At 70.9% G+C, this 56,417-nt stretch carries 59 protein-coding genes, 1 tRNA gene and 2 pseudogenes (2 of these 62 running past the window's edge); 50 read left to right on the plus strand and 12 right to left on the minus strand.

What is annotated here, in order from left to right; genetic code table 11:
• The 21 genes from ABZ249_RS23155 to ABZ249_RS23255 form a co-directional block, all read left to right on the plus strand.
• On the plus strand, positions 1-156 hold the final stretch of the coding sequence (locus tag ABZ249_RS23155; protein WP_221319753.1) for an ATPase, T2SS/T4P/T4SS family. Its footprint begins 1,092 nt before the window's first position; only the last 156 of its 1,248 coding nucleotides appear in the window; the start codon falls outside the window, past its left edge; the stop codon is at positions 154-156.
• Entirely contained in the window at positions 153-1,022 is an 870-nt protein-coding gene (locus tag ABZ249_RS23160; protein WP_017567538.1) for a type II secretion system F family protein, read from the plus strand. Before ABZ249_RS23155 ends, ABZ249_RS23160 begins: the two co-directional genes overlap by 4 nt.
• Complete coding sequence (locus ABZ249_RS23165; protein WP_355266467.1) at positions 1,019-1,891, plus strand: type II secretion system F family protein; 873 nt, start codon at positions 1,019-1,021, stop codon at positions 1,889-1,891. Before ABZ249_RS23160 ends, ABZ249_RS23165 begins: the two co-directional genes overlap by 4 nt.
• Before the next feature lie 18 nt (positions 1,892-1,909).
• Positions 1,910-2,140, plus strand: coding sequence for a hypothetical protein (locus ABZ249_RS23170; protein WP_017567536.1), 231 nt, complete (start codon positions 1,910-1,912; stop codon positions 2,138-2,140).
• Positions 2,137-2,517, plus strand: coding sequence for a TadE/TadG family type IV pilus assembly protein (locus ABZ249_RS23175; RefSeq protein WP_017567535.1), 381 nt, complete (start codon positions 2,137-2,139; stop codon positions 2,515-2,517). The genes ABZ249_RS23170 and ABZ249_RS23175 overlap by 4 nt, the downstream gene beginning before the upstream one ends.
• On the plus strand, positions 2,514-2,930 hold the full coding sequence (locus ABZ249_RS23180; protein ID WP_017567534.1) for a TadE/TadG family type IV pilus assembly protein: 417 nt from the start codon (positions 2,514-2,516) through the stop codon (positions 2,928-2,930). Before ABZ249_RS23175 ends, ABZ249_RS23180 begins: the two co-directional genes overlap by 4 nt.
• Positions 2,927-3,346: a pilus assembly protein TadG-related protein gene (locus ABZ249_RS23185; protein ID WP_017567533.1), complete on the plus strand. Its 420-nt coding sequence runs from the start codon at positions 2,927-2,929 to the stop codon at positions 3,344-3,346. Before ABZ249_RS23180 ends, ABZ249_RS23185 begins: the two co-directional genes overlap by 4 nt.
• A 9-nt stretch (positions 3,347-3,355) precedes the next feature.
• A complete protein-coding gene (locus tag ABZ249_RS23190) occupies positions 3,356-5,830 on the plus strand; it encodes an OmpA family protein (protein ID WP_355266472.1) in 2,475 nt (824 codons plus the stop codon).
• Between the two features lie 529 nt (positions 5,831-6,359).
• Complete coding sequence (locus ABZ249_RS23195; protein WP_017567532.1) at positions 6,360-6,617, plus strand: hypothetical protein; 258 nt, start codon at positions 6,360-6,362, stop codon at positions 6,615-6,617.
• A gap of 71 nt (positions 6,618-6,688) precedes the next feature.
• Positions 6,689-7,045, plus strand: coding sequence for a hypothetical protein (locus tag ABZ249_RS23200; RefSeq protein WP_017567531.1), 357 nt, complete (start codon positions 6,689-6,691; stop codon positions 7,043-7,045).
• 52 nt (positions 7,046-7,097) lie between these two features.
• Positions 7,098-7,403 carry a hypothetical protein gene (locus ABZ249_RS23205; protein ID WP_312893938.1) on the plus strand — a complete coding sequence of 102 codons (306 nt, stop codon included), beginning with the start codon at positions 7,098-7,100 and terminating at the stop codon, positions 7,401-7,403.
• A gap of 118 nt (positions 7,404-7,521) precedes the next feature.
• Positions 7,522-8,415, plus strand: a complete 894-nt coding sequence (locus tag ABZ249_RS23210; protein ID WP_355266477.1) for an ArdC family protein — start codon at positions 7,522-7,524, stop codon at positions 8,413-8,415.
• Positions 8,416-8,475: 60 nt separating this feature from the next.
• Positions 8,476-8,775, plus strand: a complete 300-nt coding sequence (locus ABZ249_RS23215) for a hypothetical protein (RefSeq protein ID WP_017567528.1) — start codon at positions 8,476-8,478, stop codon at positions 8,773-8,775.
• A gap of 21 nt (positions 8,776-8,796) precedes the next feature.
• Positions 8,797-9,999 (plus strand): DNA polymerase III subunit beta, encoded by a 1,203-nt coding sequence (locus ABZ249_RS23220; RefSeq protein ID WP_017567527.1) that lies wholly within the window; start codon positions 8,797-8,799, stop codon positions 9,997-9,999.
• 134 nt (positions 10,000-10,133) lie between these two features.
• A complete protein-coding gene (locus tag ABZ249_RS23225) occupies positions 10,134-10,673 on the plus strand; it encodes a hypothetical protein (RefSeq protein WP_017567526.1) in 540 nt (179 codons plus the stop codon).
• A gap of 209 nt (positions 10,674-10,882) precedes the next feature.
• Entirely contained in the window at positions 10,883-11,431 is a 549-nt protein-coding gene (locus tag ABZ249_RS23230) for a hypothetical protein (RefSeq protein ID WP_017567525.1), read from the plus strand.
• Between the two features lie 127 nt (positions 11,432-11,558).
• Positions 11,559-11,756, plus strand: a complete 198-nt coding sequence (locus ABZ249_RS23235) for a hypothetical protein (RefSeq protein ID WP_017567524.1) — start codon at positions 11,559-11,561, stop codon at positions 11,754-11,756.
• Entirely contained in the window at positions 11,753-12,310 is a 558-nt protein-coding gene (locus ABZ249_RS23240) for a hypothetical protein (protein WP_017567523.1), read from the plus strand. Before ABZ249_RS23235 ends, ABZ249_RS23240 begins: the two co-directional genes overlap by 4 nt.
• A gap of 67 nt (positions 12,311-12,377) precedes the next feature.
• Positions 12,378-13,241 carry an N-6 DNA methylase gene (locus ABZ249_RS23245; protein ID WP_017567522.1) on the plus strand — a complete coding sequence of 288 codons (864 nt, stop codon included), beginning with the start codon at positions 12,378-12,380 and terminating at the stop codon, positions 13,239-13,241.
• On the plus strand, positions 13,241-13,768 hold the full coding sequence (locus ABZ249_RS23250; protein WP_017567521.1) for a hypothetical protein: 528 nt from the start codon (positions 13,241-13,243) through the stop codon (positions 13,766-13,768). The genes ABZ249_RS23245 and ABZ249_RS23250 overlap by 1 nt, the downstream gene beginning before the upstream one ends.
• Complete coding sequence (locus ABZ249_RS23255) at positions 13,765-14,316, plus strand: hypothetical protein (protein ID WP_017567520.1); 552 nt, start codon at positions 13,765-13,767, stop codon at positions 14,314-14,316. Before ABZ249_RS23250 ends, ABZ249_RS23255 begins: the two co-directional genes overlap by 4 nt.
• A gap of 311 nt (positions 14,317-14,627) precedes the next feature.
• Here ABZ249_RS23255 and ABZ249_RS23260 read toward each other — a convergent pair whose 3' ends face one another.
• The 8 genes from ABZ249_RS23260 to ABZ249_RS23295 all read right to left on the minus strand — a co-directional run bounded on the left by ABZ249_RS23260 (position 14,628) and on the right by ABZ249_RS23295 (position 24,189).
• Complete coding sequence (locus ABZ249_RS23260) at positions 14,628-15,713, minus strand: bifunctional lytic transglycosylase/C40 family peptidase (RefSeq protein WP_355266485.1); 1,086 nt, start codon at positions 15,711-15,713, stop codon at positions 14,628-14,630.
• Positions 15,706-16,590 (minus strand): replication-relaxation family protein, encoded by an 885-nt coding sequence (locus ABZ249_RS23265; protein WP_017567517.1) that lies wholly within the window; start codon positions 16,588-16,590, stop codon positions 15,706-15,708. Before ABZ249_RS23265 ends, ABZ249_RS23260 begins: the two co-directional genes overlap by 8 nt.
• Before the next feature lie 22 nt (positions 16,591-16,612).
• A complete protein-coding gene (locus ABZ249_RS23270) occupies positions 16,613-18,919 on the minus strand; it encodes a type IV secretion system DNA-binding domain-containing protein (RefSeq protein ID WP_184366656.1) in 2,307 nt (768 codons plus the stop codon).
• Positions 18,916-20,658: a DUF87 domain-containing protein gene (locus ABZ249_RS23275; protein ID WP_355266489.1), complete on the minus strand. Its 1,743-nt coding sequence runs from the start codon at positions 20,656-20,658 to the stop codon at positions 18,916-18,918. The genes ABZ249_RS23270 and ABZ249_RS23275 overlap by 4 nt, the downstream gene beginning before the upstream one ends.
• A gap of 65 nt (positions 20,659-20,723) precedes the next feature.
• On the minus strand, positions 20,724-21,653 hold the full coding sequence (locus ABZ249_RS23280) for a PrgI family protein (RefSeq protein ID WP_017567514.1): 930 nt from the start codon (positions 21,651-21,653) through the stop codon (positions 20,724-20,726).
• Entirely contained in the window at positions 21,653-23,080 is a 1,428-nt protein-coding gene (locus ABZ249_RS23285; protein ID WP_026115253.1) for a hypothetical protein, read from the minus strand. The genes ABZ249_RS23280 and ABZ249_RS23285 overlap by 1 nt, the downstream gene beginning before the upstream one ends.
• Positions 23,077-23,436, minus strand: a complete 360-nt coding sequence (locus ABZ249_RS23290; RefSeq protein WP_184366658.1) for a pilin — start codon at positions 23,434-23,436, stop codon at positions 23,077-23,079. Before ABZ249_RS23290 ends, ABZ249_RS23285 begins: the two co-directional genes overlap by 4 nt.
• A gap of 153 nt (positions 23,437-23,589) precedes the next feature.
• The gene (locus ABZ249_RS23295) at positions 23,590-24,189 is read right to left on the minus strand and encodes a hypothetical protein (RefSeq protein ID WP_355266493.1); all 600 of its coding nucleotides are present in this window, start codon (positions 24,187-24,189) and stop codon (positions 23,590-23,592) included.
• A gap of 309 nt (positions 24,190-24,498) precedes the next feature.
• Between ABZ249_RS23295 and ABZ249_RS23300 the strand changes: the two genes are divergently transcribed.
• Positions 24,499-25,380: a hypothetical protein gene (locus ABZ249_RS23300; RefSeq protein ID WP_017567511.1), complete on the plus strand. Its 882-nt coding sequence runs from the start codon at positions 24,499-24,501 to the stop codon at positions 25,378-25,380.
• Positions 25,377-25,904 (plus strand): annotated as a pseudogene (locus tag ABZ249_RS23305) (DNA cytosine methyltransferase); the annotation flags it as partial. The gene ABZ249_RS23300 and the pseudogene ABZ249_RS23305, both read left to right, overlap by 4 nt.
• A gap of 264 nt (positions 25,905-26,168) precedes the next feature.
• On the opposite strand, the gene ABZ249_RS23310 reads toward ABZ249_RS23305, so the two are convergent.
• Entirely contained in the window at positions 26,169-26,546 is a 378-nt protein-coding gene (locus tag ABZ249_RS23310) for a hypothetical protein (RefSeq protein WP_344097037.1), read from the minus strand.
• 293 nt (positions 26,547-26,839) lie between these two features.
• Here ABZ249_RS23310 and ABZ249_RS23315 point away from each other — a divergent pair.
• Positions 26,840-27,865, plus strand: a pseudogene (locus tag ABZ249_RS23315) (recombinase family protein); the annotation flags it as partial.
• 805 nt (positions 27,866-28,670) lie between these two features.
• Here ABZ249_RS23315 and ABZ249_RS23320 read toward each other — a convergent pair.
• Positions 28,671-28,742: transfer RNA gene (locus ABZ249_RS23320), tRNA-Arg, on the minus strand.
• Positions 28,743-28,860: 118 nt separating this feature from the next.
• On the opposite strand from ABZ249_RS23320, the gene ABZ249_RS23325 reads away from it, so the two are divergent.
• The 25 genes from ABZ249_RS23325 (at position 28,861) to ABZ249_RS23445 (ending at position 53,816) form a co-directional block, all read left to right on the plus strand.
• On the plus strand, positions 28,861-29,244 hold the full coding sequence (locus ABZ249_RS23325; RefSeq protein WP_220563004.1) for a response regulator: 384 nt from the start codon (positions 28,861-28,863) through the stop codon (positions 29,242-29,244).
• Complete coding sequence (locus ABZ249_RS23330; RefSeq protein WP_355266498.1) at positions 29,241-30,329, plus strand: DALR anticodon-binding domain-containing protein; 1,089 nt, start codon at positions 29,241-29,243, stop codon at positions 30,327-30,329. The genes ABZ249_RS23325 and ABZ249_RS23330 overlap by 4 nt, the downstream gene beginning before the upstream one ends.
• Positions 30,330-30,440: 111 nt before the next feature.
• Complete coding sequence (lysA, locus tag ABZ249_RS23335) at positions 30,441-31,826, plus strand: diaminopimelate decarboxylase (RefSeq protein WP_355266500.1); 1,386 nt, start codon at positions 30,441-30,443, stop codon at positions 31,824-31,826.
• A gap of 55 nt (positions 31,827-31,881) precedes the next feature.
• On the plus strand, positions 31,882-33,168 hold the full coding sequence (locus ABZ249_RS23340; RefSeq protein WP_355266503.1) for a homoserine dehydrogenase: 1,287 nt from the start codon (positions 31,882-31,884) through the stop codon (positions 33,166-33,168).
• A 234-nt stretch (positions 33,169-33,402) separates the two neighbouring features.
• Positions 33,403-34,467 carry a threonine synthase gene (thrC, locus tag ABZ249_RS23345; protein ID WP_220563000.1) on the plus strand — a complete coding sequence of 355 codons (1,065 nt, stop codon included), beginning with the start codon at positions 33,403-33,405 and terminating at the stop codon, positions 34,465-34,467.
• Positions 34,468-34,558: 91 nt separating this feature from the next.
• Positions 34,559-35,521: a homoserine kinase gene (thrB, locus tag ABZ249_RS23350; RefSeq protein WP_355266506.1), complete on the plus strand. Its 963-nt coding sequence runs from the start codon at positions 34,559-34,561 to the stop codon at positions 35,519-35,521.
• 442 nt (positions 35,522-35,963) lie between these two features.
• On the plus strand, positions 35,964-37,919 hold the full coding sequence (rho, locus tag ABZ249_RS23355; protein ID WP_355266509.1) for a transcription termination factor Rho: 1,956 nt from the start codon (positions 35,964-35,966) through the stop codon (positions 37,917-37,919).
• 348 nt (positions 37,920-38,267) lie between these two features.
• Positions 38,268-40,079 carry an L-lactate permease gene (locus ABZ249_RS23360; protein WP_355266512.1) on the plus strand — a complete coding sequence of 604 codons (1,812 nt, stop codon included), beginning with the start codon at positions 38,268-38,270 and terminating at the stop codon, positions 40,077-40,079.
• Positions 40,080-40,273: 194 nt separating this feature from the next.
• On the plus strand, positions 40,274-40,486 hold the full coding sequence (gene rpmE / locus ABZ249_RS23365) for a 50S ribosomal protein L31 (protein ID WP_355266515.1): 213 nt from the start codon (positions 40,274-40,276) through the stop codon (positions 40,484-40,486).
• A gap of 109 nt (positions 40,487-40,595) precedes the next feature.
• Positions 40,596-41,666 (plus strand): peptide chain release factor 1, encoded by a 1,071-nt coding sequence (prfA, locus tag ABZ249_RS23370; RefSeq protein WP_220565322.1) that lies wholly within the window; start codon positions 40,596-40,598, stop codon positions 41,664-41,666.
• Entirely contained in the window at positions 41,663-42,526 is an 864-nt protein-coding gene (prmC, locus tag ABZ249_RS23375; RefSeq protein ID WP_220562995.1) for a peptide chain release factor N(5)-glutamine methyltransferase, read from the plus strand. The genes prfA and prmC overlap by 4 nt, the downstream gene beginning before the upstream one ends.
• A 76-nt stretch (positions 42,527-42,602) precedes the next feature.
• Complete coding sequence (locus ABZ249_RS23380; RefSeq protein ID WP_355266519.1) at positions 42,603-43,400, plus strand: L-threonylcarbamoyladenylate synthase; 798 nt, start codon at positions 42,603-42,605, stop codon at positions 43,398-43,400.
• A gap of 40 nt (positions 43,401-43,440) precedes the next feature.
• Positions 43,441-44,592 carry an MraY family glycosyltransferase gene (locus ABZ249_RS23385; protein ID WP_355266522.1) on the plus strand — a complete coding sequence of 384 codons (1,152 nt, stop codon included), beginning with the start codon at positions 43,441-43,443 and terminating at the stop codon, positions 44,590-44,592.
• Between the two features lie 231 nt (positions 44,593-44,823).
• The gene (locus ABZ249_RS23390) at positions 44,824-45,261 is read left to right on the plus strand and encodes a hypothetical protein (RefSeq protein WP_220562992.1); all 438 of its coding nucleotides are present in this window, start codon (positions 44,824-44,826) and stop codon (positions 45,259-45,261) included.
• A gap of 63 nt (positions 45,262-45,324) precedes the next feature.
• A complete protein-coding gene (locus tag ABZ249_RS23395) occupies positions 45,325-45,540 on the plus strand; it encodes a hypothetical protein (protein WP_220562991.1) in 216 nt (71 codons plus the stop codon).
• Between the two features lie 93 nt (positions 45,541-45,633).
• A complete protein-coding gene (gene atpB, locus ABZ249_RS23400) occupies positions 45,634-46,488 on the plus strand; it encodes a F0F1 ATP synthase subunit A (protein WP_355266526.1) in 855 nt (284 codons plus the stop codon).
• A gap of 109 nt (positions 46,489-46,597) precedes the next feature.
• Positions 46,598-46,816 (plus strand): ATP synthase F0 subunit C, encoded by a 219-nt coding sequence (gene atpE / locus ABZ249_RS23405; protein ID WP_220562989.1) that lies wholly within the window; start codon positions 46,598-46,600, stop codon positions 46,814-46,816.
• A gap of 30 nt (positions 46,817-46,846) precedes the next feature.
• The gene (locus tag ABZ249_RS23410; protein ID WP_355266529.1) at positions 46,847-47,395 is read left to right on the plus strand and encodes a F0F1 ATP synthase subunit B; all 549 of its coding nucleotides are present in this window, start codon (positions 46,847-46,849) and stop codon (positions 47,393-47,395) included.
• Entirely contained in the window at positions 47,395-48,216 is an 822-nt protein-coding gene (locus ABZ249_RS23415) for a F0F1 ATP synthase subunit delta (protein ID WP_355266532.1), read from the plus strand. The genes ABZ249_RS23410 and ABZ249_RS23415 overlap by 1 nt, the downstream gene beginning before the upstream one ends.
• 65 nt (positions 48,217-48,281) lie before the next feature.
• A complete protein-coding gene (gene atpA / locus ABZ249_RS23420; protein ID WP_220562986.1) occupies positions 48,282-49,922 on the plus strand; it encodes a F0F1 ATP synthase subunit alpha in 1,641 nt (546 codons plus the stop codon).
• 3 nt (positions 49,923-49,925) lie between these two features.
• Positions 49,926-50,846: a F0F1 ATP synthase subunit gamma gene (locus ABZ249_RS23425; protein ID WP_220562985.1), complete on the plus strand. Its 921-nt coding sequence runs from the start codon at positions 49,926-49,928 to the stop codon at positions 50,844-50,846.
• 5 nt (positions 50,847-50,851) lie between these two features.
• On the plus strand, positions 50,852-52,294 hold the full coding sequence (gene atpD, locus ABZ249_RS23430; RefSeq protein WP_220562984.1) for a F0F1 ATP synthase subunit beta: 1,443 nt from the start codon (positions 50,852-50,854) through the stop codon (positions 52,292-52,294).
• Between the two features lie 76 nt (positions 52,295-52,370).
• Positions 52,371-52,760, plus strand: coding sequence for a F0F1 ATP synthase subunit epsilon (locus ABZ249_RS23435; RefSeq protein WP_220562983.1), 390 nt, complete (start codon positions 52,371-52,373; stop codon positions 52,758-52,760).
• A gap of 17 nt (positions 52,761-52,777) precedes the next feature.
• Positions 52,778-53,230 (plus strand): DUF2550 domain-containing protein, encoded by a 453-nt coding sequence (locus tag ABZ249_RS23440; RefSeq protein WP_355266538.1) that lies wholly within the window; start codon positions 52,778-52,780, stop codon positions 53,228-53,230.
• Positions 53,231-53,300: 70 nt separating this feature from the next.
• Positions 53,301-53,816, plus strand: a complete 516-nt coding sequence (locus tag ABZ249_RS23445) for a hypothetical protein (RefSeq protein ID WP_355266541.1) — start codon at positions 53,301-53,303, stop codon at positions 53,814-53,816.
• Between the two features lie 276 nt (positions 53,817-54,092).
• Here ABZ249_RS23445 and ABZ249_RS23450 read toward each other — a convergent pair whose 3' ends face one another.
• The gene (locus ABZ249_RS23450; protein WP_220562980.1) at positions 54,093-54,689 is read right to left on the minus strand and encodes a cob(I)yrinic acid a,c-diamide adenosyltransferase; all 597 of its coding nucleotides are present in this window, start codon (positions 54,687-54,689) and stop codon (positions 54,093-54,095) included.
• 63 nt (positions 54,690-54,752) lie between these two features.
• On the opposite strand from ABZ249_RS23450, the gene ABZ249_RS23455 reads away from it, so the two are divergent.
• Positions 54,753-55,391, plus strand: a complete 639-nt coding sequence (locus tag ABZ249_RS23455; RefSeq protein WP_355266544.1) for a class I SAM-dependent methyltransferase — start codon at positions 54,753-54,755, stop codon at positions 55,389-55,391.
• Positions 55,392-55,661: 270 nt separating this feature from the next.
• Here ABZ249_RS23455 and ABZ249_RS23460 read toward each other — a convergent pair whose 3' ends face one another.
• Positions 55,662-56,417, minus strand: partial view of a M28 family peptidase gene (locus ABZ249_RS23460; RefSeq protein WP_355266647.1) — the final stretch only. The gene runs 774 nt beyond the window's last position; only the last 756 of its 1,530 coding nucleotides appear in the window; its start codon lies beyond the right edge, outside the window; the stop codon is at positions 55,662-55,664.

Consider the following 56,417-nt stretch of genomic DNA (forward strand, 5'->3'; position numbering starts at 1 on the left):
GGGCGCCAGGTGGTTTCCAACGAGATCTACAGCCTCGGTGGCCGGTGCGCGCCGCCGGGTCCGACCACTGCTGCGGCTTTGCAGCAGGCGGGGTTCGATGTGGCGCGGTTGGTCGTCGCGGGTGCGGTCAACGGCTCCCGGAGGGCCGCCCGATGAACCCGCTGGTGTGGGGCGCGGTCGGCGGGCTCCTGCTGGGCGCCGGGGCCGGGCTGCTCGTGTTGGAGGCCGCCCGTCGGCTGGCCGAGCGCCCCCGGCCGGGGGAAGTGCGGGTCGTGGTGACCCGGGAACACGCGCTGCGGCTGCTCGGCGCGATGGCCGGGGGCCTGGTGGTGTGGGGAGTGACCGGGTGGCCGGTCGCCATTGTGCTGGTGGCCGCGGCCGTGTGGTGGCTGCCCGCCGCGCTGGGACCGGACCGGGCACACACCGCGCAGGTGGAGCGCATCGACGCCGTCGCCGGGTGGGTGGAGCAGATCCGGGATTTGATGGCAGGGGCGTCCGGGCTGCACCAGGCCATCATCCACACGGTGCCCACCGCCCCCGCCCCGGTACGCGCCGACGTCGCCCACCTCGCCGAACAACTCCAGAACGGGGCACCGCCGGAGGAGGCACTGCGCGAGTTCGCCCACCGGGTGGACGTACCCACTGCGGACCTGGCCGTCGCCGCATTGTCCAGTGCCGCCACCCGCCAGGCCGCCGACCTGGGACCGCTGCTGGCGAGCCTGGCCACCGCGGCCCGCGACCAGGCCGGAATGCTGGTGCGGGTGGCCGCCACCCGGGCCCGCACCCGCACCTCCGCCCGCATCATCACCGCCACCACCCTCGCCCTCGCCGCGGTGCTCCTGCTGTTGAACCGGGAGTTCTTCGCCCCCTACGACACCCCCACAGGCCAGCTCGTCCTGGCCGTGATCGGCGGGCTGTGGGCGGCGGGGCTGGTGTGGCTGGTGCGGATGTCCCGCGTGGATCTGGGGCCGCGCCTCCTGGCCCCCGACGTGGCTGCTGACGAGGAAGTGGTGACGAGATGAACCCCTTCGTGCTGGCCGGGATCGGCGGAGCCACCGTGGCCGCATCGTTGTGGTGGGTGCTCGCCCCCCGTCTGGCCCGTCCCTCCCTGGCCGAACTCCTCGCCGACCCGCCCCCCGCCCCTACTGGACTCGTGCCCGCCCCGGCGGGGATCGGTGCTCTCGGGGTCCCGGTGCTGGCCGCCCTCGGCCTGCCGGGGGCGCGCACCCGCCACCGTCTGCGGATGTGCGACCGCACCACCCCGGACTACCTCGCCCAGAAAGCCACCATGGCCATGCTGGCCCTCGCCGGGCCGGTGGTGCTGGGCCCGGTACTGGCTTTGATCGGCATCCCCCTCACCCTGCCCCTGCTGGGTTGGCTGCTGTTCGCTCTGGTGTTGTGGACGGCCCCCGACACGGAGTTGCACCGCCACGCGAGACAGCGCTCCGAGCAGATGCGCCACGCCATCACCACCGTCTGCGACCTGGTCGTCATCAGTCTGGCCGGCGGGGCCGGGGTCACCGGGGCGCTCACAGACGCCACCCACGACAGCGACTCCTGGGCCATGCGCCGTCTGCGCGCCGAACTGACCGCCGCCGCCATCCGCCACGACCCCCCGTGGACCGCCCTGGACCAGCTCGGGGACCGCTACGACGTCCCCGCCGCCGCCGAGCTGGCCGCGTCCCTGCGCCTGGCCGGGACCGACGGTGCCCGGGTCCGGACCAGCCTGTCCGCCAAAGCCGCGTCCTTGCGTACGCACCACCTGGCCGAGCTGGAAGCCGACGCCCACGCCGCCACCGAACGCATGAGCCTGCCGGTGGCGGTGCTGTTCGGCGGATTCCTGCTGCTGATCGGCTACCCGGCCGTGTCGTTGATCATGACCACCTTGTAGACCCCCACCGAGGCGCCCATGCACACCCACAAGGAACTCCTCGTCCGCCGCCGTCTCCGCCAGGCCCTGCACCGCCTCCTCACCCCCACCCACGCCGACCCGCGCGAGGACCGGGGATCGTTCCTCACCGAGTACCCGGTGGGCGTCGCCTTGGTCGTGGCGGCCCTGATCATCGTTTTGGGGATCATCGCCAACGGCCTGGAGAACACCGCCAACGCCATCGTGGCCATGCTGCCGGGGTCGCAATGAGCACCCGGACCCGGCGCGATCGTGACGACGGCTATGCCGAGGTGGCTCTGGCCACCCCGCTCATGCTTGTGCTGCTGGGGGCGGTGGTGCAGGTCGCGCTGTACGCCTACGCCTCCCACGTCGCCCAGTCCATCGCCCACCACGGGCTGGCCGCCGCCCGCGCCTGGGAAGCCACCGAGGACGATGGGCGCGCCGGTGCGGAGCAGGCCGCCGCCCAGCTCCAGGGCGACCTGCTCCAGGACCTGGACATCAGCGTGGAACGCACCGAGGCCACCGCCACCGTGCAGATCACCGCTGCTGTGCCCACGTTCCTCCCCGGCCTGGAGTGGCCGGTGGAGCACACCGTGTCCGCCCCCGTGGAACGCCCCGCGCCATGAACACCCGCACCCGTATCTCCCGGCGCGACGAGGGTTCGGCCGCGGTCGAGGTCACCCTGGCCACCCCACTTCTGGTGTTCCTGGCTCTGGCGGGGTTGGCGGCCCACCATCTCATCTCCGCCGCCATGGTCGCCGACTCGGCCGCCCACGCTGCCGCCCGCGCCGCCACCCTGGAGCGCACCGTGCCCGACGCCCAGGCGGCCGCCTCTATCGCTGCCGCCGACGTGGCCACCCAGAACACCACCACCTGTTCCACCCACGAGATGGCCGCCGACCTGCACGGCTTGGGACCCGGGGCCGTGGTGGAGGCCACGGTCACCTGCCAGGTCGACCTCACCGTGATCTTCGGCCTTACTCTGCCGGTGACCGGCAGTGGTACCGCCGTCGTCGACCGCTACCGGGGCGCACCATGAACCTTCACCCCAAGGCAGCAGAGGATCGCGGGACGGCCACCGCGTTTCTCCTGATCGGTGCCCTGGCGCTGCTGCTCTTCCTGGCGTTGGCCATCGACACCGGCTTGGCCCTGGCTCAGAAGAACAGGTCGTTCCATCTGGCCCAGGAGGCGGCCCGGGTGGGTGCTCAGGAGGTCGACCTGGCCACCTACCGGGCCGACGGGAGCATCTCCCTGGATCCTGAGGCGGCGGCCGCGGCCGCCCGGGCCTACCTCGCCGATACCGGTACCGAGGGCGCGGTCACCGTGGACGGCGACACCGTCACCGTCACCACCACGACCGACTTCACGTTCGTGCTCTTCCCCATCGGCACCCACCCGGTGGGCGCCACCGCTACAGCCACACCCCTGACCGACGACGACCTCCCCTCCCCGTGAGGACCCGCCATGGACACCGTTCGCAGGTTCGCCGCCCTGGCCACCACCCTGGTCCTGCTGGCCGGGTTGCCCTGGCTCGCCACCACCCTCACCTGGCCGGTGATCGATCTCTCCCCGCTCACTTGGGAGGTCCACCTGCGCAGCGCACGTCTCCCTCCCGGGGTCGGCACCGCGGTACTCATCCTCGTGCTGTGGACGGTGTGGGCGCTCTATCTGCTGGTGGTGGCCGCCGAACTCCTGACCCGCCTTGGCCACCGCTCCTCCCTTCAGCTGGGACCGTTGCGCCCCCTCCAACTGCTCGCGGCCACCACCCTGGGCGGTCTCGCGCTCTCGCCGCCCGCCGCGAACGCCGTCGCCCCTGCCGCAGCGGTCGCCGCCGAGCTGCCGAAGGAGGAGGTCGATGAGCAGGAGGACGAGACTTCAGAACAGGCGGTTGCGGAGCCGTTCGTGGTGGAACGCTCCCGGGTGGTCGACGCGTTCGGGTACGACTCGGCGACCCTGACCGAGGCGATGGAACAGGATCTCGCCGACACCGCGGTCCTTATCGACGAGCACGGCGCCCCCGAGTTGCCCGTTGTGGTGACCGGGCACACCGACGCCGCAGGCGACCCCGACTACAACCTCCACCTGTCCGAGCGTCGCGCGAGTGCGGTTGCGGACGTGCTGCGTACGCACTTGGGCGAGGATGCGGTGATCGAGGTCCACGGCGAAGGGGCCCGACATCTGCTCGACACCGACGACGATGCCGAGCAACGCCGGGTGGAGATCACCTACAACGTCGTCGTCACTCCGCCTCGCCCCGAACCCCCGCCCGCCGCCGAACCTCCAACAGGGGACGAGAGCACTGCGGAGGAAGTGGCCCCGGGGGTGGGGCTGGCGTTGCCGGGCGGGCTGGTACTGGCCCTGGCCGCCGGCACCGCGGGCATGGTGGGCGGGATGGTGGTCGAACGCCACCGACACCGCCCACCCGCCCCTGCCGGAGAGCTGGAGGAGCCGGGGGAGCCGGAGGCCGACGACCACCACCAGAGCGCACCCGCAGGACGGGAACCTGTGGAGGAAGCCGCGGTCCCCGGCGAGGATGCGACTCCTCCGGACGGTGGCGATGGCCCCGAGTTGGCCATGATCGACCTGGCCGGGGTCCCGGGCGTCGGCATCACCGGCCCCGGTGCCATCGGCGCCGCCCGCAGCCTCTTGGCCCGCGCCCTGGACCACGCTGAGGACGCGCTGACTGTGGTCGTCCCCGAGGCCGATCTGCGCAGCCTGCTCGGCGGCACTGGGCGCCTCCCACAGTTGGGCGAGGACACTCCGGTGATGGTCACCGAGGACGTTGAAGACGCGTTGACGCTGCTGCACCTCCAGGTGCTGGCCCGCCACCGGGCCGCCGACGAACACGACACCGCCGAAGAACAGGAGAGCGCGCTCGCCGAAGGTCCGCAGTTCGTCCTGGTCGCCGACACCGATCCCACTGTGGCCTCCGAGGTGACTTCTCTGCTCACCCACACCGGCGGAGCCCCGCTCAGCGCGGTCCTGCTCGGACCCTGGCCCCACCCCGACGGCCCGACCCTGACCCTGAACAGCGCGGGCACCATCACCGCGGCCGACCCGCCCCTTGACCACGTGGTGGGCCACCGCTGGCCGACCACCACCAGCACCGCCCTGCACCAGGCTCTGGCGACCCACCACGCACCCGCACACGAGACCCCGCCCTACACCGCCGACACGACGGACCCGGACCCCGCACCCGAACCGGTGCAGGAGGACCCCGTATCAGGGCCTCCACCGGCAGACGCCACGCCCGCCGGGGCGGTGTCGGTGACCGTGCTGGGCCGCATCACCCTGGCCGTCCGCGGCCGCCAGGTCCGCCCCCACCGCCGCACCGCCTCCGAGGTACTGGCCTACCTGGCCGCCCACCCGGCCGGGGTGCGCATGGAGGCCGCCGTGGACGCCATGTGGCCTGCGGAGGCCCCGCACCGCGCCATCCGCCGCTGGCACGACGCCTGCACCGCGGTGCGCACCGCCCTGCGCCCCGACCTGGGAGAGGCGGCGACCTCGGTCATCGTGCACGACGGCGGCGACCTCTACCGGCTCAACCCGGATCTGGTGGTCTGCGACCTGTGGCGTGTCGAGGGCCTGCTGGCCGAGGCGACCACCGCGGACACCGCCGATGCCGCGGTCCTGGTCACCAGCGCCGCCGCCATGGCCGACGGCGATTTCGCCGAGGACACCGACTATCTGTGGGCCGAAGGAGTCCGGACACGTATCCGGTCCGAAATGGTCCGGTCCTTGACCACCCATTCCAAAGAGGTCGATCCCCGGCAGGCGATCTCCATGCTCAACCGGGCCCTCAGGATCGACTCGAACGCCTCAGAAGCCGCCCTGGAATTAGAGCGACGGTACGCTGAAAAAGGCGACCAGAAATCCGCCGAACGCGTACGGAACGCTATTTCTTCGGGTTCGGAAAGCGCCGCCGATCGACTCGGGTGAAAAACCTCCGGCCCCTCCGCCCCCTGTGGGGCGGAGGGGATTTCTCGGGTCTGCGTGAGCACCCGCCCTGTGCCGCCCGTCCGGCCCATCGGTGCGCCACCCGCGGCGCCTGTATGACAGGCACCCCCATGCGCACACAAAACCCCAGCTCAGGGCGTTCTCTGGGGTGGTCGGTGGGATGCCCGACAGGTGCCGCAGGCAGCCTCCCTCAAAATCAACGCGGACCCGAGTCGCTGCCCCCGCGTTCCCTGTTCGTCAAATGGCGCCACCATCGACCTATTGTTCACCACGAATTGTCGCCATTCAATGGCATTGCATGATGCAATGCCTTTGCCTTTGCCTTTGCCTTTCTCGGGGTTCCGTTGTTCTCTATGGGCGTGAATTCGCTGCCGGCGGCGCGCCGATAAATGCCGGGCGATTGTGTTTGTGCGAGAGAATTCGGGTATATATCCATTGACCAAGCAAAGCCAATCCCCCCGAGGAGACTCCCGTGTGGTATGGACTCTGGTACGGCGGATACGGATATGCCGTGTCCGACCCGTTCGAAGACGTCGAGAAGTTCCCGAACCTGAACGCCGCGCGCGACGCGTTGCGCGAGCGATTCCGTGACGGCGCGTTCTGGCGCCAGGAATTCGACTTCGTGAACCGCGCCCCGGAAAGCGTCTTCACTCCGGCGGTGAGCGAGAACAGCGAAATTCTGCTGTTCGCCACCCCCGACGGGGGCGCCTACCCGGACCGGCGCGTGTACTTCGGTCCGCGCGGTGGCGTCCACATCGAACGCTGCTGACCCCCAAGGTTCGCGCCGGGGTGCGCGCAATGTGCCCCGGCGCCTCACACCACCGGAATAGGTGACTTTTCATGCGCTGCTATGTTTCGTTCGTCGTGCGCGAGATCCCGCACATGATGACGTCGATGGAATTCGCGCGGTTCGTGTCCGACGTCGAACGCGCCGCGGTTCTCGCGACTCGGGACGTCCGCCACACCACCGGAATCCCGCTCGAAATCGTCCGGACCGAACAGATGATCCACGTGGGTTTGGGCGTCGTCTGGGAATTCGACCACACCCACATCGCGAACGTGCGCGAGGGGCACGTGCGGTTGGTCGCGCTCATGCACGAAACCCTCACCCGGTACACCCGTGCTGTCCACGGTGTCGACCACGTGGACATCCTCGCAATCTACCAAGACGACACCCCCGACACCCCGGAGACCTGAAATGGTGGCGTTCCGTTTCGAGGGGTTCACCGACACCCCCCACACCCTGACCGTGGAACAGCTGGAATACACCCCGTGGGACGGCCAGCGCTGGCGATACGCGCTGTACTGCGGAGAAACACTGATCTTCTCCGGTGACGACATCCGCGGACCTGCCTACGCGACCGAAAACGAGGCAGCGCGCCACCTCATGGGATTTCTGACCCTGCGCCCCGGTGACACCGACGACGAATACTTTGCCGACTACACGCCTGAACAGCGGTTGTGGTGCGAGAAGAACGCCGAATACCTGGCTTCGGTTCTGTACGGAGAGGACGGCGAGGAAATCGCGGACCTGTCCGCCTACCGCGCCGATTGAAACCCCGGGGCGCCGCCACCGGCGGCGCCCCACCCCCGGGGGTGAACAGAGCCCGTAACCACTGCGGGTTGTGTCCACCGACCGGATTCCCGATTCTGTTTCTCCGATTGGACCCGTGATGGATCCTAGAAAGAAAAACCGACGCCGACAGCTCACCCCCGAACAGCGACAGGAACGCCTGCAAGCGGCGTATGACACCCTGTCCGACGCCGTCGAAAAGCTCACCACCGCCGACGGGTGGCAGCAGATGATCACCCGCCGCGCGTGGCTGCGCCGCTACTCGCTCGGGAACCTGCTCATGATCCTTGCCCAGCGCGAGGACGCCACCGACGTGCGGTCCTACAACGACTGGCGTGCGGCCGGACGCCACGTCCGCAAGGGTGAGCGGGGAATCAGGATCCTCGCCCCGTTGCGCTACCGGGAGCGCGACGAGGACGACACCCCGCTCACGAACCCGGGCGGCGCCCCCCGCTACCGGGTGCGCGGTTTCACGGTCGTGTCGGTGTTCGACATCTCCCAGACCGACGGGCCTCCGCTGCCCGAGGACACCCACGGGCCCCGCCTGTTGGACGGTGCGGCCCCGGCGCGGCTGTGGGATGCCATCGCCGACCAGATCACCGGCCGCGGCTACACGATCGAACGCGACACCACCGCCCCCGCGAACGGGTGGGTGCGGTTCGACACCCGCACCGTGCGGGTGTCGGACACCCTCCCGGACGCGCACGCGGTCAAGACCCTGATTCACGAACTGGCGCACATCTGGTGCGAGCACGACACCCGGGACGTCCCTCGGAAGGTCGGCGAGATCGAAGCCGAATCGGTGGCCTGCCTGGTGTGTTCGCTGGTTGGGCTGGACAGCCTGCCCTATTCGGTGCCCTACGTCGCCGGATGGGCCAAGGACGCCGACACCGCCCGCACCACCGCGGAAAGGGTGCTCACCGTCGCCGACGCCATCGCCGACGCCCTGTCCGCCACCGTCGCGATGCCCGCCCCGGACACCGCCCCCGCCTGACCGCCCCGGGTGGGGCCGGATCCGTGTCCGGCCCCACCTCGCCCCCGGGAGGCGCCTGCCATGGCGTTACTCAGCTTCGAAATCTTCGCCACCCCACCCGAGCATGCATCCCTCGACGTGGCCGCGGACCTGTTCACCCTGCGGCTCGCCCATGCCGAACCCTCCGACGCGCTACAGGTGCTGGATTTCGACGTGGTGGCCGCCGACCCGCTGTTGGTCATCGTGACCTGCCTGACCGCCGACGCCGCCAGAGCGACCGACACCGTCGCCAGCTGGCTGGTCGTCGCGCTTGCGCCCGAGTTCGCGTCCGGCTGGCAGATGCACGCCGGACACACCACCGTCCACCACACCGACAACTGAACTGGAACGGAGCCCCTTTCCATGACCGCCGAAACCCTCGCCACCCGTACCGGGCTGGCGTTCACCACCACCCGCGCGACGCTGGCCGACGCCCTGTCCACGGTCGCCGTCGCGGTGCCCGCCCGCCCGCGGGTGCCCGCCCTGTCCGGCGTCCTGCTCACCGGCGACACCGACGGCACCCTCACCGCGACCGGGTTCGACTACAGCACCGCGATCACCGTCACCGTGCCCGACGTGGTCACCACCCCCGGTCGGGCGCTGCTCACCCACGCCGACCTGTCCGGAGTGCTGGCCGCCACCGCCAAGGGCACCCCCAAGAAGCGCGCTGGCCTGTCGCCGGTCACCGTCACCAGCACCGGTGACGCCACGTTGGAAGTGGACGGGTACACGCTGCCCATCGAAGCCCACGACCCTGACGACTTCCCGACGCTGCCCGCCCCGCCCCCCGACACCGCCACCCTGGGCACCACCGGGTTCGTCGCCGAACTGTCCAGGGTCACCCCCGCCGCGGCCAGCCCCGAATGGTGCTTCCCGACCCTGGAGAACGTCCGCATCACCTGCGACCGGGGCAAGCGGATCGACATGATCGCCACCGACCGCTACCGGATCGCATGGGCGACCCTGACCGCCACCCCCGCCCCCGGCGTGGACGCCTACAGCGACGAGGCGGTGTTGGTCAACGCTCGCCTCTTGGACAGGCTCCGCCGATACCTGACCGGCGACACCCTCACCCTCGCTCTCGGGGACGACCTGTGCGGGCTGACCTGCGGGCCGGTGCGGGTGCTCACCCGCGGCTACAGCGAGAGCGAATACCCCAAGAACATGGCGGACCTGGTGCCCGACCGCGCCCCGGTGACCGTCACCGTCGATCGGGGGTCCCTGGCCCGTGCCACCGACCGGGCTCGGGCGATCCTCACCGCCAAGAAGGAGACGGCCACCCCCATCGCGGTCACCATCGCCGACGGTGCGGTGTCCATCGGTCCGGACCTGTCCGGCGCGGTAGCCCCGGACCTGGACGCCACCACCACCGGCCTCGCCGGTGAGCCGGTGCGGCTGCGGTTCCACCCCCGCTACCTGTCCGACGCGTTGGCGTCCTTCACCGGTCGCACCGCCACCGTGCACCTGACCGCACCGACCAAGCCGGTGGTCGTCACGGACGGCGGTGCCACCCCGGACACCGCCGGTTACCGGCACCTGATCATGCCGATCCGGCCCCGGACCTGACCCCACCGGCCCCATCCCCGACTGTGCGATCCGGGCGGCGAACACGTGAACGGTTCACCGTTCGCCGCCCGGTGACCACGGCCGGACACGGCAGGGCCACCACCAGAAAAAGGAAGAGGAGAAAGGAAAACCACATGTTCACGCTGCCTCACACCGGGATGCAGGTGCCCGACACCCGCATCCGGGTTACCAGCCTGAAGGAAGTCGACCTCGGGACCGGGATCGCCTGGTCGGCGGTGGTGCGAGCCGGGAAGACCAAGCTCGGCACCGTCTCCAACAGCGGCCGCGGCGGGCCCACCGACTTCAACGCCACCACCGACGCCGCGCAGCGCCGGACGGCCGCGTTCGTGGCCGCCTGCCGCGACCGCGACGGTGCGCCCATGGACACCGAGAACGTCATGGAGACCCTGACCGAAGAGTACGAGTGGGCGCGCGACATCGCCAAGGCTGAGAAGAAGGGCCGCTACGTGGTCCGCTACGCCGACGAGCACGGCATGCCCGGCCACTACGAGTTCTCGCTGTCCCGCGGCATCACGCCGCCCGACTACGCCCCCGCGCTGAAGGCCACCGTCCGCCTGAAGCTGCCCGAAGGGGCGGTGCGCGCCGACCTGTGGATGGGTCCCGAACTGGGGTGGGTCGAAATCCGCAGGCCCGCCGACACCACCAACGAGTAGCGCCGGTGCGGCTCCACCGTGGGAGATCTCCCGCGACACAGGGGCGGGGCTGACCTGTAGGCGCAGGTCAGCCCCCTACCGCACCACCCACACCCATGCAATCGCATCGCAGAAACGGAGAGATACGGCATGTCCAGCGTAACCGCGCCCACCGTGGGCGCGCCCGTCCGGTCCGACACCGCCGACCGGCTGACGTGGGGGGAGGAGTCGTGAGCACGCGCGGAGCCATCGCCCGACCCACCACCAACGGCAACTGGCGGGGGCGCTACCACCACGGCGACTCCTACCCCACCCGACTCGGCCGGGAGCTGTTCCAGCTCTACCACGACACCTTCGACGGTGACCACGAGGCCATGACCACGGTGTTGATCGGCGACCACCCGGCCGGGTGGTCCACCGTCATCGCCACCTACTTCCCCTGGCCGTTCGACCGGGAGGCGTTCACCCGGGCCGGATACCGGGGCGTGATGTCGGACGAGCAGGGCCTGTACCCGGCGTGCTACTGCCACGGCGAGCGCGACGAGGACGAGCGGACGCTCACCTGCCGCTGCCCCGATGACACCACCGGATGCGGCCCGGAGTCCATCGAGTGGGCCTACGTGATCACCCCGGACGCCTTGCAGGTGTTCTCTGCCCGGCCCTTCGGGGCGCACGGGCTCATCGCCGTCGTGCCGTGGGAACGCGACAGCGCCCCCGACTGGCAGGAAGCCGAAAGTCGGGCCGTCACCGGTGAGATCCCCGAGGACCTGACCCTCTGACCGCCCGCACCCCTGGGTCCCGCGGTGGGAGATCTCCCACCGCGGGGGCGGGGCTGACCTGTAGGCGCAGGTCAGCACCCGACCCCCACCCCCACACAATCGCATCGCAGACAAGGAGAGACACGGCATGTCCAGCGCACCCGCGCCCATCGCGGGCGCATCCGTGCAGCCCGGCACCCACCAGGTGATGGTGTGGCTGTGCCCCGTGGGCCAGCTCGCGCACTTGATCCCGCTGCCGCCCGGTACCGCCCGTGAGTTGGCGGCCCAGCTCAACGCCGCGGCCGACCTCGCCGAGCGGCTGTCCCGGGGGGAGGGGGAGAAGTGAGCACGCGCGGAGCCATCGCCGTCCCCACCGACACCGGATGGCGGGGGCGCTACCACCACTTCGATTCCCGCCCCGCCCAGCTCGGTCACGAACTGTTGCACCTCTACCACCGCACGTTCGACGGTGACCACGAGGCCATGGCCCGGGTGCTGATCGATGACCACCCGGCCGGGTGGGCCAACCTCATCGCCCTCTACTTTCCCTGGCCGGTCGATCAGGAGGAGTTCGCCCGGGTCGGATACGAGGGCGTGATGTCGGACGTCTGGGGCCGCTTCCCAGAGTGCTACTGCCACGGCCAGCACAACGAGGCCACCGACGAGGCCGAGCAGACGCTCACCTGCCGCTGCCCGGACCCCGACACCGACTGCGGCCCGGAGTTCATCGAGTGGGCCTACGTGATCACCCCGCAGGCTCTGCGGGTGTTCTCCTCCCGGCCCTTCGGGGTGCATCGGCTCATCGCCCTCGTGCCCTGGCAGCGCGATAACGCCCCCGACTGGCAGGCCGCGGAGGTCCGCGCCATCACCGGCGAGATCCCCGAGGACCTCACCCTCTGATCCACCCACACCCCCGGGGGCCGCCCCCGAGCAGGGGCGGCCCCCGTCTTTTCGGAGGTCACCTCCCATGGCCACCCATGACCCCAATGTCCTGGCCCACCGCATCGCCGACGCTGTCGATGCCGCCTGGCATCGTGCCCACGGCACCGGCCACCTGGACATCCCCCTCTCAACCGTCGCCGCCCTGTCCCTGCTCACCGTGCCCGCACCCGACCGCCTCATACTGGTCCGCGCCTTGACCCGCGCCGACCGGGAAACCGTGCTCGGGATCGTGGCCGAGCAGTGGCGGTTGTTCGTCAACGCCCGCCCCGACCTCGCCACACCGGTGTTCCCGCTGATGAACGTCTGGCACGGCGACACCCCCGTTCCCGAACAGGCCCAGCAGGGCGCCCACGAGGCGGTGCGGGCCGCCCTCACCGCGGGGCTGTTCGACCTGACCGGCGAGGCCGATCGCCGCTACGACGTGGACGTGTTCGGGGTGCTGCTCACCGTCATGAAGAGCCGCACCGCCAAGGCCGCACACGGGGCGTTCTACACCCCCACCCACATCGCCGACCTGCTCGCCCACCTGACCCTGGCCGAGCCCGGTCCGGTGCCGAGCGTCCACGAACCCGCGATCGGCACCGGCGGGCTGTGGCGCGCCGCCGCACAGGCCCTGCGCGACCACGGCCACGACCCGACCCGCGTGCTGTGGGTGGGCGCCGACATCGACCCGCTGGCGATCGCCTGCGCCGCCGTCAACAGCGTGTTGTGGGGGCTCGGCCCGCGGGTGCTGCTCACCGTCGGCGACACCCTCACCGACGACGTCATCACCCGCGCCCACGCCCAACGCGACGAGGCGTTGCACCTGGCCCGCGAGGTCCGTAAGGCCCGCCGCCTGTTCGCCGCCCTGGACACCCTCACCCACCCCACCCGAAAGAAGGACACCTGATGATCGCCTTGCCGCACACCGGTATCCGCGTCCCCACCACCACCGTGCACGTCCTGGCCGTCCACCAGACCGGGCAGGGCTGCGATGCCCTCCAGATCGCCCCCGTCCACGAAGGCCGCACCCTGCTCGGCTACGCCGTCAACACCGGTGGGGACACCCGGTTCGTCGCCGTCGACCGCCGGGGCGCGTTCATGGTGTGGTCGTTCATCGAGCAGACGAAGATCTTCACCGACCCGGCGTTGAGCGACGCCGACGTGCTCGACCACCTCATTGCCGAACACGACTGGTCCCGGGCGGCGCGCGAGGCCCACACCAAGCGGTGCTACCTGGTGCGGATCCTGAACAGTGACCGGCTCCCGCAGAGCGCCGAGCTGGTCGACCTCGCCGTTCCCTACCCCGACTTCGAGGCGGCGGCCCGGGTTTTGCGTACGCAGCCGCTTCCCGAAGGGGCGGTGCGGATGGAGCTGTGGACCGGCACCATGTGGGAGGTCGTCCACGACCGGCCCACCACCAGGGAGGGCGGATGATCGGCCTGCCGCACACCGGCATGGGCGTCCCCCGTGCCGGTGTGCGCATCACCCAGGTGGAGGACCTCACCACCTTGGTCGACGGCCCCGCCTGGCGCGCCCGCCTCCACGACGGGCCCACCCTGCTCGGATACCTCCTGCAAGACGGCTCAGGAGCCACGGTGTTCGAGCCCGAGGATCCGTCCGCGCGCCGGACCATGGCCGAGTTCACCGCCGGATGCCGCCTGCCGTGGGACCAGGAGAACACCGAGCCGTTGGCGGAGTTCGTCCACGACCTGCTCAAGACCGAACACGACCAAGCCGATGCCGTTGCCGCCGCCCACCGCAGGGGCCACTACCTCATCCGGGCCGCACCGCTGGGGTTCGAGATGTACGACGGCCCGATGATGCTCCCGCTCACCGTGCCCGACGGGGTGTTCCCCGACTACCGGAGCGCTTATGAGGCGGCCCTGCGGGTGGAGCTTCCACCTCGGGTGTTCCGTGCCGAGCTGTGGATGGGCCAGGCCCGGGGGTGGGTGCGGATCCGCCCCGAACCGGGCGTTCATTAAGCGCTACGACCGAACGGGGCCGGGGAGCCTCCCCAGCCCGGATCGTGCGCATGAAGAAGGGCCGGGGGTGACCCCCGGCCCTCGCGGTGTGACCTGCGACCAAGCAAAGCCAAAACCGCTACGTCGAGAATAACCCGATGGCGTACTCGGGTCACCCCCACCGATAGGCGATGTAGCGACCCAGGAACCGGGCCAGGGCGATCGTGCTCACGCAACCCCAGACCAGGGCGGCGAGCCACACCAGCGAGCGGAGGTCGATCTCCCACCTCCAGGACCATGCAACCAGCAGGAGAACTTCGAGGGCAGCGTCATCACAGGTCTCCCGTGGATGAGGGGCGGACGGCGCCCATGAACCGGGGGGTGTAGAACGGGCCGTCCACGGGTTCCACACGGACGGTCTGTCCGCTGGAGGGGGCGTTGGCCATCTGGCCGTCGCCGACGTACATGGTCACGTGGGTGGGCGGGTCCCCGGGGGCGTAGGGGCGGGTGTCGTAGAACAGCAGGTCCCCGGGCTGGAGCCGGTCCAGGGGTACGCGGGTTCCGGCGTTGAACTGGTCGGTGGTCACCCTCGGGATGGCCACCCCGGCGGCCTCCCACGCGCGCATGGTCAGCCCGGAGCAGTCGAACCCGTCCGGCCCCGTCCCGCCCCACACATACGGTTTGCCGACCTGGTCCAGCGCCCACTGAGCCGCGGTGCGTCCGGCCTCGCTGCCCGGACCGCCGCCGATGCCGGTGCCGGGGTGGGCGGCGGTGTAGGCGTCGATCTCGGCCAGGACGTCGTCCACATACCAATCCGCGTGGTTGTAGCGGAACAGGCCGTCTTCGAGGTCCTCGCGGTCGGTGAAGTCCACCTGCTGGTCGGGGTGGCTGGCGCACAGCTCCACCGCCGTCGCCGCCACCGAGTCGAACACGTTGTGCGGGTCCGCTCGCCCGTCGCCGTTGCCGTCGACACCGTAGTCGTCCCAGTTCGCCGGGAGGTGTTGGGTCACCCCGACCGCGGCGTCATAGACGGTATCCCCGTCCCACACACCGCCATCGGTGTCGTAGTGGGGGGTGAGGTTGCCGCCCACACCGCTGCCGTCCAGGACGGGTCCGACCACGGGCGGGTCGGTGTCCCCGGTGGGGGAGATCGTGCTCCCGGCCGCGTGGTCGGATTCGACCGCGCCGATGCCGGCGAGGATCTGCCAGCGCATCCCGGTGCACTGCGGGTACTCGGCGTCCAGAGCGCGGGCCCCTGCGAGATAGGCGTCCAGCAGTACCGGATGGATGCCGTCCACCTGATCGGGTGCGGCCCCTCGGTGGGGGTCCTCCACCAGGGCGCCGAGCAGGGACACGGCCAGGCCGATCGTGAGTGGGACAGCGATGAGCGCGCACCCGCAGCCGAGCGGGTTACCCATCACCGTCCTCCTCCCACCCCGGGAGGGGCGGCTGCACCACCGCCTCCCCGGGGGTCAGCTCCGAGAGCCGGAATCGCTGCCCGCTGGGGTCGTTGAACAGCGCCCACACGGCATCGGCGGGATGGGACCCGTGGACCGCCGTCGCGGCGGCCACGGGCGCGCGGGGGATGCGGGTGCGCAGGTTCCGCTCCCTGGCGGTGGTGGGCACCCACAAAAGGACCACGCCGCGGTGACTGGTCACTCGCCGCAGCTCGGCGTACGCATCCAGCTTCTCGGCCAGACGGCGCAGGGGTTCGGCGCCAGTGTCGTACTCCAGGTAGAAGGAGGTGGTGCGGCCGTCCTCGGTCCAGGTTCCGGCGGCGTCGGGGCGCACGATGTCCCCCCACCGGGCCTCGCACTCGGCGGCGGTCTGCCACCGCAGCCGGGTGGTGTGGCGGCGGGTGTGGGCGGCCAAGGCCACGAACACGTCATTGGTGCCGACGGTGTGGTTGAGGCTGGCCCGGTAGGCCAACGCGAGAGCGCGGTCGCGCCGGTATCCCAGCTCCCGCACCGTGGTCCCCTGGCGGGCGGCGAGGAGTTCGGCGCCGGGGGCGTCGAGCACGTAGTGCCAGGGCGCGGAACCGGTGGGGGTCCAGGGCCGGAACCGGTCCAGTGCCCGCAGCCGGTACAGGGACGCCAGGCGCTGTTTGGCGGTGCTGTAGGAGTCGAAGAACAGCGCGGCGAGCTGGTGGGTGGTGAAGGTGCGGTGCTCCCAGACCAGGCGCATGATCTCCACGTCCCGCGGGGTGACCCTGCGGATGAGGTGCCGCAGGACGTCGGGGGAGGAGCGGGGGCGGGGGAGCGGACGGTGGTCGGGGCGGGGACGGGTGGTGCGCACAGCGTGCTCCTTCGGACGGTTTTCACTGGTGGACGTGGACGCGGGCTGTTTTGCGCACGGCGGTGGCCCGCCCTTTGATCGGGGGCGGGAGGGGGCGGGTGCGCAGGGTGAACGCGGGGGTGAGGGCACCGTGGTGGACCAGCCGGGCCCCGGCCTGGAACGCGGCCAGGTGCGACAGGTCGTGCTCGCCCAGATGGGGCCGCACGTGGCGGGCCAGCACCCGGGCGTCCTCGGGGGAGACATCGAAGAAGACCTTGTTGCGGGCGTTGGCAGAGATGGCCTCCCGCAGGTCCCGGGGCAGCTGGGCCAGATCCTGGTGAGCGAGCACCATCCCGGCCCCATAAGCGCGCGCCTCGGCGAGCATGTCCCCGATCCCGTAGGGCAGGGTCAGGAAGTTCTGGCATTCGTCCAGGTAGATCGCCAGGTCGGCGCGGTCGGATTCGGCCTGCCGGGCCCTGGCCAGGACCGCGTTCCACACCTGCGAGAGCAGCAGCGACCCCAGCAGCGAGGAGGTGTCCTCGCCCAGGACGCCTTTGGGCAGGCGGGCGATGACCACCCCGCTGTTGTCCAGGTGGGCGCGCAGGTCCAAGCCGCGGTCGGTGGCCGCCAGCAGATCCCGCGCGAACCCCCGCAGCAACACCGAGCGGAGTTTGTTCATCAGGGGGGCGATGGCGTGCGACCGGGCCGGACCGGACTGCTCATCGAACCACTGCCAGAAACCCTGGAGGACCGGGTCGGTGACCTGGGCGACGGTACGTGCCCGGAACGAGGCGTTCTCCAGCAGGCGGGGGATGTTGGCGAGCCCGGCGTCGGGGGTCCCGGCCAGGGTCAGGCAGGCCGAGCGCAGGATGTCCTCGGTCCTTGGCCCCCAGGAGTCGGCGAAGATCCGCTTGAAGATCCCCGTGATGGTGTCCGCACTGCGCCCCTGGTCGTTGACGGCGAGCGGGTTCAACGCCGGTGGGGGAGCGTTGTCGTCGGGGTCGATGAGCACGACCCGCTCGATCGCCTCCTCGGGCATCCGCGACAGCAGCAGGGTGGACTCGCCCTTGGGTTCGATGAACACCACCCCGCGCCCCTTGGCGATGTCGTCCAGGGCCATGTTCAGCAGCAGCGAGGTCTTACCGGTACCGGTGCCGCCGATGATGTGGGTGTGGTGGCGGGCGTCGGCGGCGCGCTGGCCGATCACCCGGCCGGGTCCGGCATCGGAGGTGCCCAGCACCCGCGCATCGGGGTCATCGCCCGCCAAACCGGGCGGTGGGGGAACCGGTTTGGCGGGTGCGCGCTCCAGCCCCGGAACGGCCTCGTCCAGCGGCAGGTGTGCCACGGCGGCCAGCTCGGCGACCGAGAGCAGGTCCCCGCGGCGCAGGAACCTGAGTTCGGCGAGGCGGTCGGCCACCAGGGGGGTGCGGCGGCGCCGGTAGTGGTTGTAGGCGCTGAACGCACTGAACGCCCCGGTGATCGCGTGGATGCGGCCCCTGCGCCGCTGATGTTCGCTCGGACTGCTGCCCGGGGTGGTGACCAGGTGGCGGACCACCGTTTCCAGGCGAGGGCGCACGCTCTTGGCCAAAATGGCGCGGATCTCCCCGGACACCTCCGGGCGCAGCGCCGCCCACCCGGCCGCGCCGCGTCCGCCACCGGGGGTGAGGGTGTCGAACACCCGCGAGGTCACGCTGTGGGAGGACCGCAGGTTTGCGGCCGCCTGATTGGCCCGATGCAGGCGCACCCCGGTGACCGGGCGGGCGATGACCTGCACCAGGATCGTCTCCCCCTCGGCGGGGGAGGCCGCGGCGCCGATCAGCCCCCGCAGAGGATCCTCTTCGTGGGAGGTGGCCAGGGGGTAGTGGTCGGGGCGGGCCAGCCGCAGCATCCCACCCCGCCCCACACCCGTGAAGGACGCGGCATCGGCGGGGGAGGTGGTGGTCGACGCGCCGGGCCAGGTGGCCTCCACCGCCCGGCTCACCATCCGGGGCGGCAGACCGCCGGGCACCCACACCCGGATGCGCAGCCCGGCCTGGTCGATGACGTACTCCCACGCCACCTGTGGCTGCCCGAACAGCGCCCGTTTCCAGGCGGGGCGCAGCAGGCCGAGCATCTGCGTCCAGAACGCTTCTGCGTGGTGGATCTCCGCAGTCGGCGGGGGCAGGATCTCCACCACCTGCGCCCCGTGCGCCCAGTGGCGGTGGCGCACCCACACCAGACACCGCTTGCTGGCGATCAGGCCCGCCCACACCACCGGCACCCACCACCAGGGCAGCACCGCGGCGCCGACGATCCCGGCCAGGGTGGTGAACACACCGAGCACCCCGTCCAGGTCGGAGAGCACGCTCACAGCCACTCCTCCTCGTCCTCCTCCAAGCCCGGGCCCGTGGGCGCGGGCGTGTGCTCGGCGGAGAGTTCGGCGGGGTTGGTGGTGACCAGGGCGTGTTCGGTGTCGCTGGCCACCACCCGGTAGGCCACCCGCAGATCCGAACCGCTGCACAGCAGCGCATCCCCGGGGGAGGCGGTGAGCAGGTACTGCTTCTCCCCGTCGGACAGGGAGAACGCTTCGGCGACCCGGTCGATGGCCTGGGGAGCCTGCCGCATCAGAATCTGGGTGCCGGCGTTGGCGATGATCGCCTGCCCCAGGTCGCTGCCGAGCACATCGGCGGCGTCCTGAGTGGCGACGGTCAACCCGGCCCACCTTTTCCGAGCGGCCTTGGCCAGCCGGAAGAGGAACCTCGCCCCTTCGGGCTCCTGCATGAGGGTCCAGGCCTCGTCCACCAGGATCAGCCGCGGGTGGGTGGGGGTGGCCTCGGCCACGGTCCGCCAGATCGAATCCAGCGCCAGCACGGTGCCCACAGCTTTCAGCTCGTCGGGAAGCCGGCGCAGGCTCCACGACACCAGGTGTCCCTCCGGGCGGCGGGTGGTCGGCGCGCTGAACAGCTCCGCATAGGACCCGGTGACGAACGGCGCGAGCTGAACAGCCAGATCCTGGGCGTGCTCGTCGGGGACCTCGGCCAGGGTGGCTGCCAGGTCCTTCAGCAGCGGCGCGGGACGGGACCAAGTGGTCTCATCGGCGGTGATCCCGGCGGCCCGGTAGGTGGCCACCACCGCCCGATCCAGCGCCGCCCTCTGCCGTGCGGGCAGGGCCCCGCCGAGCATCACCCCGAGCAGGGTGTGCAGGAACAGCGCCCGCCTGCTGACGGCATCGCGCCGTGCACCGCTGTCCACGGCGAGGTCGAGCGGGTTGAGATGGACACCCGGTGAGCCGAGACGGATGACGGTACCGCCCACGGCCTTCGTGAGGCGGGTGTACTCGTCCTCCGGGTCGATGACGGCGGCGGTGACCCCCGCATACAGGGACCGCAGCAGGTCCACCTTGCAGAAGTAGGACTTGCCCGCACCGCTACGGGCCAGGACGACCGAGTTGTAGTTGTCCTGGCTCCACCGGTCCCACACCACCACCCCTGAGGAGGAGGCGTTGAGGCCGTAGAGGATCGCCCGCTCGCTGGTCTGCACCGCCAGATCCGGGGACGCGAACGGGTAGGCGGCGGCCAGGGCGGGGGTGTCCATGGCACGCCGCTGCTCCAGCAGATCCACCCCCACCGGCAGCGAGGACACCCAGCCCTGGAGCTGGCGGTAGGAAGCGGGGCGAAGGTCCACCAGCATCGAGGAACACAAAGTCCTGATGTGGTCGGTCTCCTCGGCCAGCTCCTCCTCGGTACGGGCGTGCACCACCAGGTAGAGCCCGACCCGGAAGAGCTTTCCTTCGCCCCTGGCCAGGGAAGCGGCCATCTCCCGGGCGTCCTCGGCGGCGACCTCCGCCTCGAAATCCTCCAGCTTGCCCTTCTCCGCCATGGTTCGGGAGGAGGCCTCCAGGCGGGACATCTGTCGGCGCAGCCGGTCGGCGGCGGTCTGGGCGGGGATCGGTTCGATGTGCAGCGACACGTCCAGCCGTCCCGGGTAGGTGAGCAGCGGCTCCAGCCATGCCTCGCCGACTTCGGCCGGGTACCCGGTCACCGCCCATGCCGCGCTGACCCCGGAACCGACACGGATATGGCGTACTCCGACCTCGACTTCGGCGTCCACCGGGCCAGGGCCGCGCTTTGAGCGGGTGGCGGCAGTGCTCTCATCCTTCTTCTTCCACGCGAACATCAGCCCTCTTCACCTCCTCCTGTGGGTCCGGTGATCACCGCATCCGTAGGCGCCAGCGCTTCGGGCGGGCCGTGGCGGCCAGCGGGGTCGGCGGCCGAGACCAACACCGCGTGCACCTCCGGTCCGGTGAGCAGACGTGCCAGGGTCCCGGCGGCGGCCAGCACCCGCACCGCGTCCTCGGCACGCCGCCGCACGGTCGCCGCCGCCCGAGAGATGTCACCGGCATCGCGCACCACCACCAGCACCTGCCGCCGCAGCAGGGACTGCGAACGGGCGAGCGCGGCCAAGTGGTCGGCGTGGTCCCGCGCGGCAGCCTCCAGCGCCGGATGCGGCAACCCCGGCGCCGCCTGATCAAGCGAGTCCACCAAAGGGTCCAGGCGAATGGACTCGGCGCGGATCACGATCTGCACCGGGGCGGTGAGGGAGTTGAGGAAGGAGGCGAACCCGGACACGAGCCCGGCCTGCTCGGCGGGGGTGCGCAGGGAGAAACTCACCGTCGTGCAGGCCACCACGGCGGCGCAGCCATGTTCGCCCAGGTCCACCACACCGTCATCACCGATCGCGTGGACCGGCAGATCCCACGGGGACGGGAGCCGCGGCGTGTCGGCACGAACCCACGACGGCACAGGCAACGCCCCTGCGATGCCGCTGGCCCGGCGTTTAGGGGAACGGGCGAAGCGCACTGCGGCGAGCAGCAGCCGGTCCAGGCTCAGCCCGTCCCTTTGCACCAGAGCGGCGGCGGTCGCCGCGCCCATCACCGGGACGGCGGCCACGGCGATCGCCAGCGGATGCACCAGATGGCCGAGGCCCTGGTAGAGGGCCCACAGCAGGATGCCCGGGGCGCCGATGATGACCAGCTGTCGGGCGGTGAGCCCGGCCAGGATCTTGTCTTCGCGTTCTATGTCGGCGGGCATGCGCACACGCGCCATTACGACCTCCTCGGGCGGTTCGGGGACGGGGGATCGAACAGGGCAGGCTGGACCGGGCGCCTGCGGGGCGGCGGCAGGCGGCGGGCCTGCGGCAGCGGCTCTTGCCGCGGCACCGGCTCACGCCACTGCGGCAACGCGTCCTGCCGCCAGTGCGTGGGTCGGGGCGGGGACAGCGGGGGCTGGAAGTAGCGGCGCCGCTCCCGTAAACGGGCCTGAGCGCGGCGGTCGATCTGCCGGTCAATCCCCGGTAGCGGATCTTGTCGGTAGGGGAGGTTGCCGTCGAAGTTCGGTAGCTCCGGCTGCACCCACACCCGGGCACGTCGCGGGGCTGGTGCCGGGGGCGCGGGGACGGTCGCCGCACGCCCCGAGGCCGAGGCGGCCCGGGTGGCCTTCGCCGCCCGTGCCGTGGCGAGGGCCTTGCCGATGTTGCGGAAGATCAGCAGGGCGGCCACGGTCTTGACCGCGCGGACCACGGGGGAGGATTGCAGGTTGAACACCTGCTTGAACGCCCAGAACGGGATGCGTACCAGGACGTACAGGCACACGATGAGCAGCAGGACATCGAGGATGTTCCCGACCGCTTGGGCCAGGTCGCCCAGGGCGCTCTCGCGCCCCAGGAACACGGTGACCATGATCCGCAGCACCAGCGCCTGGCCGACCTGGATCGCCAGCAGCGCGGCCATGGACCGCCACCACATGCGGGCGAGACCGTCGGTCTGGGGCAGGGCGTGGCAGGCCAGCGCGAGCGGGGCCACCGCGGTCAGCAGCCACCACAGCAGGATCCGCAGCAGCAGCGCGAGCACGAAGAAGAACCACAACAGCGACGCGACGAGCATCAGCAGCACGATGGTCAGCAGCTCGCCGACGGGGTCGCCCAGGATCCGTCCCACACTGGACGAGAGGTTCTCCACGGTCGCGGCCCCGTCCATCATGTTCACCGAGATGCCGTTGCCCAGCTCCCGCATCAGGTCGGTGAGCAGGTAGGAGGCGTTGGCGCCGACGAACCCCAACACCAGGCGGGGAAGGATCTCTTTCAGGGCGGTGGAGGTCTGGACGGTCTGGTAGCTCATCACCAGCACCCCGGCGGCGACCACCGCGAGCACGTACAGCGCGTTCGCCACCGTCTGGGAGGTCTCCCACGCCTGCCGGATCCCGTCGGTGGGCGGGGGAGTGAACAGGGCGGGCAGCACCGCCAGGGTCAGGGCGGTGTTGATCAGGTCGGCGATCAGCCCGACCACCCACAGGTACACCCCGACGGTGATCCGGCAGGAGTAGTCGACCAGCCCGCACTCCTCGGGATCGGTGGGCGGAGGATCAGAAGGGGGCGCCACCTCCACCGGCACCACGGCGGCGTGCGCCGGGACGGCAGTGCTCGCCAGCACCACCAGGACCACGAGGACGGGCACACCGGCCCGGAGCGGGGTCACGACAGCCCCACGAATCCCCGCAGGATCTCCACCAGGATCGGGGCCAGGACCGCGACCAAGTAGCCCAGCGCGCTGTACTTCAGGGTGTCCTTGGCCTTGTTGACCTCGCCGGGGTCGCCGCCGGCCAGCAGGTAACGCAACCCGCCGACGGTGAGCAGCAGGGTCGCGAACGCCACCAGAAGGCCGACGATCCAGTTGCGGATGTTGGTGATGACGGTGTCCAGATCGGTGACACCGGGGTCGGTCTCCTGCGCCCACCCCGCCGACGCCAGGGCGATGAGCAGAGCGGCGGCGAGCAGGGGCGTGGCCGCTGCACGGGCCAGCGCACGGGCGGGGGTTCGAGGACGTGTCGGCACCAGAGCACCTCCCAAAAAGGGGTGGCGGGCGGCGGGGCCTTCTCCTTTCCACAGGTGGATCGGTGAGGGTGAGGCGAACCGACCACCCCGCCGCCCGGACAACGCATAGGGCCGCTGTCATCTACTGGTTGCGCCCTACGCCCGCGTTCGGGATCACCCGCCGGTGCGGATCTCCTCGCGCAGCCACACGGTCAACCCGGCCTCGGCGCGTTGCCGCCTCCGCTTCGCCGTGGGGTAGGGCATGCCGAGGTGCGCCGCCGCGGTCTTCAGGGAATGCCGCTCCAACCGGGTCGCACCAACCAGCCAGGCATCCGTCCCCGTGATCACACCCAACTGCACGGCGCGGATCAGCGCTTCCTCCGGATGGCCCACCAACGGGGCCTCGGCATCGGACGGCAGGCCGGTGAGCTGGGCCAGATCACGGTCGGCGGCGTACCGCCACCGCTGCCCCGCCCGGTAGGCACCCGCCCACAGGCGACCCAGCACACCCGGCTGCGCCACATCGACCCGGTCCACCTCCTGGATCCACGCCGCGATCACCTCGGCCTCCAACTCTTCACGGCGGGCACCGAACCGGCGCCTGCGCGAGAGCCGGTCGACCACCGACCTCAGCGGTTTGAACCCCAACCCGACGGCGACCACGGCCCAGTCATCTCCCTTGCCACGCGCGCGGTCGATCACCTCCCGCCACAGCGCATCCGAGATCTCCCGGGGCAGGTGCGGCACCAGGGCCGCCACCCGCAGCAGATCCACCTCCCGAGGACCCTCCGGGGTGGCGAACTCCACCCGCCACGGGTCGGGCGGTCCGACCAGGGCGGTGAAGGCTCGGCGGACACGTGCCAGCGGAAAGACGGGGGCGGAAACAGAGGGGCGCATGGACGGGGTCCCTTTCGTGTCGTCACGGTCACCGCCACCCATGACCACACGCCCCATCAGCACAAAATGAGCACTCCGCCCGCGGTGCGCGTCGTGCGGACCCGGTGAGTACGCACCCCCCGCGCCCGATCCCGCCCCCGGTTCGCAAAAAGAGGGTGAGGCACCGACCACACGCCGACACCCCTGATGCGCGACCCCCACGACCCGCCGCCGACCTTGAGGCTGCTCTCCCTGGGCGCCGGGGTGCAGTCCAGCACCCTGCTCCTGCTCGCCGCCCAGGGCGCCATCCCGCGCTTCGACTACGCCCTGTTCGCCGACACCGGATGGGAACCCGCGCGTGTCTACCGGCACCTGGAGCGCTTGGAACACATCGCCGCCGACGCCGGCATCTCGCTGCTGCGGGTGAGCACCGGCAACATCCGTCGCGACGCCCTGGACGAACGGCACCGGTTCGCATCAATGCCCCTGTTCGTCCTGGGCCCCCAGGGCCAGCGCGGGATGGCCCGCAGGCAGTGCACCAGCGAATACAAGATCAAACCCTTGAAGAAGGAGGCCCGCCGCCTGCTGGGCTACCCGCACCCGGCCCGCGTCCCCACGGGGGTCTACGCCACCCAGGCCATCGGCATCAGCCTCGATGAGGTCCACCGCGCCAAAGACGCCGACGTGAAGAACCTCCGCAACGAGTTCCCGCTGCTGGATCTGGGGTGGACCCGCCGGGACTGCCGCTCACACCTCACCGCCCATGGCCTCGGCGACACCCCCCGCTCCGCCTGCATCGGATGCCCCTACCGCTCCACCGCCTCCTGGGCCGAGATGGCGGCAACAGAACCGGCGGCGTTCGAGGACGCCGTGGCGTTCGATGCCGCCATCCGGCACGGCCACCCCGCCGCCACCCGCAGCGGCATGCCGCTGCACGGCACCTACTACCTGCACGTCTCCCGCAAACCCTTGGACCAGGTCGACCTGACCGCCCCCTCGGGCCCCGAACCCGAAGGGTGCTCGCCGTGGTCGTGCCGAGCCGATGCCGCCCCGGCAGCGGCAGCGGCAGAAGGGAGCGAAACCCAGTGACCCCGGGATCGTTGCCGCACACCACCACCGCTGCTCTCACCGAACCGCTCACGATCGGTTCGTTGTGCACCGGCTACGCCGAGCTCGACATGGGCGTTGCCGCGGCACTGGGCGGCAATGCCCGCCTGGCCTGGGTCGCCGACAACGACCCCCACGTCACCCGACTGCTCACGCACCGGTTCCCCGGCGTACGCAACCTCGGCGACCTCTCGTCGGTGCGCTGGAGCGATGTGGAGCGCCCCAACGTGCTCAACGCAGGATTCCCCTGCCAGGACATCAGCGCCGCAGGACGCGGAGCCGGCATCGAGAAAGGGACCCGTTCCAGTGTCTGGACGTTCGTCATGGACGCCGTTCGCCATCTACGACCGAACCTCCTCGTGCTGGAGAACGTGGCCGCGCTCCGCTGGAAAGGCCGAGGGCTCGACCGGGTTCTCGCGGACCTGGCCCGCACGGGGTACGACGCGCGATGGTGTTGCGTACGCGCCAGCGACCTCGGTGCGTGCCACCGGCGTGAGCGGCTGTTCCTTGCTGCCCACCCCGTGCGCCAGCGACGGGCACCGGGGGCCCGCCGACCCGCACACCCGCAAGCGGCGGGGGCGGCAGGTGCGGGTGGGCGATGTGCTCTGCCACCCGCCGCACACCCCCGCGTGCGTACGCACCCGCACTGCGCACACCAGACTCACCGACAGGCTCCTGCCCACCCCGCTGGCCAGCGACGCCACCAAGGGCAGCCCCCGGCAACGGAGTTCGTCAGGGCACCCCACACTGCCCTCCGCAGCTCTCGCCACTCACCGCACCGATCCCCAGGGCTGACTCCGCCTTTCGCGTACGCATGGGGCGAGTACGCACCGGCGATCCACCGGTGGGAGGAAGTGCTCGGCAGGACGGCACCGCCGCCCACCGAACGCGGCACCCGCGGGCAACCTCGGCTCAGTGCCGCCCTGGTCGAGTGGATGATGGGCCTCCCCGCCGGGTGGGTCACCGACCCCGACCTCGGATTGCCGCGCACCGCCCAGCTCCACATCCTCGGTAACGGCGTGGTGCCGCAGCAGGCGGCCGTTGCCATGCGGCACCTCATTGCCGAGACCAATGCCGATTTCGGAGGAAGTGGATGAAATCGCTTCTGGTGCGGCAACGGACAGATGCTTCTCCTCATCAATCGGCATGCCGGAAATATTCCCCCTTTGCCGCGGCAACGAAGAAGGTTGCCGGTGGTACCGATGGGAGGTGGGGCTGTGTCGGCTGATTCGAGCGGATTCGATGATCAGACCGAAACGCCGACTGGCAAGGAAAGCGGAGTCGCGAATGGTGTGGGCGAAGGCAACGTGAAATATCCTGAAGCGGACCAACCCTTCAGCGCCTCACGGGGTCCCGGCTTGTCCGTGACCTTTGAGTTCTCACCCCTCGAAGACAGCGGGCTGCTGAGGGAGCAGGCATTGTCCATCAAGGAAGTCTTGGAATGGGTACTGCACAACAGGGGGCGGTCCCCCCGATCCCCCCGGAAGTCTTCACCAGCACCACCAGACGATTCCGCGCGGGGCTGAAGGGAGGTGCGCTCAGGGTGGCTTTCGCCGGTCGCACCTCCACCGATGACAAGCAGGACGCCACCCTGTCGATCCCTCGCCAGCTGGCCAACTCCCGCGCCAGCCTGCCCCCGCGCGGCATGATCGTCGCCCACTTCTACGACGTCGAGTCGGGCCGCATGGACCTGAAGGACCGGGGCCGTGGCAAGGCACACGAGGCCATGTCCATCCCGGTCCCCCGAGACGGGGGAATTCAAGACCTGCTCGAAGAAGCGGCCCGAGAAGATCGACGATTCGATGCGGTGATCTGTGAATCCATAGAGCGCCTTGCCCGGCGCTCCTACATCAGCAGCCAGATCGAACACCGCTTGGAACAACTCGGCGTCCTCCTGCTCGCTTCAGATGAGCCCATCATGGAGAACGGGAAGAAGGCCACCCAGATCCTGACGCGCAGAGTCAAGCAGGGGGTGGCCGAGTGGTATGTCCTCGAACTCCTGGAGAAGTCCTGGGGCGGGTTCGAAACCCACACAGAACAGGGCTTCAATGTCGGCTCGCCCCCGTATGGCTACATGCCTCTAAAAGTTCCTCATCCGGTTCCCGCCAAACGCGCCGAAGGGGCCACCAAGCACCGACTCACCCCCGACCCGCTCCGAGGACCGACCGTCACCTGGATCTTCGAGCTCCGGGTGCACAGGAGGCTGGGGTATGAGGCCATCGCCGATGTGCTCAACCTCCAACCGGATCGCTTTCCTCCCCCGAGGCCTGTGGATCCCCGTCGTGCGGTGGGGAAGTGGACGGGCGGCTCGGTCCGCGGTGTGCTCACCAATCCGAAGTACTGCGGCTTCATGGTCTGGAACCGCCGGGGGACCAAGGCCGGTGGCCGTCTCAAGCCGCCGGAGGAGTGGGTGTGGTCCAGCCAGCCGACCCATGAGCCCCTGGTGTCCGTCGACACCTTTATTGCGGCGCAGAAGATCGCGGGCCATCGTGTCCGGTCCCGGCAGAGGAGCGGCATCAACCAAGCTCACCCCCAAGCGGCGCGCTCCTACCGACTTCGCTCCTATGTTCGATGTGCTCTATGCGGGCGTCGCATGTTCGGCAAGACTCGGAGGGAAGTCGGATACTTCGCTTGTCAACCCCCGAAGGGAAAGTGTGAAGCATCCCACCCCAAGAGTGTGTGGGTGCGCGAGGCCTACCTCATGGAAGCGGTTCTGGGCTTCTTCACAGACCGCGTGTTCAGTCCCGCACGCAGCCGAGCCCTGTTCGCGGCGATACCGGACGCGGATACCGCCGCCCTCCGCGAGCACGAACAGGCCGTCTCGTCTCTGGAGCGTCGGCAAGAGGAACTGAACGAGCGCCGGGACAGGCTTCTCGGGCAGTTGGAGTTCGTGGACGACCCGGCATCACGGTTGGCAGGGGACATCAGAGAACGGGCAGAGCGTCTCTACACTGAGAAGGAGGAGATCGACCGACAACTCAGGGAACTCCGCGAGCGACCCCCGGTCCGAGTGGCCCCCGAGATGTTGGACGCGATCCCCGTCCAAGCAGTGGAGTTGGACAAGGTGCCGGAAGAGGTACTGAGACGGCTGTTCGAAGCCTTCCGCCTGGAACTGACCTATGACAAGTGGGCCAACCACGTGCACATCAGGGTCACCCTCGCGGCGGAGAGCCTGGACGAGTCGGTCCGAGCGGCCCAACGGGTCGCCGACCCCGGAGAAGGATCAGAAATGAAGAGATGGGAACCCTCGAAGAGTGTTCCCATCTGCGAAGTGCCCCCTGCAGGATTCGAACCTGCGCACACGGCTCCGGAGGCCGTTGCTCTATCCCCTGAGCTAAGGGGGCTGGCTTGCGTGAACAACTGTAGCAGGGGCTCCGCGCGCTTCGTCCACCCGTTTGCCGCGCGCGGCGGATCCCCCCGTTCCGGTGGTGCGGCCCGCCCCCGCGGCGGTAGTGTCGCGCCGTGAACGCCTTGCCCGCACGGGTTCTCGTCGTCGAGGACGACGACGTGATCCGGGAACTGATCCGCCTCAACCTCGAACTGGAGGGGTTCGAGGTGTTCACCGCCGTGGACGGGCAGGACTGCCTCGACCGGATCGGGTACATCGACCCGCACGTGGTCACCCTCGACGTGATGATGCCCCGGCTGGACGGCTGGACGACCGCGGAGCGGTTGCGCGCTGGTGAACGGACGCGGACGCTGCCCATCGTGCTGGTCACCGCGCGCACCCAGGAGGAGGACGTGCGGCGGGGCGAGCGGATCGGCGTGGACGCCTACGTCACCAAGCCGTTCGACCCCGACGCGCTGATCGACGTCGTACGCGGCCTGCTCGGGGGGCGCGGGTGACCCCGGCCGACCTGGAGGCGGTCGTGAGGTCCGCCGCCGCCGACGCCTTCGACCTGCCCGCGGAGCGGATCCCGTTCGTGTGGCCGCGCGGCGACCAGGCCGCCGAGGGCGCCGACGCCGCGACCGCCCTGGCACCGCGCCTGGTGGGCCTGGTGGGCGACCGCCTGCCCCCCGGGTCCGGGCGGCCGCACCTGCGGGTGGCCGGGCGCATCGCCGCCCGGATGGCCGACCTGCGCGACCGGGGCCGCCTGTCCTACGCCCGGCTGCACGCCGACGACCGGGGCTTTCTGAACGTCACCCTGGGCGCGCGCCAGCGCGACGACCTGCTGGGCGCGGCCGCGGACGGTCCCCGCTTCCTCACCGGCCGCGGGTGGGACGGGGCGGGGGAGTGGCCCCGCACCGCCCTGCACGCGGCCGGGCCGGTGGCCCAGGCCCGCCGGTGGGCGCGGGCGGACGCGCGCTCCCGCATCGCCCTGGCCACGGGCGACGCTCCCCCCGCGGTGCCGGAGGCGGGGGAGGTCTCCTGGCGGGACCCCTACCTGGACGGCGACCGGGCCGGGCTGTTCACCCCCGCGGCTCGGGCGCTGGGCGCGGTCGGCGAGGACAGCGCCCGCATCGCGTTCTGCCGCTCCATCCCCGAGCGCCCGCGCGAGACGGAGACGACCGGCCGCGACCTCCCGGTGCTGCCGTCGGCGGAGTACCCGGGCGCGTGGGCCCGCCTGACCGACGCCAACCCGGCCTTCCGGCTGCGCTACGCCCACGCCCACGCGGTCTCCCGGAAACGGTGGGTGGCCGAGGGGGCGCCCCGGCACGCGGCCTGCGAGCGGCACACCGCCCCGGTGCGCCGCGCCCTGGTGGACGGACCCAGCGCGCTGGCCGGGGCGGCCCGCCGAGAGGAACCCCATATCCTGGTCCGATACCTGGAAACCCTGGCCGGTGCCTACGATGAATGGCGGACCTGTCCCTCCGCCGCGACCGCGCAGGCGGGGTACACCACCGCCGACCCGGCGCTGCCGTCCGCCGTCGCCGGGATTCTCCGCACCGGGCTGTTCCTGCTCGGGGTGTCCGCGCCCACAAGGCTGTGACCCCGCCGCGCCCGGTGGGCCGCACCCGACGCCCGCGTTCCGATCGGAGAAGTGGACAATGGGGGAGGGGTGCCGTCCCTCCCGTCACGCCGTTCCAGCCGAAAGCCCGTTATGAGCCGCTACGCCCACCCCGCCGGATCCCGTCACGCGGAGATCCTCCCCGAGGACAACCCGCCGCTGCCGCCCGAGGACCTCAACGCCCTCGACCCCCGGGTGTGGCCCGCCACCGCACGCCGCGAGAACGGCGCCCTGGTCGTGGGCGGCGTCGACGTCCGCGAGCTGGCGGACACCTACCAGACGCCCCTCTTCGTCATGGACGAGGAGGACTTCCGGGCGCGCGCCCGCGACTACGCCACGGCGTTCGCCGGGTCCGACGTCTACTACGCGGGCAAGGCCCTGCTGACCAAGGCGGTCGCCCGCTGGGTGATCGAGGAGGGCCTCAAGCTCGACGTCTGCTCGGGCGGCGAGCTGGCGGTCGCCCTGGCCGCCGGGGTGCCCGCCGACCGCATCGGCATGCACGGCAACAACAAGTCGGAGCGCGAGCTGCACCGGGCGGTCGAGGCCGGCGTCGGCCGGATCATCATCGACTCGCTGGACGAGATCGAGCGCCTGGAGCGCGTCGCCGCCGGGCTGGACCGCACCCCGAAGGTCCTGATCCGCGTCACCACCGGTGTGGAGGCCCACACCCACGAGTTCGTGGCCACCGCCCACGACGACCAGAAGTTCGGCTTCGCGCTGAGCACGGGCGCGGCCGCCGAGGCGGTCCGCCGGGTGCTGGACGCGCCGCACCTAGACCTGGTGGGCCTGCACTCGCACATCGGCTCCCAGATCTTCGACACCTCCGGCTTCGAGGTGGCCGCGCGCCGCGTCACCCGGTTCCTCGCCGGGATCCACACCGACCTGGGCGTCACCCTGGCCGAGCTGGACCTGGGCGGCGGCCTGGGCATCGCCTACACCTCCGACGACACCCCGCTGGACCCCAAGACCATCGCCGACGGCCTGACGGCGATCGTGCGCCGCGAGTGCGAGGAGGCCGGGCTGCCGGTGCCGCGCCTGGCCGTGGAGCCGGGCCGCGCCATCGCGGGCCCGCCCGGGATCACCGTCTACGAGGTCGGCACGGTCAAGGACGTCGAGGGCATCCGCACCTACGTCAGCGTCGACGGCGGCATGAGCGACAACATCCGCACCGCCCTGTACGGCGCCGAGTACACCGGCCGCCTCGTCTCGCGCGAGAGCGCCGCCGGGCCGATGCTGTCCCGCCTGGTGGGCAAGCACTGCGAGAGCGGCGACATCATCGTGCACGACCTGTACCTGCCGGCCGACCTGCGCCCGGGCGACCTCGTCGCGGTCGCGGCCACCGGCGCGTACTGCCTCTCCATGGCGAGCAACTACAACCACCTGCCGCGGCCCGCGATGGTCGCGGTCCGGGACGGTGCCGCCCGCGTGATCGTGCGCAGGGAGACCGAGGAGGACCTCCTCCGCCTGGACGTCGGCTGACCGGTCCGCGCGGCGACGGTCAGAGGATCACGAGAGAACTGGGAGTCACGCCCAAATGGCGATGAAGGTGGCGCTGCTCGGATGCGGCGTTGTGGGTTCGCAAGTCGTTCGCCTGATCGAGGAGCAGTCCGAGGAGCTGGCCGCACGGATCGGCACGCCCATCGAGGTCGGCGGGATCGCGGTGCGGCGCATCGACCGCGCCCGCGGCGTCTCCCCCGAGCTGCTGACCACCGACGCCATGGCCCTGGCCACCCGGCCCGACATCGACGTCGTGGTGGAGGTCATCGGCGGGATCGAGCCGGCGCGCTCGCTGATCCTGGCGGCGATCGGGGCGGGCAAGTCCGTGGTCACGGCCAACAAGGCGCTGCTGGCCGAGGACGGCCAGACCCTGCACGCGGCCGCCCGCGAGGCCGGGGTGGACCTGTACTACGAGGCGTCGGTGGCGGGCGCCATCCCGCTGCTGCGCCCGCTGCGCGACTCGCTGGCCGGTGACCGCGTCAACCGGGTGCTGGGCATCGTCAACGGCACCACCAACTACATCCTGGACCGGATGGACTCCCTGGGCGCCGGGTTCACCGAGTCCTTGGAGGAGGCCCAGGCCCTGGGGTACGCCGAGGCCGACCCGACGGCCGACGTGGAGGGCTTCGACGCCGCCGCCAAGGCCGCGATCCTGGCGCGGCTGGCCTTCCACACCCAGCGGGTGACCGCCGCCGACGTGCACCGCGAGGGCATCACGGGGGTGACGGCCGCCGACATCGCCAGCGCCAGGGCGATGGGCTGCGTGGTCAAACTCCTGGCGATCTGCCAGCGCTCGGAGGACGACAAGTCGGTGGGCGTGCGCGTCCACCCGGTGATGCTGCCGGTCGACCACCCGCTGGCCGGCGTCAAGGAGGCCTACAACGCGGTGTTCGTGGAGGCCGAGTCGGCGGGCCGGCTGATGTTCTACGGCGCCGGCGCGGGCGGCACCCCCACGGCCAGCGCGGTGCTGGGCGACGTGGTCGCGGTGGCGCGCAACCGCCGGGCGGGGACCTCGGTCGCCGAGGGCGGCCACGACACCGGCCTGGGCGTCCACGACATGGGCGACACCATCACCAGCTACCACGTGGCGCTGGACGTGGCCGACCGCCCGGGCGTGCTGTCCAAGGTCGCCGAGATCTTCGCCCGCCACCAGGTGTCGATCAAGAACGTGCGCCAGGAGGGCCGCGGCGACGACGCCCAGCTGGTGCTGGTCAGCCACCCCGCGCCGGACGCCGCGCTCAGCCGCACGGTCGAGGACCTGCGCGTCCACGACATGGTCCGCGAGGTCGCCAGCGTGATGCGCGTGGAGACCTTCGCGGACTGACCGCCGCCGGGGCTGGCGCGGCACCCGCGCCGCCCCCGGCCCCGGCCCGCCGACGGCCGTCTCGGAATGCGGACAAGGGCGACCGCGATTCGAGATGATCCCGGCCTGGCCGTAGACTCGTACCAGGTGGGGGCAGCGTCCCGGGTCCGCTACGGGGCCACGGCGCCCCGCCGCTTCTCCATCTTCTCCATGCGTATCGAGCGGGATCCGCATCCACCCGAAAGGGACACTGTCGTGAGCAAGGCACGGGCGTGGCGAGGCATCGTCGAGGAGTACCGCGACCGCCTCCCCGTCAACGAGAGCACCCCCGTCGTCACCCTCCAGGAGGGCGGCACGCCCCTGCTGCCCGCCACGCGCGTATCCCAGCTCACCGGATGCGAGGTCTTCCTCAAGGTGGAGGGTCTCAACCCCACCGGCTCCTTCAAGGACCGGGGCATGACGATGGCCATCACCAAGGCCGCCGAGGACGGCGCCAAGGCCGTCATCTGCGCCTCCACGGGCAACACCAGCGCCAGCGCCGCCGCCTACGCCATCCGCGCCGGGATGACCTGCGCCGTCCTGGTGCCCCAGGGCAAGATCGCCATGGGCAAGCTCGCCCAGGCCCTCGTGCACGGCGCCCGCCTGCTCCAGGTCGACGGCAACTTCGACGACTGCCTGGAACTCGCCCGCAAGCTCAGCGTCGACTACCCGGTCGCCCTGGTGAACTCGGTCAACCCCTACCGCCTCCAGGGCCAGAAGACCGCCGCCTTCGAGATCGTCGACGCCCTGGGCGACGCCCCGGACGTCCACTGCATCCCCGTCGGCAACGCCGGGAACATCTCCGCCTACTGGATGGGCTACACCGAGTACAGCCGGGACGGGATCTCCACCCGCAACCCGCGCATGTTCGGCTTCCAGGCCAGCGGCGCAGCCCCGATCGTCAACGGCGCCCCGGTCACCAGCCCGAGCACCATCGCCACCGCGATCCGCATCGGCAACCCGGCCTCCTGGAGCCTGGCCGAGCAGGCGCGCGACGACTCCGGCGGGATCATCGACAAGGTCACCGACCGCCAGATCATGGCCGCGTACCGGCTGCTGGCCGCCGAGGAGGGCGTGTTCGTCGAACTCGCCTCCGCGGCCTCCGTCGCCGGCCTGCTCCAGGCCGTCGAGGCCGGGCTGGTCGAGCGCGGCAGCCGGATCGTCTGCACCGTCACCGGCAACGGCCTCAAGGACCCCGACTGGGCCCTGGCCGGGGCCTCCTCGGCCACCACCGTGCCGGTCGACGCCCTGGCCGCGGCCCGGGCCCTGGACCTGGCCTGAGCACCCTCCGGCGGGGGCGTCCGCACGCCCCCGCCGGAGCGGGACCGCCGTGAACACGCACGACCGGAAGACCCCACCGAAAGACCCCGCCATGACCCCACCGCGCCCCGACCGGGTTTCCGTCCGCGCCCCGGCCACCAGCGCCAACCTGGGTCCGGGCTTCGACGCCCTGGGCCTCGCGCTGTCCCTGTTCAACGACTTCGAGGTCGTGCTGCGCGACGACGGCGAACTCCGGGTGGAGGTGAGCGGTGAGGGCGCCGGAGAGGTCCCCGCGGACCACCGCCACCTCGTCGTCCGCTCCATGGCCGAGGCCTTCGACCGCGCCGGGGAGAAGCTGCCCGGCCTCACGCTGACCTGCGTCAACCGCATCCCGCACGCGCGCGGCCTGGGGTCGTCGTCCTCCGCGATCGTCGGCGGCGTCGCCGCGGCCGCGGCCCTGCTGGGGCGCACCGGTCCCGACGGCGGCCCGGACCGCGACTGGATCTACCAGGTCGCCGCCGACCTGGAGGGCCACCCCGACAACGTCGCCCCGTGCGTCTTCGGCGGCTACACCGTCGCCTACCGCGAGGCCGACCGCTGGGGTGCCGTCTCCCTGGCCCCGGACCCGCGCCTGCTCCCGGTGCTGTGCGTCCCGGGGTGGCGGCTGTCCACCGAACGCGCCCGCGGGCTGCTGCCCGAGAGCGTCCCGCACGCCGACGCGGCCTTCAACGCGGGCCGTGCCGCGCTGATGACCGCGGCCGTTTGTGGCCATCCCGAAACCCTGTACGCGGCCACCCGGGATCGGCTACACGAGGAGTATCGGGCGCCCGCCATGCCGCGCACCCTCGACCTCGTACGCGACCTGCGTGACCAGTGGGAACTCCCCGCCGTGGTCTCCGGGGCGGGACCCACGGTCCTGGTGCTGTGCTCCGTGGCGGAGGGGGAGGCGGAGGCCGATTCGCCGGAAATCGCCGAGGCGCTTGATTCAATCCGTCGTAGTGCGGGTAATGATTGGGACATACGCCCCCTGCCGGTCGAGCAGGCGGGGGTGCGGTCCCCATCTCCCCATCCGTAGCACCATGTGTCGAGGAATAGCCGTGGCCTCTGGTGATGTTAGGCTAGGTGAAGCACCAGATGCCCCGTTGCGGGGCGAGTGCTCATCCGCCACAGCGGCCTCCGCATCCCATACTCCGGTGGTCCGGTCCCACGACCGTCCGGAAGCGGTGGTCGGTGTGTCGATTCCGCGGATTCTCCGCGAACGTGTCGACATCCCCGCTGCCAGCTCCTCCTCCCCGGATGAGCGTTCCGCCGCGGTCGATCGGCAGTACCACCGAGCCACCCGCCCCGACGTCTGGCTGTACCCAGAGCCCGCCGCGATCGGGTAGGGGACCGTCTTCTCGCCGGTTTCCGACATCCACGTGGGGCACGCCCTACCCGGCCCAGCCGGTTCGCACCACCGGGCCGGCCGCTCCAGCACCCGCTGACGGCCGAAGCCCGCTCCTTGGGAAGGACCCTTAGTGAGCGACACCACCGAACTCCGAACGGACGCGGCGGTCGACAGCAAGAACGGCACCGGCGCCTCCGGAGCGGAGGCCGGCGACGCTTCGGCCACGACGTCGCCGAGCAGGTCCCGCGCCGCGGCGCGCGGCACCGGTCTCGCCGCCCTGAAGCTCCCCGAGCTGCAGAAGCTCGCGTCGAGCCTGGGCATCACCGGTACGGGGCGCATGCGCAAGAGCGACGTCATCGCCGCCATCGAGGCCAAGCAGGGCGGTCCCGTGGGAGCACCGACCAAGGCCAAATCGCCGAAGAAGACCGAGACCGAGCCCGAGGCCGGTAAGGTCGAGGCAACCGACAGCCGGTCCCAGGAGCCGTCGGGCTCGGACGAGGCGCGCACGCGCGCCGACCGGTCGTCGGACCAGGCCGTGACCGACCCCCAGGGGCGGGGCGAGAAGGCGCCCCGGAGCCGCCGCTCCACCCGCAGGCGCGGGGACGAGGCCGGCGACCAGCCCCGATCGGTGGACGGCACCGACTCCTCTACCTCCGCGAGCAGCGTGACCAAGACATCCAGCACCCCCCAGAAGACCGGCTCCGACAGCTCCGAGGACCGCGAAGGCCGGTCCGGGCAGGGCCGTGAGCGCCAGCGCAACCGCCGCAACCGCAACCGCGGCGGCGACGACCAGAGCGCCGGAGGTTCCCAGCAGGGCGGCCAGGGCGGCGGCCAGCAGGGACGCGGCGGCGCGGGCGGCGCCGACGACGACGAGTTCGGCGGACGCCGCCGGGGCCGCCGCCGGGACCGCAGGGACCGGCGCGGCGGACGGGGCGGCCAGGAGCCGGAGCCGGTGATCGGCGAGGACGACGTCCTGCTGCCGGTCGCGGGCATCCTCGACATCCTGGACAACTACGCGTTCGTCCGCACCACGGGCTACCTGCCCGGGTCCAGCGACGTCTACGTCTCCCTGGCCCAGGTGCGCAAGCACGGCCTGCGCAAGGGCGACCACATCATCGGCGCGGTCCGCCAGCCCCGCGACGGCGAGCGCAAGGAGAAGTTCAACGCCCTGGTGCGCCTGGACTCGGTCAACGGCATGTCGCCCGACCAGGCCAAGAACCGCCAGGAGTTCTCCAAGCTCGTCCCGCTGTACCCGCAGGAGCGGCTGCGGCTGGAGACCGAGCCGGGCGTGCTGACCACGCGCATCATCGACCTGGTCGCACCCATCGGCAAGGGCCAGCGCGGGCTGATCGTCTCCCCGCCCAAGGCGGGCAAGACGATGGTGATGCAGGCGATCGCCAACGCCATCACCGAGAACAACCCGGAGTGCTACCTCATGGTGATCCTCGTGGACGAGCGTCCCGAGGAGGTCACCGACATGCAGCGCACGGTCAAGGGCGAGGTCATCCACTCGACCTTCGACCGCCCGGCCGAGGACCACACGGTCGTCGCCGACCTGGCCATCGAGCGGGCCAAGCGCCTGGTCGAGATGGGCATGGACGTCGTCGTCCTGCTGGACTCCATCACCCGCCTGGGCCGCGCCTACAACCTGGCCGCCCCGGCCAGCGGGCGCATCATGTCCGGCGGTGTGGACTCCACGGCGCTGTACCCGCCCAAGCGCTTCTTCGGCGCCGCCCGCAACATCGAGGGCGGCGGCTCGCTCACCATCCTGGCGACCGCGCTGGTGGAGACCGGCTCGCGCGCCGACGAGGTGATCTTCGAGGAGTTCAAGGGCACCGGCAACATGGAGCTCAAGCTCAGCCGCTCCCTGGCCGACAAGCGCATCTTCCCCGCGGTCGACGTGGACGCCTCCAGCACCCGCAAGGAGGAGATCCTCATGTCGCAGGAGGAGCTCAACGTCGTCTGGAAGCTGCGCCGGGTCCTGCACGCGCTCGACACCCAGCAGGCCATCGAGCTGCTCCTGGACAAGATGAAGGAGTCCAAGAGCAACGCGGAGTTCCTGCTCCAGGTGCAGAAGACCACCTGAGCGCCCACCGCGTGACGCGCACGGCGGCCCTCCCCACCCGGGGAGGGCCGCCGTCCGTCGTCACCGGCCGGTAGGGTCCCGCCCGTCCCCGCACCCGCTGCGAAGACCAGGGGCGGTCCCGAGTGCGCGTCCGAACCGGCACCGCCCCCCATGTGGGGAGAGCGAGGGAAGCGGACGGCCCTCTCCGGAAGGAGAGGGCCGTTCTTTCGTTATCCGGAAAACGGGCACTGGCAGACGAAAAAGATCACCGATGTGTTGCAGGTCACCCTCGGGGGATGTCCCCGCTTCATAAAACGATTTAGGGTCGGCCCGGTCGAGTACCCCCAGCAACACCAGGGAGCCGTCCACATGGACAACCTCGCCCTGCTCAGCCTGCTCGCGCTCACCCCGATCCTCGTCGTCGGCGTCCTGCTCGTCGGGTTCCGGGCCCCCGCCAAGTACGCCATGCCCGTCGGCTACGCGGTCGTCGTCCTCATCGCCGTCACCGCCTGGAACACCGAATGGGTGGCGGTCGCCGCCTCCACCGTCCAGGGCCTGATCCTCGCGATCGGCCTCCTCTACATCATCTTCGGCGCCCTGCTCCTGCTGGCGACCCTCACCAAGAGCGGCGCCATCGCCACCATCCGCGCCACCTTCACCGACATCAGCCCGGACCGCCGGATCCAGGCCATCATCATCGGATGGCTCTTCGGGAGCTTCATCGAGGGCGCCTCCGGGTTCGGCACGCCCGCCGCCGTGGTCGCCCCCCTGATGTTCGCCCTGGGCTTCCCCGCCATGGCGGCCGTCATGGTCGGCCTGGTCATCCAGAGCACCCCCGTCAGCTTCGGCGCGGTGGGCACCCCCATCCTGGTCGGGGTCTCGGGCGGACTGGAGGGTTCGCCCGACGTCGCCGAGCGGGCCTCGGTCCTGGGGCTGGCGTTCCCCGAGTTCGTCTCCCACATCGGGTTCCAGACCGTCCTGCTGCACGCGGCGGCCGGCACCCTCGTCCCGCTCTTCATCAGCTGCATGCTCTGCGGTTTCTACGGGGGCCGCAGGCGCTTCTCCGACGGCTTCGGGGTGTGGAGGTTCGCCCTCTTCGCGGCCTTCGCCATGACCGTCCCCTCCGTCCTGTACAACTACTTCCTCGGCGTCGAGTTCACCAGCCTCCTGGGCGGGCTGACCGGCCTGGTCATCGTCGTCCTCGCCGCCCGCAAGGGCTTCCTCATGCCCAAGGAGACCTGGGACTTCCCGCCCCGGGAGGACTGGCTCGCCCGGTGGAGCGGGAGCCTCGCCCAGCCGGAGAACGGGGCCGGGACCGCCGAACGGCGCATGGGGCTGCTGCGCGCCTGGTCCCCCTACCTCCTGGTGGCGGGCATCCTCGTCGCCACCCGCACCATCGACCCCGTCAAGGCCTGGCTGACCGGCATCACCGTCGGGGCCTCCGACATCTTCGGCACGCCCGTGGCCCAGGCCATCGAACCCCTCTACTCCCCGGGCGCGACCTTCATCCTGGTCTGCCTCCTCACCTACGGGCTGCACCGGATGAAGGGCCGCGAGATCCTCGCCTCCTGGGGGATGGCGGGCTCCCAGCTCGCCGGGGCGGCCGTCGCCCTGCTCTTCGCCGTCCCCCTGGTGCGGGTCTTCATCAACACCGGCGCCGACTTCGGCGAGACCGACCTGGCGAGCATGCCCCTGACCCTCGCCTCCGGCGCGGCCGAGCTCGGCGGCGCCGCCTGGCCGCTCTACGCCCCCTGGATCGGCGCCCTCGGGGCCTTCGTCGCCGGGTCCAACACCGTCTCCAACCTGATGTTCTCCCTCTTCCAGTTCTCCACCGCCGAACGCATCGGCGTGCCCCCCGAGACGGTGGTCGCCGCCCAGGCCGCCGGAGGCGCCGCGGGCAACATGATCACCGTGCACAACGTGGTCGCCGCCTCCGCCGTGGTCGGCCTCGCCGGACGCGAGGGGGACCTGATCCGCCAGACGGTGATCCCGATGGTCTACTACGTCGTCGCGGCCGGGTCCCTGGCCCACATCCTCATCCACGGGGTCGGGTTCGACGCCGGGACCCTCGTCCTGGCGGCGCTCCTGCTGCTGCTCGCCGGGCTCGCCGTGTACCTGCGGCGGTCCGACGCGCGCCGCGCCGCCGTCACCGCGGAGGGGAGGGGCGGGAAGGCGGAATAGATACCGGTCACGGCATGGTTGTGGTTCTGGCAAACTGGTAGTCGGGGATACGGCCCGTCCTCCTCCATGAGGACCCGCCGCCCCTTACCTGGATCGCCGCGGCACCGGTTCGCGCATGACCTTCACGACGCCCCACCGCAGCGGTGGTGCGTCAGGCGTGCGCCCGGCGGCCGCGCATAACAAGGAGACACACGATGAAGGCCGACATCCACCCCGAGTACGTCACCACCGAGGTGACCTGCACCTGCGGTGCCCAGTTCGTGACCCGCAGCACGGTGACCGACGGCAAGATCCGCGCCGAGGTGTGCTCCGAGTGCCACCCGTTCTACACGGGCAAGCAGAAGATCCTCGACACCGGTGGCCGGGTCGCCCGCTTCGAGAAGCGCTTCGGCAAGCGCACCAAGTAGCGGCGCCCGCTCCGCCCGTGGCGCCGGTGCACCCGGCGCCACGGGACCCACGGCCCCCGCGGGGGCGACACGGCAGGCGAGGCACGCGAATCAAGACGGGGTGGCACAAGTGAAGCTGGACGACCTCCTGGGGGAGTACTACGAGCTGGAGCAGCAGCTCGCCGACCCGGAGGTGCACGCCGACCAGGGCCGGGCGCGCACACTGGGCAAGCGCTACGCGCAGCTCACCCCCATCATCGAGACGTACCGCGCGCTCAAGGAGACCGAGAGCGACATCGAGGCCGCCCGCGAGCTCGCCGCCGAGGACTCCTCCTTCGCCGAGGAGGCCGACCGCCTGACCGCCGAGGCCGAGCGCCTCACCGACCGGCTGCGCTTCCTGCTCATCCCGCGCGACCCCGCCGACGACAAGAACCTCATCATGGAGGTCAAGGCCGGCGAGGGCGGCGAGGAGTCCGCCCTGTTCGCCGCCGACCTGGTCCGCATGTACCTGCGCTACGCCGAGCGCCAGGGGTGGAAGACCGAGGTCATCGACACCACCCACTCCGACCTGGGCGGCTACAAGGACATCACCATCGCCTTCAAGAACAAGGGCACCCCCGAGCCGGGGACCGGCGTCTGGCCGATGCTCAAGTTCGAGGGCGGCGTCCACCGCGTCCAGCGCGTCCCCGTCACCGAGTCGCAGGGCCGCATCCACACCTCCGCGGCCGGTGTCCTGGTGGTCCCCGAGGCCGAGGACATCGAGGTCGAGATCCACGACAAGGACCTGCGCATCGACGTGTACCGCTCCTCCGGCCCCGGCGGCCAGAGCGTCAACACCACCGACTCCGCGGTGCGCATCACCCACCTGCCCACCGGCATCGTGGCCTCCTGCCAGAACGAGAAGAGCCAGCTCCAGAACAAGGAGCAGGCCATGCGCATCCTGCGCGCCCGCATCTACGCCGAGGCCCAGGCCAGCGCGGACGCCGAGGCCGCCGCCGAGCGCAAGAGCCAGGTCCGCACGGTGGACCGCTCCGAGCGCGTGCGCACCTACAATTTCCCGGAGAACCGCATCTCCGACCACCGTGTCGGCTACAAGGCCTACAACCTCGACCAGGTCCTCGACGGGGAGCTGGACGGCGTCGTCAAGGCCCTCGTGGACGCGGACACCAAGGAAAGGCTCGAAGCGGCCCAGGGATCATGAACCTTCTTCTCGACGAGGTCGCCCGCGCGACACTGAGACTCGCGGACGCGGGCATCGCATCGCCTCGCACGGACGCCGAGGAGCTCGCGGCGTTCGTGCACGGTGTCCGTCGAGGGGAACTGCACACGGTCGCCGACACCGACTTCGACGCCCGGTACTGGGAGTGCGTCGCCCGCCGCGAGGCCCGCGAGCCGCTCCAGCACATCACCGGCCGCGCCTACTTCCGCTACCTCGAACTGAGGGTCGGCCCGGGCGTGTTCGTCCCCCGGCCGGAGACCGAGATCATGGTCGACTGGGCCATCGAGACGCTGCGCGCCATGGACGTCGCCGACCCGCTGGTCGTCGACCTGGGCGCCGGCTCGGGCGCCATCGCCATCTCGATCGCCCAGGAGGTGCCCCGCTCCCGGGTGCACACCGTGGAGATCGACCCGACGGCCCTGGAGTGGGCCCGGCGCAACATCGACGCCAGCGGGCACGCCGACCGGGTCACCCTGCACCACGGCGACATGCGCACCGCGCTGCCCGAGCTCAACGGCGGCGTCGACCTGCTCATCAGCAACCCGCCCTATGTGCCCACCCGGGAGGCCGACGCCATCCCCCCGGAGGTGCGCAACTTCGACCCCGCCCCCGCGCTGTGGTCGGGCGAGGACGGCCTGGACATGATCCGCGACCTGGAGGCGGTCGGCCGCAGGCTGCTGCGCCCCGGCGGGGCCATGGCCGTGGAGCACCACGACGGCCAGGGCATCGACATCCCCTGGCTCTTCCCCGAGGACAAGGGCTGGCGCGACGTCCTCAACCGCAAGGACCTGGCCAGGCGCGACCGCTTCGTGGTCATGCGCCGGGCCGACCACGAGGACTGACCGGCCCGGTCGTCACGATCCCGCCCCCCGGGCCGGCGCCGACCGGCCCACCCGCTCGAGAACGAGGTGAACGCAGGTGAGCCGCATCTACGACTGCGCGGACGAGACCGCCCGCAAGGACGGTATCGCCGACGCCGCGTCCGCGGTCCGCCGAGGCGAGCTGGTGGTGCTGCCCACGGACACCGTGTACGGCATCGGCGCCGACGCCTTCAGTCCCAAGGCCGTCGCGGACCTGCTGGCGGCCAAGGGCCGGGGCCGCGACGTGCCCCCGTCGGTGCTGGTCGGCTCGACCCGCGCGGCGATGGCGCTGGTCGACGACCTGGGCCGGTTCGGCCGCGACCTCATGGACGAGTTCTGGCCCGGCCCGCTCACCCTGGTGTGCGCCGCCACCCCCAGCCTGTCCTGGGACCTGGGCGACACCAAGGGCACCGTCGCGGTGCGCATGCCGATGGACCCGGTCGCCCTGGACCTGCTCAAGGAGACGGGACCGATGGCGGTCAGCAGCGCCAACCTCTCCGGCGGCCCGGCCGCGACCACGGCCGAGGAGGCCATCGCGCAGCTGGGGGAGGAGACCGTCGCCGTCTACCTCGACGGCGGGGCGGCGGAGACGCCGGTGCCCTCCACCATCGTCGACCTCACCTACGCGGTCCCGCGGGTGCTGCGCAGCGGCGCCATCCCCATCGAGAAGCTGCGCGAGGTGTGCGGCACCGTCATCGGCGAGCTGCGCAAGGGCCCCGACCGGCCCAAGGCCCGGGAGGCCGGTGAGGACGCGCCGGCCGGGGACGCCCCCGAGGCCGCCGACGCCGACGCCCCCGCGACGGGCACCGGGCCCGCAGCCGGGGAGGCCGCGCCCGAGGCCACCGACCGCGACTGACCGCCCCGTCCCGGGACACAGAGACAGAAGGGCCAAGGCCGTGCGGGAGTACGCGCTCACCTTCGTCATCGCCGCCGCGGTGACCTACCTGCTCGTGCCGCTGGTGCGCAAGTTCGCGATCGCCTTCGGCGCCACGCCGCCGGTGCGCGACCGCGACGTGCACACCGAGCCCATCCCCCGGCTGGGCGGACTGGCCATCTACGGCGGCTTCGCCGTGGCCCTGCTGCTCTCCGCGCAACTGCCGCACCTGCAGAACGTGTTCGTCGCCGATACCTGGATCGGCCTGCTGCTGGCCGGCGGCCTCATCACGGTCATCGGCGTCATCGACGACCGGTGGGGGATGGACCCGGTGAGCAAGCTCGCCGGGCAGGTCGCGGCCGCGGGCATCCTCGTCGCCGCGGGCGTGCAGCTGCTGTGGCTGCCGCTGCCCGGCACCCAGCTCTCGCTCGGTCCCTGGCTGGGCGCGCTGGTGTCGGTGCTGCTCATCGTGGTGACCATCAACGCGGTCAACTTCGCCGACGGTCTGGACGGCCTGGCCGCGGGCATCGTCGGCATCTCGGCCCTGGCCTTCTTCGCCTACTACTACGTGGTGGCGGTGGAGCAGGGGTTCGTCCGCCAGTCCTACCCGGCGATGATCGCGATCATCCTCGCGGGCACCTGTGTCGGATTCCTCTGCCACAACTTCCACCCGGCCAGGGTGTTCATGGGCGACACCGGCTCCATGCTGCTGGGCCTGCTGCTCACCTCCATCACCATCACGGTGACCGGGCAGTTCGACGCCAACACCGCCCGCGAGGAGTTCAACTCCGGCCTGGTCGTGTTCCTGCCGATCGCGCTGCCGCTGCTGGTCATCGCGCTGCCGCTGGCGGACCTGGTGCTGGCCGTGCTGCGCCGCACCCTGGCGGGCAAGTCGCCGTTCGCCCCGGACCGCGGGCACCTGCACCACCGCCTGCTCGACATGGGGCACAGCCACGTGCGCGCGGTGCTCCTCATGTACCTGTGGGCGGGGATCGTGGCGTTCGCCGCGGTGGCGCTGTCGGTGTTCGACTCCGCGGTGGTCGTGCTGACGGTGACCGCCCTGGTCGCGGTCTGCGCGGTCGGCCTCATCGCCCTGCCCCGGCTGCGCCGCCGCGGCCTGCTGCCCTGGGACCGGGCGCGCGGCGCCCGTTCCGGGGACGGTGTGAAACGGTGAGAGGACTGTGACCTCGCAAAGGGGTCGCAGGTCCCTTCCGGCACCCGGTACGGGGTGCCTCCGAGGTGGTCGTGACGGGTGTGGCCAAGGTGACACAAGGCCCGAAACGCGGGCGGAGCGGGCGTTTCCCGAGGCGTTAAGGTCGCGTTAAGGAACCCCCGGATTCAGCACCGAAAACCTTGTGATAGCTTTCACGAGCAGGCAACCACTGAACCTCACGGAGCTTTTCTGATGCAGGAACACGACGCCCGGACCCTCCGCGGCGCCGCGATTCCGACGGCACTGGTCGGCGTGGTCGCGATGATCGCTGGCTTCGCCCTCAGCAACGTCCAGGGACTCCTCGGCGCCCTCTTCGCGGTCGCCCTGGTGATCGGTGCGTTCGCCAGTTCGGCGTTCGTCATCTCCTGGACCGGCGGCCGGCGTCCGGAGCTCCTCCTCCCGGTGGCCTTCCTCGTCTACACGACCAAGTTCGGCATCCTCCTGGCCGTCCTGCTGACCTTCAAGGGCACGCAGGCCCTGGACACGCAGGTGTTCGGCTGGTCGGCGCTGGCGTGTGTCATCGCGTGGCTGACGGCCCAGGCCGTGGCGGTCAAGCGCAGCAAGCAGCCGACCATCGTCCCCGCGGGCGAGGACGAGTCCGAGTCCGAGGACAGTGAGGCGCGCCGGTGACCCCGTTCGGGCGGGGGGGTGCGCCGAGCCTGATCACCTACTGCTATCTTCCGGAGCGAGAGCATGAGTCGGTCGAGTGCGAAGAAGGACGAGGAATCGTCCGGCGCCAACGCCACCACTCTCATCTCGTACCTGCTGGGAGGGCTCGCCTTCTGGGGCGGCGTGGGCTGGGTCGTGGACTGGGCCCTGGGCTTCTCGGGTCTCTTCCTGCCCATCGGGCTGGGAGTGGGCCTGGTCGGCTCGATCTACCTCATCTATGCCCAGTACGTCCGGTCCTGACCGAACACCCGGGTGCGTCCGCCCCCGCTGTGGGCGGGACCGTCCCGACGAGAACACCAAGGATTGAGTTGCGTCACGACGAAAGGGATCGCCGTGGGTGCTGACGTGAGCGTCGTCGCGGCGTCCGAATCAGGCTGCCACCTCTTCGGAGACGGGTGCGGGTTCGAGGCTCCGGGAGTGAGCCTCTTCAACCCGACCCCGTGGGTGGACTTCGGTCTTCCCCTCACCTCCGGGCTGAACAAGTACTACCTGGTCGCGGTGGTCGCACTGATCGTCGCCGCCGCCTTCTGGTACTTCACCACCCGCAAGGCCAAGGTCGTCCCCGGCCGCGGTCAGAGCATGGCCGAGATGCTGGTCATGTTCATCCGCGACCAGGTCACCCGGACCACCATGGGCAAGAAGGGGGACAAGTACCTCCCCCTGATGGTGACCCTGTTCCTGTTCATCTTCTGCATGAACATCATGGGTCTCATCCCCGGCCTCCAGCTGCCGGTGACCTCCAACCTGGCCTTCCCCGCGGTCCTGGCCCTGTTCATCTTCGTCCTGTGGAACGTGGTCGGCATCCGTGAGCACGGTGCCGCCGCCCACTTCAAGGCCCGCCTGGTCCCCAGCGGCGTCCCCGGGTGGATCCTGCCGGTCGTGGTGCCCATCGAGGCGCTGTCGAACTTCATCATCCGGCCGGCCACGCACATGATCCGTCTGTTCGCGACCATGTTCGCCGGGCACCTGCTGCTCGCACTGTTCGCGGCCGCCGGGTTCTACATGTTCAACCCGATGTCCCAGATGGGGCCGCTGTTCGGCGCCATCTCGGTCGGCTACTCCGGCATCGCCCTGATCGGCTTCCTGGTCTTCACGGCCTTCGAGCTGTTCATCATGGCGGTCCAGGCCTACGTCTTCATCCTCCTCTCCTCCATCTACCTCGGTGAGGCCATGGAGGGCGCGCACTAGGAGAGGCCCCCGTGGTCCCTCCCAGTGCGCACCGCTGGACCTGTTTTCCGTTTCGTCACGTTCGCCCGACGACGTCCATGATCGTCGGCCTGTAGTAAAGGGAATATCAATGGATCTCGCCGCCATCGAAGGTAACCTCAACAGCATCGGTTACGGCCTCGCCGCCATCGGCCCCGGCATCGGCGTGGGTCTCGTCTTCGGTCTCGGTGTCCAGGCCATCGCCCGCCAGCCCGAGGCCCGCGGTGTCCTGCAGGGTCAGATGATCTTCGGCTTCGCCGTCATCGAGGCCCTGGCCATCCTCGGCTTCGTTCTCGCGTTCGCCGTCTAGTAACACCTGGTCATACAGAACGCGAAGGGGATGCCAACCGTGTATTTGGCAGCTGAACAAGAAAACGTCCTGCGCATCCACTGGGACGAGTTCACCTTCGGCCTCATCGCCTTCCTCATCATCCTCGGCGTCGTCTACAAGATGTGGCCGCGGCTGACGAAGGCGCTGGACGAGCGTGCCGACCAGATCGAGGGTGGCATCGCTCGCGCTCAGAAGGCCGAGGCCGAGGCGGAGGAGATCCGCCAGCAGTACCGCGAGAAGCTCGAAGAGGCCCACCGCGAGTACGCGCAGGAGCTGGAGAAGGCCAAGGAGCAGCGGGCGGCGATCATCGCCGAGGCGCGCGAGGAGGCCCAGGCCGAGGCTCGCCGCATCGTCGACGCCGCCCACGCTCAGATCGAGGCCGACCGCCAGCAGGCGTTCGCCCAGCTGAAGGGTGAGATCGGCGCGCTCTCCACCGAGCTCGCCAGCCGCATCGTCGGTGAGAGCCTCAGCGACAGCGCCGCCCAGAGCCGCGTCATCGACCGGTTCCTGGACGAGCTGGAGCAGAGCGAGGGCAAGCAGCAAGCCGAGGTGCGCTGATGCGTGGTATCAGCCGTACGTCGCTGACCGAGGTGACCCGGCGCCTGGACGAGAACGTCCTGGCGTCGGCCGGCGCCACCGGCGGTGTGGCCCTGGGCGGCGAGCTGTTCCAGGTCGTCGCCCTGCTCACCGAGGAGCACTCGCTGCGCCGCTGGCTCGCCGACCAGGCGAACCCGGCGGAGGCCAAGTCCGCCCTCATCGGGCAGCTGCTGGAGTCCAAGGTCTCGCCGTCGGCGGTCCTCGTGGCCGGCGACGTCGTCTCGGCCAAGTGGTCGACCGCGCGCGACCTCGTGGACGCCGTGGAGCGGATGGCGGTCTACGCCACCATCTCCTCGCTCCGCAGCGCCGCGGCCCTGGACGGCCTGGAGGACGAGCTGTTCCGCTTCGAGCGGATCGTCGCCTCCCAGCCGCAGCTGCGCGAGGCCCTGACCCGTGACGGTGTCGGCTCCGAGCACAAGCTCTCCCTGGTGGAGAGCCTGCTCTCGGGCAAGGTGGACCCCGCGACGCTGACCCTGGTCGGCGAAGCGGTCACCCGGCCCCGGGGCCGTACCCTGGAACAGGCGCTGGAGAACTACGGGCACATCGTCGCCGAGCGCGCCAAGCGCTACGTCGCGGTCGTCCGCAGCGCCGTCGCCCTGAGCGAGGACCAGCAGTCCCGGCTGGGGGCCGCGCTCACGCGCGCCTACGGCCGCGACATCCACCTGAACATCGAGGTCGCCCCCGAGATCGTGGGTGGGCTTTCCATCCAGGTGGGTGACGAGGTCATCGACGGGACCATCGCCGGGCGTATCGCCGAGGCCCAGCGCCGTCTGGCCGGCTGAAGAAACGCAAGGCAAGTACGCACGGCGCCGGTCAGGCGCCACTTGAGAGCAAGGACAACGTAGAGATGGCGGAGCTGACGATCCGGCCGGACGAGATCCGGGACGCGCTGCAGCGCTTCGTCCAGTCGTACGAGCCTGAGGCCACCCGCGCGGAAGAGGTCGGTACCGTCACCTACTCCGGTGACGGCATCGCCCGCGTCAGTGGCCTCCCCTCGGCGATGGCGAACGAGCTGCTGGAATTCGAGGACGGAACCCTGGGCCTGGCCCAGAACCTCGAGATCGGCGAGATCGGTGCCGTTGTGCTGGGCGACTTCACCGGCATCGAGGAGGGCCAGAAGGTGCGCCGCACCGGACGCCTCCTCTCCGTGCCGGTGGGTGACGACTTCCTCGGCCGCGTGGTGGACCCCCTGGGCAACCCCATCGACGGCAAGGGCGAGATCGAGTCCACCGAGACCCGCGAGCTGGAGCTCCAGGCCGCGACCGTGATGGAGCGCAAGCCCGTCCACGAGCCGCTCCAGACCGGTATCAAGGCCATCGACTCGATGACCCCGATCGGCCGCGGCCAGCGCCAGCTGGTCATCGGCGACCGGCAGACCGGCAAGACCGCGGTCTGCATCGACGCGATCATCAACCAGAAGGCGAACTGGGAGTCCGGCGACCCCGACAAGCAGGTGCGCTGCATCTACGTCGCGGTCGGCCAGAAGGGCTCGACCATCGCCGGCGTGCGCGGTGCCCTGGAGGAGGCCGGCGCGATGGAGTACACCACCATCGTCGCCGCCCCCGCCTCCGACGCCGCGGGCTTCAAGTACCTCGCCCCCTACACCGGTTCGGCCCTGGGCCAGCACTGGATGTACCAGGGCAAGCACGTCCTCATCGTCTTCGACGACCTGACCAAGCAGGCCGAGGCCTACCGCGCCGTCTCCCTGCTGCTGCGCCGCCCGCCGGGCCGCGAGGCCTACCCGGGTGACGTCTTCTACCTGCACTCCCGGCTCCTGGAGCGCTGCGCCAAGCTCTCCGACGAGCTGGGCAAGGGCTCGCTGACGGCGCTGCCGATCATCGAGACCAAGGCGGGCGACGTCTCGGCCTACATCCCGACCAACGTCATCTCCATCACCGACGGCCAGGTCTTCCTGGACTCCGACCTGTTCAACCAGGGTCAGCGTCCGGCCATCGACGTCGGTATCTCGGTCTCCCGTGTCGGTGGCGCGGCCCAGACCAAGGCGATGAAGAACGTCTCCGGTACCCTCCGGCTGGGCCTGGCCCAGTACCGCGAGCTCGAGGCCTTCTCGGCCTTCAGCTCCGACCTGGACGCGGTCTCCAAGCAGCAGCTGGCGCGCGGCGCCCGCCTGATGGAGCTGCTCAAGCAGGGCCAGTACTCCCCGTTCGCGATGGAGAAGCAGGTCGTCTCCATCTGGATGGGCACCACCGGCCGCATCGACGACGTCCCGGTCGAGGACGTGCGCCGCTTCGAGGACGACTTCCTGGACTTCCTCGACCGCGAGCACACCGCGATCCTGGACGGCATCCGCGAGAGCGGGAAGTTCGGCGAGGAGACCGAGCAGGCCCTGGAGGGCGCGCTCGACAAGTTCAAGCAGGGCTTCCAGACCTCCGCGGGCACCCTCCTGGGCACCGAGGCCGAGGCCGAGGCGCTCGAAGAGGAGAACGTCGGCCAGGAGACCATCAAGGTCGCCAAGGGCGGGAAGTAACCCATGGGTGCACAGCTTCGCGTCTATCGCCGGAGGATCCGCTCGACGAAGTCGATGGCGAAGATCACCCGTGCGATGGAGCTCATCGCCACGACGCGCATCACCAAGGCGCAGCGTGCGGCTGAGGCTGCCGGACCCTACGCGCGGGAGATCACCAGGGCGGTCTCGGCCCTGGCGAGCCGGGTGTCCGACCACCCGCTGCTGACCGAGGCCGAGAACCCCACCCGGGCCGCCGTCCTGGTCATCACCAGCGACAAGGGTCTGGCCGGCGCCTTCTCGTCCAACGTCCTCAAGGAGGCGGACTCCCTCGCCAGGCTCCTCCAGGAGCAGGGCAAGGAGGTCGTCACCTACATGGTGGGACGCAAGGGGACGGGCTTCTACAAGTTCCGCGGCCGCAAGGTCGAGGACCAGTGGGAGGGCATCACCGAGCGTCCGACCTACGCGCACGCCCAGGAGATCGGCACCGCGCTCATGGAGAGGTTCGCCAAGGACACCTCCGAGGGCGGCGTCGACGAGATCCACGTGGTCTCGACCGAGTTCGTGTCGATGCTGACCCAGCGCGCGTCCGCCACGCGGGCGCTGCCGCTGGAGGTGGAAGAGGTCGACGAGGCGGAGCTCGAGGCCTCGCACGGCGGGCAGGCCCTGCCGCTGTACGAGTTCGAGCCCTCCGCCGAGGAAGCGCTGGACCGGCTGCTCCCGCAGTACGTGACCAACCGCATCTACTTCGCCCTCCTCGAATCCGCCGCCTCCCAGCAGGCGTCGCGCCGTGCCGCCATGAAGGCCGCCACGGACAACGCCGAGGAACTCGCCAAGACCCTGACCCGACTGGCCAACCAGGCGCGTCAGGCCGAGATCACCAACGAGATCAGTGAGATTGTCGGCGGTGCCGACGCGCTCTCTGCTGCAAGCGCGGGAAGTGAGTAAGAAAAGTGACTGCGACTGTTGAAGAGACGACCGGGGCTGGCACCGCCACCGGTCGGATCGCCCGGGTCACCGGCCCGGTCGTCGACGTGGAGTTCCCCGTCGGCTCGATCCCTGCCATCTACAACGCCCTGCACACCGACGTGACCGTCGGCGGCGAGACCAAGACCATCACCCTGGAGGTCGCCCAGCACCTGGGTGACAACCTGGTGCGGGCCATCTCGCTGGCCCCGCAGGACGGCCTCGTCCGCGGCGCCGAGGTGCGCGACACCGGCGAGCCCATCAGCGTGCCGGTCGGCGACATCGTCAAGGGCCACGTGTTCAACACCCTGGGCGAGTCCCTGGACGTGCCGACCTCGGAGCTGAAGGTCACCGAGCGCTGGCCGATCCACCGCAAGCCGCCGTCGTTCGACCAGCTCGAGTCCAAGACCGAGATGATGGTCACGGGCATCAAGGTCATCGACCTCCTCACCCCGTACGTGCGCGGTGGCAAGATCGGCCTGTTCGGTGGCGCCGGTGTCGGCAAGACCGTGCTGATCCAGGAGATGATCACCCGTATCGCCCGCAACTTCGGCGGTGTGTCCGTGTTCGCCGGTGTCGGCGAGCGCACCCGTGAGGGTACGGACCTCTTCCTGGAGATGGACGAGATGGAGGTCCTCCAGGACACCGCCCTCGTCTTCGGCCAGATGGACGAGCCCCCGGGCACCCGTCTGCGCGTGGCGCTGTCGGCTCTGACGATGGCGGAGTACTTCCGCGACGTCCAGAACCAGGACGTGCTCCTGTTCATCGACAACATCTTCCGTTTCACCCAGGCGGGTTCGGAGGTCTCCACGCTGCTGGGCCGCATGCCCTCCGCCGTGGGCTACCAGCCCAACCTGGCCGACGAGATGGGTCAGCTCCAGGAGCGGATCACCTCGACCCGGGGCCACTCGATCACCTCCATGCAGGCGATCTACGTCCCCGCGGACGACTACACCGACCCGGCCCCGGCGACCACGTTCGCCCACCTGGACGCGACGACCGAGCTCTCCCGCCCGATCTCGCAGAAGGGCATCTACCCGGCGGTGGACCCGCTGGCGTCGACCTCCCGCATCCTCGACCCGCAGTACGTGGGCCAGGAGCACTACCAGGTCGCCCAGCGCGTCAAGGAGATCCTGCAGCGCAACAAGGACCTCCAGGACCAGATCGCCATCCTCGGTATGGACGAGCTGTCCGAAGAGGACAAGATCATCGTCAACCGCGCGCGCCGCATCGAGCGCTTCCTGTCGCAGAACATGTTCGTGGCGGAGAAGTTCACCGGTACGCCGGGCGTGTTCGTGCCCCTGGAGGAGACCATCGCCTCCTTCAAGGGCCTGTGCGACGGCGAGTACGACCACCTGCCCGAGCAGGCGTTCCTCGACGTGGGCAACATCGACATGGTCGTCGAGAAGGCCAAGAAGCTCCAGGGCTAGACCCTGTAGCCGCTGGGGCCGCCCGCCACGGCGGGCGGCCCCCGCCCAATCCAACCCTGGCCGAGGAGTTCAGGCAGTGTCGAAGAAGCTTTTCGTCGAGATCGTCTCGCCCGAGCACGAGGTGTGGGCGGGCGAGGGCGACATGGTCATCGCGAAGACCGTCGAGGGTGAGATCGGTATCCAGCCGAACCACATCCCCGTCCTCTCGCTGCTCGCCGAGGACGCGGTCGTCCGCGTGCTGGGCGCGCGGGAGAACGGAGAGGTCCGCGCCGCCGCCCACGGCGGGTTCATCTCGGTGTCGGGCGAGGGCCGGGTCTCGATCCTCGCCGAGACCGCCGAGCTCGCCGAGGACATCGATGTGGAACGCGCCCGCACGGCGCTGAAGAACGCGACCGAGGGTGACGACACCGCCGCCCTGGGACGCGCCCGCAGCCGCCTGCGGGCCGCCGGCGAGGACGCCTCCTAGCCTTCGGAACGGGGCCCATGGAACAGCCGCTGGACCTGCTTCGGTGGGTGTTCCCCGCCCTCCTCCTGTGCGCGGCGGCCCTCGTGGCCGCCGCCGTCCTGCGCCGCCGGGTCCTGCTGCGGCACGGCGGAGCGGTGGAGTGCCACCTGCGCTTCCCGGGCGCGGGCGGACGCCGGGGCTCCTGGCGGATCGGACTGTGCAGGTACGGTTCGCTGGACCTGGGCTGGTTCCCCGCGTTCTCGATCAGACCGCGGCCGACGGCAGAGCTGTCGCGCCGCGGTCTCGTCGTATCCGGGCGCCGTCCCCCCGAGCCCGGCGAGCAGCTGCCCGCCGACACCACCGTCGTGCGCCTGACCTGGCCCGGCGGCGGGGACCGGCCCGCGGTGGAGATCGCCATGAACGACGCCACCCTCACCGGGTTCCTGTCCTGGGTGGAGTCGCTGCCCCCGGGGACCGAGTGGGACACGTGACCCCGCCGGGCGCCCGCCGCCCGGTGCGCCGCCGCCCGGTGCGCCGCCCGGGATGGCAGGATGCGTTGCCATGGTGGTATCGCGGTTGCGGGGCCTGACCGCCCTCGCCCTTCTCAGCCCGTTCCTCGTCTCCTGCCAGCCGACCGGCGGCCACGTCGCCGCGGTCGCCACCGGCCACTTCACGGCCGGGCACAAGTTCCCCGTCGTCATGGTCACCTGGTGCGGCGAGGAGCCGCCCCGGCAGATCGACCTGCTCGGCGAGACCCAGCGAAGACACCTGGTGGCCACCCGCGAGTTCGAGGGCCGGTCCCTGGAGGTGGACCTGTCCGCCCCCGGTGAGGACTGGAGCATCATCGGCGGCGACGGCCGCCCCGTCTACCGGATGGGGCCGGACTCCCCGGAGGAGGAGTACGTGCTGGGGGTGGGCACCGCGGAGGCCGAGCCCGGCGAGGCGACCGAGCACGACATCGCGGTGCTGCGCTTCACCACTGGGGCCCTGGCCTCCGAGCAGGGCCTGTACGCGAGCGTGTCCGGCGAGGGGGAGGCGGAGTACGCCGACCCCGAGGAGTTCCCGCCCGCCTGCTAGGGCGTGTTCGGCGGATCGTTCCGGGTCGCGGCCGCGGGGCCGCCTCTCGCCGTGCCGCCCGCGCTCGGACGGCCGGCCCCGGGCCGGCCTGCGCCGGCCGTCCTGCGAGAGATCGCCGTGCGGCCGCTCCCGGCCTTCGGCGCGAGCGCCGGAACGCTCGAAGGCATCCGCCGAACACACCCCGGCCGCCGCCTCCGAGGGTCCGCACGGCCCGCGGTGTGCGGCGGGTCCGCGGCGCCCCCGCCGCCGGGGCCCTCCGGCGCCGGGACCCGGGGGTCAGCGCTCGCCGCCGGGCTTCCACAGGACCTCGTCGCCCTCCCGCGCCATGTACCGGCCCAGGATGAACAGCAGGTCCGAGAGGCGGTTGAGGTACTGCGCGGTGAGCGGGTTGACGGAGTCGCCGTGCTCCTCGACCGCCGCCCACACGCTGCGCTCGGCCCGCCGGGTCACCACCCGGGCGGTGTGCGTCAGCGCGACCGTGGGGGAGCCGCCGGGGAGGATGAAGCTGCGCAGGGTCGGCAGGTCGGCGTTGTAGGCGTCGCAGGCCTCCTCCAGCCGGGTGACGTACTCCGGCAGGACGCGCAGCGGCGGGTACTCGGGGTCCGGGACGATCGGGGTCGACAGGTCGGCCCCCAGGTCGAACAGTTCGTTCTGGACCCGGGAGAGCAGCGCCCGCACGTCGTCGGGGACCTCGCCCAGGGCGAGCAGGGTCCCGATGGCGGCGTTGGCCTCCTCGGTGTCCGCGTAGCCGACGATCCGGGTGTCGTTCTTGCGGGTCCGGCTCATGTCGCCGAGCGCGGTGGTGCCGGTGTCCCCGGTCCGCGTGTAGATCTTGGACAGCACGACCGGCTTGTCCGTGTCCCGTTGAGTCATGCCCCCACCCTAGAGGGGGGACCGCCCGCCGCCGCGGGGCGGAGGGGGCTAGTGTCGGGCGGCATGAGCGAGATGGAGAAGACGGTCGGGGACGCCTACGGGGCGGTCGCCCGGGAGTACGCGGTCCTCGCGGATCAGTGGGAGGAGGGCCGGCCGCTGGACCGGGCGCTGTTCCCGGTCTTCGCGGAGCTGGTCCGCGGCCGGGGCCCGGTGCTCGACGCCGGGTGCGGGCCCGGGCGCCTGACGGCGCGGCTGCGGGAGCTGGGGGTGGAGGCGTTCGGGGTGGACCTGTCGCGGGGGATGGTCGACCTGGCCCGCGAGACGTACCCGGGGCTGCGGTTCGAGGTGGGGGACCTGGCCGACCCGGTGGCGGAGGCCGGCTCCCTGGCCGGGGTCCTGGCCCACTACTCGGTGATCCACGACCCGCCCGGGCGGCTGCCCGTGACGCTGGCCGGGTTCCACCGGATGCTCCGGGAGGGCGGGTACCTGCTGCTGGCCTTCCAGGCACTCGACGGTCCCGGGGTGCTCTGCGAGCCCTTCGACCACCGGGTGGCGCCCGCCCACCGCTACTCGCCGGAGGGCGTCTCGGTGCTGGCGGGGGAGGCCGGGCTCGCGGAGGTGGCCCGCCTCGTCATCGCCGGGAGTGAGGACGAGCGCCGCGGATTCCCCCAGGCCCAACTGTTGTTCCGCAAACAGGAGTGACGGAGGATAACTGTTCGGCATCAGGGGGTGAGAAGTGATCTGGCTCACTGATACCTTATGGAGTGAGGGCGCTACTCATCGTAGTCCCGTGGCGGTGTTCACCGCGCCGACCCGAACGGAGTCATGAGGGGGGCCGCTCGGGCGGGCACGGAGGGGGAGACACCGCGAGGGGGCGGTGGGCGTGAAACCGGGGGGTTCACGCCCACCGCCCCCTCCCTGTTCCAGGGGCGTCCCGCGGTCACGGGCGCTCCCGCGGGGAGCCCGCCCGGCTCACAGGACCCAGTCGTGGCCCAGGCGCGGGAACTGCGCGGCCGCACGGGTGCTCAGCACGCCGTTGACCGGCAGAGTGCTCTCGGCGAGGAACTCCACGCCGTGCGCGCCCGCCGCGGCCAGGTCGGCCACCGAGTCCCAGTTGACGTTCTCCAGGGTGTCGTCGGCCGTGTGGTAGTACGGGTCGAACTGCTCGCCCGCGGTACCGCCGTACCACTCCACCTGCTCCTCGGTCTTGACCCCGTCCGCGCCGCTGAACAGGCCGCCCGAGGGGATGCCCGCCGCCATGAACGGGGCGTAGTCGCTGCGGCCGCTCAGCACGCCGGGCTCGCTGACCTGGCCCTGGGAGGCGAAGTAGTCCTCGAACACCTTCGCGATCGCACCCGAGCCCGAGGGCGCGCCCGTCGAGTCCGGCAGCTCCATCCGGCCGTCCAGGACGAACCGGGCGTAGTTGTGCGAGCCGATCATGTCGAAGTTCAGGTACAGGGCGATGTCGTCGACCTCGCCGTCGGTCAGGCTCCCCACGTACTCCGTGGAACCGACCAGGCCCTCCTCCTCGGTGCCCCAGAAGGCGAACCGGACCTTGTTCTTCGGCGCTTCCTGGGAGGCCAGCCGGATCGCCGTCTCCAGCACGAACGCCGTTCCCGAGGCGTTGTCGTTGATGGCCGGCCCGTCCTCGACGCCGTCCAGGTGCGCGCCGACGACCACGACGTTGTCCTCGCGTCCGCCCGGGGTCTCCGCCAGCACGCTGAAGGA

The organism is Nocardiopsis sp. NPDC006139, from assembly GCF_040614155.1.
GTDB lineage: Bacteria > Actinomycetota > Actinomycetes > Streptosporangiales > Streptosporangiaceae > Nocardiopsis > Nocardiopsis changdeensis.

Coding starts and splice junctions, on each gene's coding strand:
- ABZ249_RS23160 (WP_017567538.1), top strand. CDS start 153: ATGAACCCGCTGGTGTGGGGCGCGGTCGGCGGGCTCCTGCTGGGCGCC.
- ABZ249_RS23165 (WP_355266467.1), top strand. CDS start 1,019: ATGAACCCCTTCGTGCTGGCCGGGATCGGCGGAGCCACCGTGGCCGCA.
- ABZ249_RS23170 (WP_017567536.1), top strand. CDS start 1,910: ATGCACACCCACAAGGAACTCCTCGTCCGCCGCCGTCTCCGCCAGGCC.
- ABZ249_RS23175 (WP_017567535.1), top strand. CDS start 2,137: ATGAGCACCCGGACCCGGCGCGATCGTGACGACGGCTATGCCGAGGTG.
- ABZ249_RS23180 (WP_017567534.1), top strand. CDS start 2,514: ATGAACACCCGCACCCGTATCTCCCGGCGCGACGAGGGTTCGGCCGCG.
- ABZ249_RS23185 (WP_017567533.1), top strand. CDS start 2,927: ATGAACCTTCACCCCAAGGCAGCAGAGGATCGCGGGACGGCCACCGCG.
- ABZ249_RS23190 (WP_355266472.1), top strand. CDS start 3,356: ATGGACACCGTTCGCAGGTTCGCCGCCCTGGCCACCACCCTGGTCCTG.
- ABZ249_RS23200 (WP_017567531.1), top strand. CDS start 6,689: ATGCGCTGCTATGTTTCGTTCGTCGTGCGCGAGATCCCGCACATGATG.
- ABZ249_RS23210 (WP_355266477.1), top strand. CDS start 7,522: ATGGATCCTAGAAAGAAAAACCGACGCCGACAGCTCACCCCCGAACAG.
- ABZ249_RS23215 (WP_017567528.1), top strand. CDS start 8,476: ATGGCGTTACTCAGCTTCGAAATCTTCGCCACCCCACCCGAGCATGCA.
- ABZ249_RS23220 (WP_017567527.1), top strand. CDS start 8,797: ATGACCGCCGAAACCCTCGCCACCCGTACCGGGCTGGCGTTCACCACC.
- ABZ249_RS23225 (WP_017567526.1), top strand. CDS start 10,134: ATGTTCACGCTGCCTCACACCGGGATGCAGGTGCCCGACACCCGCATC.
- ABZ249_RS23235 (WP_017567524.1), top strand. CDS start 11,559: ATGTCCAGCGCACCCGCGCCCATCGCGGGCGCATCCGTGCAGCCCGGC.
- ABZ249_RS23245 (WP_017567522.1), top strand. CDS start 12,378: ATGGCCACCCATGACCCCAATGTCCTGGCCCACCGCATCGCCGACGCT.
- ABZ249_RS23250 (WP_017567521.1), top strand. CDS start 13,241: ATGATCGCCTTGCCGCACACCGGTATCCGCGTCCCCACCACCACCGTG.
- ABZ249_RS23255 (WP_017567520.1), top strand. CDS start 13,765: ATGATCGGCCTGCCGCACACCGGCATGGGCGTCCCCCGTGCCGGTGTG.
- ABZ249_RS23260 (WP_355266485.1), bottom strand. CDS start 15,713: ATGGGTAACCCGCTCGGCTGCGGGTGCGCGCTCATCGCTGTCCCACTC.
- ABZ249_RS23280 (WP_017567514.1), bottom strand. CDS start 21,653: ATGGCGCGTGTGCGCATGCCCGCCGACATAGAACGCGAAGACAAGATC.
- ABZ249_RS23300 (WP_017567511.1), top strand. CDS start 24,499: ATGCGCGACCCCCACGACCCGCCGCCGACCTTGAGGCTGCTCTCCCTG.
- ABZ249_RS23310 (WP_344097037.1), bottom strand. CDS start 26,546: ATGCCGATTGATGAGGAGAAGCATCTGTCCGTTGCCGCACCAGAAGCG.
- lysA (WP_355266500.1), top strand. CDS start 30,441: ATGAGCCGCTACGCCCACCCCGCCGGATCCCGTCACGCGGAGATCCTC.
- ABZ249_RS23340 (WP_355266503.1), top strand. CDS start 31,882: ATGGCGATGAAGGTGGCGCTGCTCGGATGCGGCGTTGTGGGTTCGCAA.
- thrB (WP_355266506.1), top strand. CDS start 34,559: ATGACCCCACCGCGCCCCGACCGGGTTTCCGTCCGCGCCCCGGCCACC.
- ABZ249_RS23360 (WP_355266512.1), top strand. CDS start 38,268: ATGGACAACCTCGCCCTGCTCAGCCTGCTCGCGCTCACCCCGATCCTC.
- rpmE (WP_355266515.1), top strand. CDS start 40,274: ATGAAGGCCGACATCCACCCCGAGTACGTCACCACCGAGGTGACCTGC.
- prmC (WP_220562995.1), top strand. CDS start 41,663: ATGAACCTTCTTCTCGACGAGGTCGCCCGCGCGACACTGAGACTCGCG.
- ABZ249_RS23390 (WP_220562992.1), top strand. CDS start 44,824: ATGCAGGAACACGACGCCCGGACCCTCCGCGGCGCCGCGATTCCGACG.
- ABZ249_RS23395 (WP_220562991.1), top strand. CDS start 45,325: ATGAGTCGGTCGAGTGCGAAGAAGGACGAGGAATCGTCCGGCGCCAAC.
- atpE (WP_220562989.1), top strand. CDS start 46,598: ATGGATCTCGCCGCCATCGAAGGTAACCTCAACAGCATCGGTTACGGC.
- ABZ249_RS23410 (WP_355266529.1), top strand. CDS start 46,847: ATGCCAACCGTGTATTTGGCAGCTGAACAAGAAAACGTCCTGCGCATC.
- ABZ249_RS23415 (WP_355266532.1), top strand. CDS start 47,395: ATGCGTGGTATCAGCCGTACGTCGCTGACCGAGGTGACCCGGCGCCTG.
- atpA (WP_220562986.1), top strand. CDS start 48,282: ATGGCGGAGCTGACGATCCGGCCGGACGAGATCCGGGACGCGCTGCAG.
- ABZ249_RS23425 (WP_220562985.1), top strand. CDS start 49,926: ATGGGTGCACAGCTTCGCGTCTATCGCCGGAGGATCCGCTCGACGAAG.
- ABZ249_RS23440 (WP_355266538.1), top strand. CDS start 52,778: ATGGAACAGCCGCTGGACCTGCTTCGGTGGGTGTTCCCCGCCCTCCTC.
- ABZ249_RS23445 (WP_355266541.1), top strand. CDS start 53,301: ATGGTGGTATCGCGGTTGCGGGGCCTGACCGCCCTCGCCCTTCTCAGC.
- ABZ249_RS23450 (WP_220562980.1), bottom strand. CDS start 54,689: ATGACTCAACGGGACACGGACAAGCCGGTCGTGCTGTCCAAGATCTAC.
- ABZ249_RS23455 (WP_355266544.1), top strand. CDS start 54,753: ATGAGCGAGATGGAGAAGACGGTCGGGGACGCCTACGGGGCGGTCGCC.